Origin of the sequence: Halomonas dongshanensis, assembly GCF_024790395.1 — a bacterium.
In the GTDB taxonomy this organism is placed as follows: Bacteria; Pseudomonadota; Gammaproteobacteria; order Pseudomonadales; family Halomonadaceae; genus Vreelandella; species Vreelandella dongshanensis.
In genome coordinates, this window is the sequence record NZ_JAJISC010000002.1 from 1 (window position 1) to 57,671 (window position 57,671).

Annotated in this window: 45 protein-coding genes, 3 tRNA genes and 2 pseudogenes (1 of these 50 running past the window's edge); 40 read left to right on the top strand and 10 right to left on the bottom strand. The window is 60.2% G+C overall.

The window, feature by feature from the left end:
- The 7 genes and pseudogenes from LLY24_RS03540 to LLY24_RS03575 form a co-directional block, all read left to right on the top strand.
- Positions 1–404 (top strand): annotated as a pseudogene (locus tag LLY24_RS03540) (hypothetical protein); the annotation flags it as partial.
- Positions 401–3,784 (top strand): toxin VasX, encoded by a 3,384-nt coding sequence (locus tag LLY24_RS03545; RefSeq protein WP_259034907.1) that lies wholly within the window; start codon positions 401–403, stop codon positions 3,782–3,784. The pseudogene LLY24_RS03540 and the gene LLY24_RS03545, both read left to right, overlap by 4 nt.
- Positions 3,781–4,833: a Yip1 family protein gene (locus tag LLY24_RS03550; RefSeq protein WP_259034908.1), complete on the top strand. Its 1,053-nt coding sequence runs from the start codon at positions 3,781–3,783 to the stop codon at positions 4,831–4,833. The genes LLY24_RS03545 and LLY24_RS03550 overlap by 4 nt, the downstream gene beginning before the upstream one ends.
- A 180-nt stretch (positions 4,834–5,013) precedes the next feature.
- Positions 5,014–5,301 carry a hypothetical protein gene (locus LLY24_RS03555; RefSeq protein WP_259034909.1) on the top strand — a complete coding sequence of 96 codons (288 nt, stop codon included), beginning with the start codon at positions 5,014–5,016 and terminating at the stop codon, positions 5,299–5,301.
- A 4-nt stretch (positions 5,302–5,305) separates the two neighbouring features.
- On the top strand, positions 5,306–5,602 hold the full coding sequence (locus tag LLY24_RS03560; protein ID WP_259034910.1) for a hypothetical protein: 297 nt from the start codon (positions 5,306–5,308) through the stop codon (positions 5,600–5,602).
- Between the two features lie 80 nt (positions 5,603–5,682).
- Complete coding sequence (locus tag LLY24_RS03565; protein WP_259034911.1) at positions 5,683–6,807, top strand: WD40/YVTN/BNR-like repeat-containing protein; 1,125 nt, start codon at positions 5,683–5,685, stop codon at positions 6,805–6,807.
- Positions 6,808–7,044: 237 nt separating this feature from the next.
- Positions 7,045–8,301: an RHS repeat-associated core domain-containing protein gene (locus tag LLY24_RS03575; RefSeq protein WP_486606396.1), complete on the top strand. Its 1,257-nt coding sequence runs from the start codon at positions 7,045–7,047 to the stop codon at positions 8,299–8,301.
- A gap of 565 nt (positions 8,302–8,866) precedes the next feature.
- Here the strand turns inward: LLY24_RS03575 and LLY24_RS03580 are convergent.
- From LLY24_RS03580 to csiR, 4 genes are all read right to left on the bottom strand, one after another.
- Positions 8,867–9,643 carry an EAL domain-containing protein gene (locus LLY24_RS03580; RefSeq protein ID WP_259034914.1) on the bottom strand — a complete coding sequence of 259 codons (777 nt, stop codon included), beginning with the start codon at positions 9,641–9,643 and terminating at the stop codon, positions 8,867–8,869.
- Positions 9,644–9,743: 100 nt separating this feature from the next.
- Positions 9,744–10,970, bottom strand: coding sequence for a CaiB/BaiF CoA transferase family protein (locus tag LLY24_RS03585; RefSeq protein WP_259034915.1), 1,227 nt, complete (start codon positions 10,968–10,970; stop codon positions 9,744–9,746).
- Positions 10,971–10,992: 22 nt separating this feature from the next.
- Positions 10,993–12,171: an acyl-CoA dehydrogenase gene (locus tag LLY24_RS03590; RefSeq protein ID WP_259034916.1), complete on the bottom strand. Its 1,179-nt coding sequence runs from the start codon at positions 12,169–12,171 to the stop codon at positions 10,993–10,995.
- Positions 12,172–12,331: 160 nt separating this feature from the next.
- Positions 12,332–13,021, bottom strand: coding sequence for a DNA-binding transcriptional regulator CsiR (gene csiR, locus LLY24_RS03595; protein WP_259034917.1), 690 nt, complete (start codon positions 13,019–13,021; stop codon positions 12,332–12,334).
- 344 nt (positions 13,022–13,365) lie between these two features.
- Between csiR and LLY24_RS03600 the strand changes: the two genes are divergently transcribed.
- From LLY24_RS03600 to LLY24_RS03610, 3 genes are read left to right on the top strand one after another with little or no spacing between them, the layout of a single operon-like run.
- Entirely contained in the window at positions 13,366–14,325 is a 960-nt protein-coding gene (locus tag LLY24_RS03600) for a TAXI family TRAP transporter solute-binding subunit (protein ID WP_259034918.1), read from the top strand.
- Positions 14,326–14,380: 55 nt separating this feature from the next.
- A complete protein-coding gene (locus tag LLY24_RS03605) occupies positions 14,381–14,866 on the top strand; it encodes a DUF1850 domain-containing protein (RefSeq protein WP_427854544.1) in 486 nt (161 codons plus the stop codon).
- 51 nt (positions 14,867–14,917) lie between these two features.
- Entirely contained in the window at positions 14,918–16,939 is a 2,022-nt protein-coding gene (locus tag LLY24_RS03610; protein WP_259034920.1) for a TRAP transporter permease, read from the top strand.
- A gap of 71 nt (positions 16,940–17,010) precedes the next feature.
- On the opposite strand, the gene LLY24_RS03615 is transcribed toward LLY24_RS03610, so the two are convergent.
- Entirely contained in the window at positions 17,011–19,533 is a 2,523-nt protein-coding gene (locus LLY24_RS03615) for a penicillin-binding protein 1A (RefSeq protein ID WP_259034921.1), read from the bottom strand.
- Positions 19,534–19,724: 191 nt separating this feature from the next.
- Here LLY24_RS03615 and pilM point away from each other — a divergent pair, with 191 nt between their 5' ends.
- The 13 genes and pseudogenes from pilM to LLY24_RS03680 all read left to right on the top strand — a co-directional run bounded on the left by pilM (position 19,725) and on the right by LLY24_RS03680 (position 37,952).
- Positions 19,725–20,693: a type IV pilus biogenesis protein PilM gene (gene pilM, locus LLY24_RS03620; protein WP_259034922.1), complete on the top strand. Its 969-nt coding sequence runs from the start codon at positions 19,725–19,727 to the stop codon at positions 20,691–20,693.
- On the top strand, positions 20,693–21,274 hold the full coding sequence (locus LLY24_RS03625) for a PilN domain-containing protein (protein WP_345799641.1): 582 nt from the start codon (positions 20,693–20,695) through the stop codon (positions 21,272–21,274). Before pilM ends, LLY24_RS03625 begins: the two co-directional genes overlap by 1 nt.
- On the top strand, positions 21,271–21,834 hold the full coding sequence (locus LLY24_RS03630) for a type IV pilus inner membrane component PilO (protein ID WP_259034924.1): 564 nt from the start codon (positions 21,271–21,273) through the stop codon (positions 21,832–21,834). Before LLY24_RS03625 ends, LLY24_RS03630 begins: the two co-directional genes overlap by 4 nt.
- A complete protein-coding gene (locus tag LLY24_RS03635) occupies positions 21,831–22,361 on the top strand; it encodes a pilus assembly protein PilP (RefSeq protein ID WP_259034925.1) in 531 nt (176 codons plus the stop codon). Before LLY24_RS03630 ends, LLY24_RS03635 begins: the two co-directional genes overlap by 4 nt.
- A gap of 221 nt (positions 22,362–22,582) precedes the next feature.
- A pseudogene (locus LLY24_RS03640) lies at positions 22,583–23,815 on the top strand (type IV pilus secretin PilQ); the annotation flags it as partial.
- Positions 23,815–24,402 carry a shikimate kinase AroK gene (gene aroK, locus LLY24_RS03645; RefSeq protein ID WP_259034926.1) on the top strand — a complete coding sequence of 196 codons (588 nt, stop codon included), beginning with the start codon at positions 23,815–23,817 and terminating at the stop codon, positions 24,400–24,402. The pseudogene LLY24_RS03640 and the gene aroK, both read left to right, overlap by 1 nt.
- Complete coding sequence (aroB, locus tag LLY24_RS03650) at positions 24,399–25,517, top strand: 3-dehydroquinate synthase (RefSeq protein ID WP_259034927.1); 1,119 nt, start codon at positions 24,399–24,401, stop codon at positions 25,515–25,517. Before aroK ends, aroB begins: the two co-directional genes overlap by 4 nt.
- Before the next feature lie 464 nt (positions 25,518–25,981).
- A complete protein-coding gene (gltB, locus tag LLY24_RS03655; RefSeq protein WP_259034928.1) occupies positions 25,982–30,424 on the top strand; it encodes a glutamate synthase large subunit in 4,443 nt (1,480 codons plus the stop codon).
- A gap of 36 nt (positions 30,425–30,460) precedes the next feature.
- Positions 30,461–31,879 carry an FAD-dependent oxidoreductase gene (locus LLY24_RS03660; protein ID WP_259034929.1) on the top strand — a complete coding sequence of 473 codons (1,419 nt, stop codon included), beginning with the start codon at positions 30,461–30,463 and terminating at the stop codon, positions 31,877–31,879.
- Between the two features lie 187 nt (positions 31,880–32,066).
- A complete protein-coding gene (gene pyrG / locus LLY24_RS03665; RefSeq protein WP_259034930.1) occupies positions 32,067–33,719 on the top strand; it encodes a CTP synthase in 1,653 nt (550 codons plus the stop codon).
- A 15-nt stretch (positions 33,720–33,734) separates the two neighbouring features.
- The gene (gene kdsA / locus LLY24_RS03670; protein ID WP_259034931.1) at positions 33,735–34,598 is read left to right on the top strand and encodes a 3-deoxy-8-phosphooctulonate synthase; all 864 of its coding nucleotides are present in this window, start codon (positions 33,735–33,737) and stop codon (positions 34,596–34,598) included.
- A gap of 76 nt (positions 34,599–34,674) precedes the next feature.
- Positions 34,675–35,964, top strand: coding sequence for a phosphopyruvate hydratase (eno, locus tag LLY24_RS03675; RefSeq protein ID WP_259034932.1), 1,290 nt, complete (start codon positions 34,675–34,677; stop codon positions 35,962–35,964).
- 524 nt (positions 35,965–36,488) lie between these two features.
- Positions 36,489–37,952, top strand: a complete 1,464-nt coding sequence (locus tag LLY24_RS03680) for an L-cystine transporter (protein WP_345799636.1) — start codon at positions 36,489–36,491, stop codon at positions 37,950–37,952.
- A gap of 95 nt (positions 37,953–38,047) precedes the next feature.
- On the opposite strand, the gene fdxA is transcribed toward LLY24_RS03680, so the two are convergent.
- Both fdxA and mutS read right to left on the bottom strand, forming a co-directional pair.
- Positions 38,048–38,371: a ferredoxin FdxA gene (gene fdxA / locus LLY24_RS03685; protein WP_259034933.1), complete on the bottom strand. Its 324-nt coding sequence runs from the start codon at positions 38,369–38,371 to the stop codon at positions 38,048–38,050.
- A 148-nt stretch (positions 38,372–38,519) separates the two neighbouring features.
- Entirely contained in the window at positions 38,520–41,120 is a 2,601-nt protein-coding gene (gene mutS, locus LLY24_RS03690) for a DNA mismatch repair protein MutS (protein ID WP_259034934.1), read from the bottom strand.
- A 109-nt stretch (positions 41,121–41,229) separates the two neighbouring features.
- Between mutS and LLY24_RS03695 the strand changes: the two genes are divergently transcribed.
- The 9 genes from LLY24_RS03695 (at position 41,230) to LLY24_RS03735 (ending at position 48,589) form a co-directional block, all read left to right on the top strand.
- Positions 41,230–41,739, top strand: a complete 510-nt coding sequence (locus LLY24_RS03695) for a CinA family protein (RefSeq protein ID WP_259034935.1) — start codon at positions 41,230–41,232, stop codon at positions 41,737–41,739.
- A gap of 173 nt (positions 41,740–41,912) precedes the next feature.
- Positions 41,913–42,974, top strand: coding sequence for a recombinase RecA (gene recA, locus LLY24_RS03700; RefSeq protein ID WP_259034936.1), 1,062 nt, complete (start codon positions 41,913–41,915; stop codon positions 42,972–42,974).
- Between the two features lie 21 nt (positions 42,975–42,995).
- Positions 42,996–43,463, top strand: a complete 468-nt coding sequence (locus LLY24_RS03705) for a regulatory protein RecX (RefSeq protein ID WP_259034937.1) — start codon at positions 42,996–42,998, stop codon at positions 43,461–43,463.
- 157 nt (positions 43,464–43,620) lie between these two features.
- On the top strand, positions 43,621–46,230 hold the full coding sequence (alaS, locus tag LLY24_RS03710) for an alanine--tRNA ligase (protein WP_259034938.1): 2,610 nt from the start codon (positions 43,621–43,623) through the stop codon (positions 46,228–46,230).
- A gap of 122 nt (positions 46,231–46,352) precedes the next feature.
- On the top strand, positions 46,353–47,603 hold the full coding sequence (locus tag LLY24_RS03715; protein WP_259034939.1) for an aspartate kinase: 1,251 nt from the start codon (positions 46,353–46,355) through the stop codon (positions 47,601–47,603).
- A 195-nt stretch (positions 47,604–47,798) separates the two neighbouring features.
- Positions 47,799–47,987, top strand: coding sequence for a carbon storage regulator CsrA (csrA, locus tag LLY24_RS03720; protein WP_259034940.1), 189 nt, complete (start codon positions 47,799–47,801; stop codon positions 47,985–47,987).
- 238 nt (positions 47,988–48,225) lie between these two features.
- Positions 48,226–48,318 (top strand) — tRNA-Ser (locus tag LLY24_RS03725).
- A 21-nt stretch (positions 48,319–48,339) separates the two neighbouring features.
- Positions 48,340–48,416: transfer RNA gene (locus tag LLY24_RS03730), tRNA-Arg, on the top strand.
- A 96-nt stretch (positions 48,417–48,512) separates the two neighbouring features.
- A tRNA-Arg gene (locus tag LLY24_RS03735) sits at positions 48,513–48,589 on the top strand.
- A gap of 217 nt (positions 48,590–48,806) precedes the next feature.
- Here LLY24_RS03735 and LLY24_RS03740 read toward each other — a convergent pair.
- The gene (locus tag LLY24_RS03740) at positions 48,807–49,784 is read right to left on the bottom strand and encodes a tRNA dihydrouridine synthase (RefSeq protein WP_259034941.1); all 978 of its coding nucleotides are present in this window, start codon (positions 49,782–49,784) and stop codon (positions 48,807–48,809) included.
- 127 nt (positions 49,785–49,911) lie between these two features.
- Between LLY24_RS03740 and LLY24_RS03745 the strand changes: the two genes are divergently transcribed.
- From LLY24_RS03745 to LLY24_RS03755, 3 genes are all read left to right on the top strand, one after another.
- Positions 49,912–50,163, top strand: coding sequence for an OadG family protein (locus tag LLY24_RS03745; RefSeq protein WP_259034942.1), 252 nt, complete (start codon positions 49,912–49,914; stop codon positions 50,161–50,163).
- A 92-nt stretch (positions 50,164–50,255) separates the two neighbouring features.
- On the top strand, positions 50,256–52,133 hold the full coding sequence (gene oadA / locus LLY24_RS03750) for a sodium-extruding oxaloacetate decarboxylase subunit alpha (protein WP_259034943.1): 1,878 nt from the start codon (positions 50,256–50,258) through the stop codon (positions 52,131–52,133).
- Positions 52,134–52,145: 12 nt separating this feature from the next.
- Positions 52,146–53,468, top strand: coding sequence for a sodium ion-translocating decarboxylase subunit beta (locus tag LLY24_RS03755; protein ID WP_259034944.1), 1,323 nt, complete (start codon positions 52,146–52,148; stop codon positions 53,466–53,468).
- Positions 53,469–53,490: 22 nt separating this feature from the next.
- Here LLY24_RS03755 and LLY24_RS03760 read toward each other — a convergent pair whose 3' ends face one another.
- Both LLY24_RS03760 and LLY24_RS03765 read right to left on the bottom strand, forming a co-directional pair.
- On the bottom strand, positions 53,491–54,111 hold the full coding sequence (locus LLY24_RS03760) for an IMPACT family protein (protein ID WP_259034945.1): 621 nt from the start codon (positions 54,109–54,111) through the stop codon (positions 53,491–53,493).
- 93 nt (positions 54,112–54,204) lie between these two features.
- Positions 54,205–54,588, bottom strand: a complete 384-nt coding sequence (locus LLY24_RS03765) for a LexA family protein (protein ID WP_259034946.1) — start codon at positions 54,586–54,588, stop codon at positions 54,205–54,207.
- A 392-nt stretch (positions 54,589–54,980) separates the two neighbouring features.
- Between LLY24_RS03765 and ccmA the strand changes: the two genes are divergently transcribed.
- The 5 genes in view from ccmA to ccmE are tightly spaced (at most 43 nt apart) and all read left to right on the top strand, a layout consistent with a single transcriptional unit that may run on beyond the window.
- On the top strand, positions 54,981–55,610 hold the full coding sequence (ccmA, locus tag LLY24_RS03770) for a cytochrome c biogenesis heme-transporting ATPase CcmA (RefSeq protein ID WP_259034947.1): 630 nt from the start codon (positions 54,981–54,983) through the stop codon (positions 55,608–55,610).
- A 43-nt stretch (positions 55,611–55,653) separates the two neighbouring features.
- Positions 55,654–56,304, top strand: a complete 651-nt coding sequence (gene ccmB, locus LLY24_RS03775; RefSeq protein ID WP_259035520.1) for a heme exporter protein CcmB — start codon at positions 55,654–55,656, stop codon at positions 56,302–56,304.
- Positions 56,305–56,317: 13 nt separating this feature from the next.
- Entirely contained in the window at positions 56,318–57,067 is a 750-nt protein-coding gene (locus tag LLY24_RS03780) for a heme ABC transporter permease (protein WP_259034948.1), read from the top strand.
- Positions 57,057–57,365, top strand: a complete 309-nt coding sequence (gene ccmD, locus LLY24_RS03785; RefSeq protein ID WP_259034949.1) for a heme exporter protein CcmD — start codon at positions 57,057–57,059, stop codon at positions 57,363–57,365. Before LLY24_RS03780 ends, ccmD begins: the two co-directional genes overlap by 11 nt.
- Positions 57,362–57,671 carry the 5' portion of a cytochrome c maturation protein CcmE gene (gene ccmE, locus LLY24_RS03790; protein ID WP_259034950.1) on the top strand. It continues 170 nt past the right edge of the window, so only the first 310 of its 480 coding nucleotides appear in the window; it begins with the start codon at positions 57,362–57,364; its stop codon lies beyond the right edge, outside the window. Before ccmD ends, ccmE begins: the two co-directional genes overlap by 4 nt.

The following is a 57,671-nucleotide window of genomic DNA, read 5'->3' on the forward strand; positions in this document are numbered from 1 at the left end:
AGCTAACCGAAGCCGGGCAAGAGATCCACCACAAGGCAGGCAGCCAAGTCGTCCTGGACGCTGGCGCCGAGATCACCCTCAAGGCCGGCGGCAGCTTCGTCAAACTCGACCCCAGCGGCGTCACCATTGTGGGTGCGCAGGTGCGTATTAACTCGGGGGGGAGTCCGGGTAGGGGGACAGGGCAGGCGGCGCAGGAGCCTCTACTGCCGAAGCAGGCGATGGCAGAAGCGCATGAAAAGGTGCTAGCACCTAAGCACACCGCTTCAAAAAAAATGTCGCTTTCTAACGTCGAAGGTTCAGGCCAACGGGTGTTCCTCGTCGATGTTACGAGCGGTAGGCAGAATGGCCAGCAGGTTCGCCTGCGTAAGGGACGCGGTCAGAAGAATGGAGGGCAGCAAGGATGAGTCAAGATGACCTCAAGGCGCTACAGGACGAAGATATAGAGCTGGGTGTTCGCCGCCGTGTCGAGTACGAGGACGATGAAGACGGTACCTTGGCACTGGTCATCCCCAAGCGCGAAGGCGGCGGTGAAATCGAGATACCGTTAATAGAACATGCCAGAAGCGTTGTTGAACGTACCGATGGGCATATACAGGATAATACGCTGCTGGCCGTACGCCCCCTGGCAGAAATTGGCCGCAACCGTCCTGTGCAGCAGCATGGCGTCACTACCTATACCGGTATTGCCACCGCCATGCTGCGCCCTGGGTACTTATATGTATTCTTCGATAACCAGCTGTGGCGCGAGCTTGAGGTTGGCCCTGACGGTAAGCTCAGCGATGTTGATCTCGCACACTATCGTGAACAAGCCGAGCAGGGAGCGACACCTAACGAGCGTGATAGCGAGGGCGAGTGGCTCGACGATATCCTACTTCCGACCATGTTGCAGGGGCAGGCAACCCTCTATAGGGTGCGACTTGCTTATAGCGAAATTGCCTGGAGCTGGCCTTATATCACCTGGCTGGAAGCGAACCCCGGGCGAATGGAAGCACGTACTTACGCCGTAACCCATGCCCATGCTGTCATATTCAACATGGAAAGCTGGCTCTCCATGCAGACGGGCTTTCCCGCCGAGAGCATAGCGGATCAACCCGCATTGCGTGCGCGTGACCTCGGCATCGAGTTGATGCTGGCGTCTCCTGATGCCTTCACTACCGAATTTACGGCTCCCTCGGAAAACGAACTGTGCGCGAAGCTCAAAGCGCTGTGGGAACAGGCGGGTGAAACCGATCGCGCCGCTATGTTAGCGCTGGAATGCGACGCGGGCAGCGATTTACTAGACAACATCCGCGACAATGCGGGCATCGTTGCCGTGGCATTGCCTGATCCCCTGTTCACGCTGCGCCACGCCCTGGCTCAAATACATCTGTCCCAACACTATCTCGATGGTCTTGATAGCTTGCTGGCCGACAACCCCCTGGGGCATTCGGCCAAGTTGATTCGACAGGCACTTTACGTTGAGCCAAGCGGTGGAGAGGGAAACCCTCTTGCCGAGTTTCAGGAAGCTATCGACTCGGCCAAGCTTGATAGCACCTTGCAACAAGCCGAACGTGACGAAGCCGTTGCGGTGATTCGTGCTTCTCTTGATGCCCTCCAGCAGTTGGTCAGTCACAACCAACTGACGGCTGTGCTGCGCGATTTTACTAGTCATCATCAATTGGCTATTTGCGAAGGCTACGCACTTTGCGGTGACCTATTCGGGGTGTTACAGCAACTTCCCGGCGTGCTCAGCGATCAAGGAGAAGCTTCCCTTGAGGAGTACACCAAAGAATTGCTGAAGACGCTATTGTCTGACCAAGAATTGCAATCGCTATGGAGTGTCGATGAGGATGCGTCCTCGCATGAGGATATACCGGATGGCAGTGGCAATTTTCGTTCCGACTTCCTACATCAGCTTGCCGAGGACGATAGCGATATCGATGATGCCTTAGCCGAGAGTCTTGGGCTAGAAACACTAGGATTGATCGCACAAAACCTAGCCGAACAAGATCAGGAGCAACCGAATGCTGTACTCAACCTGCCTAATGCAGGCAAGGTAAGCGGTCTCGTCAGTACCGTACTGGGTCAATGGAGTCAAGCACTCCTTCGGGCAGCGGAGCGAGTCCATGATGATATCCAACTAATTCATCTCCGGCGTACATTTACGGCGGTAGGCGCCCATGCCAATCTGATTGATGGCAATCTGAGCGGTGAGTTGCAGGTTATGCAGCGGGGGGATGTCGACCTAACCCGCTACACCATTATCGGTGTGCACGGCGAAGGCATTGAATGGGGATTGACCGACCGCGACCGCCTCAGTGGTGCCTTCCAAACCCAACGGGACTATCTTTATGCCGACCAGATAGATCCACGAGGGAATGCCCAAACCTCGACCAGCCCCAGGCGTATGTCAGCGGAAGTCGATAGTGCCATCCATCAGGTAGCCAGACATACCTTTGTATTCGTCTTGCCTGTGGGCCATCCTGAGGCGGCTAAGGTAGCTGAGCTGCGTCTTGCCACGGTTGCCGGGCAAGTAAAGGTAGTGATTGATGGTCCGGCAGTGTCGAAATTATTGGTGGGGTTTGCGATATATAACCTTGGTCGAGAAATAATGAATGTTAACAAAGCGGAAAGTGAAGGGTATCTCGCTTTGCACAGCTTAAAGGTAGGCAGTGCGACTGCTGATCTAGGTGCTGCTACGATGAAGTTACATGCGGTGCTTCAGCCTCATTCTATTTCTATGACTGGACGATTCATTCAGCGGCCATGGTTCGATATGAAAAATTGGCCGCTTATTGGAGCTAGGTTAACAAAGTTCGGTGCTAGCACCATAGTTCGAACAATGAGTTTGGCTAATTTCTTAGCTGGTGCAGTAACCATTGGTGTTGGCAGCTGGGAGTTACGCAATAGTTTGCAGCAAGGAAATAGTGATGCAGCTATTGGGCACGGCATAGCGGTCGCCGGTGGGATCCTTTTTCTTGCAGCTCCTTTAATGGCAGGATTAGTAATGATACCCGGATGGGGCTGGGCTCTGCTGGGGTTAGGGCTGGCCATCGGTGGATCAAGCTATGCTGCTATGAATCAGGATACCCCCTTCGAGCAGTTACTAAAGCGAGGGCCTTTGGGCACGCACCCCGAGAGCTACACGGCATCCGCTGACGATACCATTTACTATCCCCAGCTTTTGACACAGCTCAGCCCCATTAATATCGATGTAGTCCTCTATGGCAGCCTAAATCGCTCAGAACAGCTATCCTTGCTTGACAGTGTATGGGAATCGACTACGAACAATCCCAGTAACCGTGATTATGTCGTGACCATTAGTACACCACTCATTAGCCGTTACAAAATCGGTGAGACATTGAACCTGGGGGTTCAGGAGCTAGAGCAGACGGATACTGGTACCATCACCCCGCTCGGCACCTACGAACAACTGTCGTATATCACGGGGGCGCCAGAGCCCTTTGAAATTGGAAAACGCCAGCTACTACCACAGCAAAGCGCCGTACGCTTTCTGGTTAAGCGCAAAGTCGCCGAAGAAAGCTTTGATATGGGAGCGACCTCTTTAACCTCTACGTCACGACTTCGCATCGCCCTACAAGCCCGAGTTGAGTGGGAATTGGGAGAGATGGTGCTGCCCACCCCAATGTTAAAAGAGTACGAGCCCTACGCAGAAGGTCAACATGATGCGCTACCAGCACGGTCATACCGTACGGTAAATAATCCGGTCGCTAATTTTATCAACTCCTTGACAGGGCGAATCCAAGATCCACGCTATTGGTACATCGAGGAGTTTCAGGTATGAGTGAGAATACCTCCAAATCTTACAGCTCTACGGTTTACCGTGCTGATAAAATTCCAAAAATACCTGCGCCCACTAAAAAACGCGAGCGGATTGGAGAAGAATTGCTGCCTTATGGCAACTATGCAGAAATAAATCCTTATAATAAAATATGCGAAGATGCAGAGTTTGTTCAGAAGTGGGGTGTAGAGGATAGTAGTTTATACGAAATAGATGATTCCTGGAATCATCAAAAAATTCAGTTTCTTAGTAATAGCTCGATAGCTTTAATGGGGTTTTCAGTAATTCCATATTTGGTGGTTTTGGTTTTAGGAGGGATTTGGCTCTTTTTTATCATAGAGATTTCCCGATTCGAGGGTGCGTTAAGTGTTTTTTATACTCTTTTTTTTTCTATTTTAGGTTATATTGGGATTTTTGTAATCGGCCCTTTTTTGACAAGAGCAATAATGAGTGGCGTAGTTGTTTTTTTAACTCCTTTTAATTCCTTTTTTAAAGGTAAAGAAGACGCTTACTTAAAAAGTCGACAAAGTGAGTTCAACCGCCAAACCGGCATGGCGAGCTTCTCCCAAGGTAAAAAAAAGCAGCCACTCGTTGCACCCTTCATCGAATTTGATGGTTACGTCGAGCGCGTGGTACAGCGGGGCGGTATCTTCTATCGGTTGATGTTCGTGCATCGCTATACCGGTAAGCAGTTCAGCCAGACTTCCCTTAGTACCATCGTCGATCATAAGCACGAAGTGCATGCCCTCTGGGATATGCTACAGCGCTATATGGATGTAAGTCAGCCATTGCCCGATGTGCCACGCCTGGAACCTTTCCGCCATCTTGACCCCACCACAGCCGAACACGACAGGCAAACTGGGCGCAACCCTCGATACTGGCGCGACCTCGATTTGGAAGCCTGGAAAGCAAACGAAGGGGCAAAACTGCGACAAGCGCAAATCGATTTTCCATGGGGCCGCCAGCGCTGTCAGCTCACCCCACAGCTCGGCAAAATCGATATGGAAGCTTATCAGGCTAAAAAAGCGGCTGCAGCGGCAGAAAGTATTTAACTCTCAACCTGACATAAGCCGGTGAAGCCCCGCACTGCGCTGCACACCCCACTGGTGGTAGCCCGGGTAGGGAGAAGGCGACGCAAGGTCCGCTGTTGCCAGGATGGGCGCTATGCGTTGATAGAGTTGGCGCCGCTAGCGGTTCAAACTCGAACGATCCTATTCAACGAGATAGTTGACGTGGGCCGCTACTGGTCGCTCATCAAAGACGAACGTCAACCCCACTTACAGCGCGAAGGCCCTTGGTTGTTAAGCATTCCGGACCGGCTGGATCAGTTACACCAGGTTGATGAAGCTCGTTGGCATGCCTTGCATGGTGAACCGGAAGTTATGCAACTAACGGCTGAGCTGGTTGATTTTGCACCGTCGTTATTTGAGGGAATATGCTCGTGTGAGCGTCCTCGTCATGTGGCAGGCGCGCTGATGCAAGCCACAAATTATGGTTTGACGGCTATTGTCGACAGGTGAGCCTTTGCTTCCAATACCCATGTCTTCCAATACCCATGTGCCCGCCTATCTAGATGCGGGGCTTGCGGAATTACCGATTATCGACTTGATGCGAATCGGCACCCAACCTAATGTCGAAGAGTGGCTGGATGGCGAAACATGGAAGCAAGCCACCGACAGCGCTGTCGAGGTAGGTAAGGATAAGCTCAAGGGGGCGGGAGCGGCCATTTCAAGCGGGGCACAGGCAGCGGCCGAGGCCGTGGGGGAGGGTATCAGTGCTGTAGAACAAGCCCTATCGCGGTTAACGCAGCACAGGCGTTAGGAGTCACTATGCGTCGAGTTCGATGGACAATCGCCATACTGGTCATTGCAATAGCCGGATATGTCATAGGGAGTGGAGGTATGTGGGAGCGCATCAGCAACGATTTTACGAAGGAAGATACTCCTTATGGGCCTGGGGATTTTCGAATTCGTGGCGAGCAAATTTTATCGATGAAGCTAACGAACCCAGAAGTTACTACTAAGCCTATTGAGGAGCGTAGTGACCCAAATCGGGCTGAGTTTACCGAGAGTTGGATGTATGGCCCAGGAGAATCAGCCAATCGTCGCACCGCACGCATTCTTGGTGGTTCGCTGGAGCAAGGCATAGAGAGGCGCTTCGAAGAGTACGCACAGCAGGCAGATTGGTGGCTTTCTCCTGACTGGAATACGCTTTATCTTGCGACAGGCTGGGCAGATCGTTCTATTAACAAGCCCCAAGGACAGCGCTATCACCCTCAGCTTACTCAGCTATTTAAATCCACTGACCAGGGCGAGTCCTGGGAAAAAATGCGCTGGCCCGAGCATCAGAACATCTCGGCGCTGCGCTTTCTGGATGCCCAGCGCGGCTATCTGATCGGCTGGGGCCCCCATATTTGGCGTACCGAAGATGGCGGTGAGTATTGGGAGGAAATTCCAGTGCCAACAGGGGCACGCAACCCTGAAGACGAACGCCAGCGTTTCGATCTGGTTGCACTGGACCAGGATGATGTCTTGCGCATGGCGTTCTTTGATGAGGCCCGTGGCGAAAGTGTCATCTACTCTCTCCCTTGGGGCGAAGACGAACCGGTCTTCGAAGTGGCCATAGGTGATTACGGGGTGAACGACATCGCCGCTAATGAGCAGGGCGAGGTCTATATTCTGGCCCGCAAGGGGCGCCCCATGTCCTTGATGCCCAGGGAACAATTGGTTCACCACCCCAGCTCTGTTTGGCATTGGGATGGCGATCAGCTAGCCGAGCTGCATGAATTCGATAGCGATATTGTGGGCTATGCCTTATATATCACGCCGGAAGAAGGGTTGTTGTTCGATGGAGTTAACGAAGGCAGCCTGTTGGGCCAAGATGTCACCGCCGTTAGCTACGACGGCGGCGGCGATTGGAAAATAGAAAACGAAGGTCGAAGCGCCGAGGGTGGCTATTACGATACCCGCACAGGCGAACGGTGGCGTGTCTCTGGTTATTCGCTTTATCGGCGGGAGATTCCCTGAATAATGCGACTACCCTTACGGCCTGAGCGCCCTGGCACTGAAATTGCAATGGGCCTGACGTCGAATGCCCTACACAAGGAAGCGCAGCGCCACTTGGACCTGAATAGCATCGGATAGAGACCATCGGATAGAAGCAGTCGCTGAACTTGGAACACGGCTATACCGAACGTGACTAGTTGGAATCGCCTCATCCTGTGCGTCGCGCAATCAGGGTACCAGCACGACGCCCTAGGCCGGATGAACTTCCGCGCCCTGCAGGGCGATCAAGCCAAAGTGATAGCGTATAGCTACGATGCCGCCGGCCGCCTCACCGGCAGCCAGCACGGCGACCAGGCCCACCGCTACGTGGTGGATGCCGCAGGCAACCCCCTCGACGGCCAGCAACCCGTCACCAATAACCGCGTGACTCAACATAAGTGCGCCCGCTACCGGTATGACGGTGCAGGCAACCTGATCGAAAAACACGCCGCCAACGGTGACCGCTTGACTATGGGGTACGACGGCGCCAACCGCCTGGTAAGCCTCACCCGCACCCGCGAACTTGGTCAGACGACCCAGGCCACCTACCGCTACGACGCCTTGGGCCGACGCATCAGCAAAACCGTGCATCACGACAACGGCACTACCGCTACCACCCACTACGGCTGGGACGGCGACCGCATCGTGCACGAAGAGACCGACAACCAACGCACGACCATCGTGTATGAACCGGGCAGCTTCGTGCCGATGCTACGCATCGATGAGACCCTGCACGGCCAGCGCCTCAGCGCCTTCGTCACCGATGCGATTGGAACACCGATGCAGCTCATCGCCGCCAACGGCGATACCCACTGGCAAGCTCTGCCCGACGACTGGGCAGCGGTGAGAAACGAACGCGGCAACACCACCCAGCCCATTCGGTTCCAAGGCCAGTGGCAGGATGAAGAGAGTGGACTCTACTACAACCGGCATCGGTATTATGATCCGCAGCAGGGGCGGTATATTAGTCAGGATCCGATTAGGTTGCGGGGTGGTGGGAATTTGTATGGGTATGTGGGCAATCCTACGGGGGTAGTAGATCCATTAGGGTTATTCGCAGCCATTGGCTGTCCTGACGATCAAGGTGCTTTTGATGGCGCGGTAGATGGTGTTTTGTCTTTAGGTAAAGGTCTGCAGAGATTTTTTAGATACGCAGCTAGAAGCGTTGGTTTTTACGGATTAGATGAAGCAAGAAATGCTAATAGAGAAGGGCATATTATAGATGCTGCTGTAAAGGAGTATTTCACTAATCCTGAGGCTAGGGAGTTGGCGAATTCAGCTATAGTCCATGAGGCACGACAAGCTGAAAATTATTGTGATTATAATCAAGGAAGGGTTATTTCCAGATTAGGCGTTGGATTAAGGCTAAGCCCTTTGGGAGCATTAGCAACAATGGGAGATATCTCATATGGCGTTGAACAAGGTAGTCGTACAGTAGATGAGATTTTAGGGGATGGTATATATGGACCTAAATAATACTTTAAGCAATAAAGGGTTTTTTTGTGTTTTTTTTATTGTATTTTGTTTAAGCGTTCCTTTAAATTTATATTTTGCATTTTTTTGGATTGTGGCTTTTATTTTTTTATTGTTCTTTATTCCAATGCTTGGGTTGAAGCCTAGGATTATAAAGAATGGCTGGTTAGCATTTTTTGGGGGATATTACACCTCTGCTATTTTAGCAATATTGTGTGCGATTTTTTACTATTAGATAGAGTTTGCTATAAAGTGATAAATAAAGAGTGGCTTGAAGATCTAGTATTGCTTCCTTCTTATGTTGACTTTTCAATGCTTATTAAAAAAATAAGTGTTATATTGGATTGTATTATTTTTATTTCTAAATATTTTTTGGTAAGATATATATGTTTACGGTAGTGCATAATACTTTTCTAAGTGGCCGATTGTGTCGAGAAAAAGTAGCAATAATCTTGTTTATGTTTCAGTGCTTTGTATTGGGGGTGATGTTTTATAGAGTCGCTATAAAATGTCACTGTTCAATCAGTAAGCACAGCGCCTCACATCCAAAACTACTAAATACGCCCACTCAAACCTCCCCCCGCAGCCCCAAAAGCCGCTCACTTAGATTAGGCCCGAGCGTGCCGATTTGGGGGCGGGCGAAGTAGAAGCCTTGCTGGCAGGTGATGCCTGCGCGGGCAAGCCATAGGGCTTCTTCATGGGTTTCCACGCCTTCGGCGATGAGTGTTGTGCTGAGCTCTTTGGCGAGTGGTACGAGGGCTTTAAGTAGCGCTTGTCGGCGGGGGTCGCTGTCGCAGTTCATGACCAATTGGCGGTCTACTTTGAGGCGGTCGGGGGCGAGGATGGTCAGCAGGTCGAAATTGGCGTAGCCGCTGCCGAAGTCGTCGAGCGCGGTTTGAAAGCCCATGGCGCGGTAGACCTCGATGATGCTTGCGAGATGTTCGCGGTCGCGTACCTTCTCGGTTTCGGTAATCTCGAAGATGAGCTGCTCGGGGGGCCAGCCGACCTGATGTGAGATGTCGAGGGTGGCTTGAATGCAGGCCTCGGGCTCGTACACCGCATTGGGGAGAAAGTTGATCGATAGCGGCGTGCGCATGTCGAGCTCGCTAGCCAGCGCGATGGCCTTTACGCGGCATGCTTGGTCGAAGCGGTAGAGTAGGTCATCGGTAACGCGAGAGATGACGCTCCAGGCCGATTCTCCCTGGGGGCCACGCACCAGCGCCTCGTAAGCCACGGTGCGTGCGCTGGCGATATCCACAATGGGCTGAAACGCCATGGTAAAGGCAAAAGGCAGCTCGCCTTCGCAGCGCTTGCACATGCCATTGACTCGCGCGCAGTGCCCCATGGGTGCTTCTCCTCTCTAATCGCCATTATCTCTAGGACCAAACGTTTACACCCAGCCCTTAAGGCCAAGCGACTGATCTAGCATCATGACCCTAGTGTAGTCAGATCACACCGGCGGCGCGTAGGGCTTGGCGCTGTTCTTGGCTGATCCCGATCTCATCGAGCACGCGTTCGGTGTGCTCGCCGAGCATCGGTGGGGCGCTAGTGGCTGAGAGCGTTTGGCCGTTGAAGCGAATGGGGTTGGCGACGAGATCGACGCTGCCTGCCTGAGGATGTGGCAGGGTCTGCTTGAGCCCCCGGGCCTTGACGTGAGCGTCGTCGAAGACGCGATCGAGCGTATTGATCGGGCCGCAGGGCACGCCTACCGCTTCGAAGGCGGCAAGCCAAGCGTCGAGCCCACGCAGGGCTAGGGCGGCGTCGAGCAGGGGGACGAGGTCGTCGCGATTCGCTACGCGGGCGCCGTTGGTGGCAAAGCGCGCATCCTCGCATAGAGTAGGTTGCTCGATCACTTGGCAAAAGCGCTTGAACTGCTCGTCGTTGCCTACGGCGACGATGATATGGCCATCTTGGGTGGCAAACGCCTGGTAAGGCACGATGTTGGGGTGGGCGTTACCCAGGCGCTGGGGGACTTGGTGCGAAGTGAGGTAATTCATCGCCTGATTGGCTAGCACGCCCACCTGCACGTCCATCAGCGCCAGATCGATATGGCCGCCCGTGCCGGTATCCCGACGCTGGTAGAGCGCGGCGAGCACGGCATTGGCGGCATACAGGCCGGTGAAGATATCGGTGATCGCTACACCCACCTTCACCGGGCCGCCGCCGGGCGCCTCGTCTGGCTGGCCGGTGAGGCTCATCAAGCCTCCCATGGCCTGAATCATGAAGTCGTAGCCTGCGCGATGCGCGTAGGGGCTCTCTTGGCCGAATCCTGTGATCGAGCAGTAAATCAGCCCCGGATTGAGCGCCTTCAGACTTGGGTAGTCGAGCCCGTACTTCTTGAGGCCGCCGACCTTGAAGTTCTCGAGCAGTACGTCGGCGTCTTTCACCAGCGCCTTGATCAGGTCCTGGCCCTCGGGGTGAGCCATGTCCACAGTGACCGAGCGCTTGCCGCGATTGGCGCATAGATAGTAGGCCGACTCGAAACTTTCACCCAGGCCTTCTCCAAGCCAAGGTGGGCCCCAGTGACGGGTGTCGTCGCCGCTGCCGGGGCGTTCGATCTTGATCACCTCGGCGCCCAGGTCGGCGAGCAGCTGCCCGCACCAGGGGCCGGCGAGCACGCGGGAAAGATCGAGCACCTTGACCCCCGCCAGGGGCGCTAGCGTATCGCTCATGCGGGCTCCTTGAGGTCGCGGTTTAGAAGAACGCCTGCAGGCCGGTCTGGGCGCGGCCCAGAATCAGCGCGTGCACGTCGTGGGTGCCTTCGTAGGTGTTGACCGACTCCAGGTTCACCATATGACGAATCACTCCGTATTCGTCGGACACGCCGTTGCCGCCGTGCATGTCTCGCGAAAGCCGGGCGATATCCAGCGCCTTGCCGCAGTTATTGCGCTTGATCAATGAGACCATTTCCGGCGTCCAGTTGCCCGCATCCATCAAACGGCCCACCTGTAGCGCGGCTTGAAGGCCTAAGGTGATTTCGGTCTGCATGTCGGCGAGTTTTTTCTGGATCAACTGGTTGGCGGCCAAGGGGCGGCCGAACTGCTTACGGTCCAGGGTGTACTGGCGCGCGGCATGCCAGCAGAACTCGGCAGTGCCCATCACGCCCCAGGCGATGCCGTAGCGGGCCTTGTTCAAGCAACCGAAGGGGCCTTTCAGACCACTGACATTGGGCAGAAGGTTCTCTTCGGGAACGAAGGCGTTATCTAGCACGATCTCCCCGGTAATCGAGGCGCGCAGCGACACCTTGCCCTCGATTTTCGGTGTGGAGAAGCCTTCCGTTCCACGCTCGACGATGAAGCCTTTGATCTGGTTGTCGTGGGCGGCGGATTTGGCCCAGACCACGGCGATATCGGCGATTGGGCTGTTGGTGATCCACATCTTGGCGCCGGTCAGGCGGTAGCCGCCATCGACCTTCTCGGCCCGAGTGATCATCGAACCGGGATCGGAGCCGTGGTCCGGCTCGGTGAGTCCGAAGCAGCCGACCAGCTCACCGGTGGCAAGCCGGGGCAGGTATTTCTGTTTTTGCTCTTCACTGCCGTAGGTTTCGATGGGGTACATCACCAAAGAGGACTGCACGCTCATCGCCGAACGATAACCGGAATCCACCCGCTCCACTTCACGTGCGATTAGCCCGTAAGCCACGTGGTTGACCCCGGCACCGCCATACGCCTCGGACACGGTAGCGCCCAGCAAGCCCAGCTCACCCATCTCGGTCATGATCTCGCGGTCGAAGCGCTCCTCGCGGAAGGCGCCAAGCACGCGGGGCTGAAGATTTTCCTGGCAGTAGTCGTGAGCGGCATCGCGGATCTGGCGCTCTTCGTCGCTGAGCTGCTGTTCGAGCAGCAGCGGATCGTCCCAGTTGAAGCGTGACATGCAAGACTCCTTCGGTAGCGGGGCAGGCCGTTGGCTGTTGTTATCGCCTTAGGCACCGATGCGGATGGATGATTTCCTGAGTGCTGGCAATGTATCGCCACTTGATAAAAATATCTACATTTTTATCAAGTGGCGTAATTTTTCGAGTTGATTGATAGCGCTAGCGAATGTGGCGGGCTTTTAGCACGCGGGTGATGATCGGTACGGGCGTCATCAGGTGATCGCGCATTAGCTGACCGGCACGCTCGACGTCGCGCTCGAAGATGACGTCAACCAGCGCGGCGTGCTCTTGGCGCTTGGTGTCAAGGGCAGCGGGCGACATCACCGTCTCTTGCAGCCAAAGGTGGCGGTAGCGCTCGACCTGGTGGAACAAACCATCGCGAACCTGCAGCAGATGGGGCGAGTTGCAGCCGCTGGCGATGGCGGTGTGAAACGCCTGATGACGCTGATCCCAACTGTCGAGCAGATCATCGGGGGTGTTCACTTCGGTGATCTTGGCCAAGCGGTGGGCGCTCGCCAACACGCTGGCCTCCCAGGCGTCGTCGCCGCGCTCGATCGCAAGGCGCAGGATCAACCCTTCGAGCTGGGCGCGGGCATCGTAGATGTCGTTCAACTCGGCCAGTGACATGGGCGCCACGCGATACCCGCGCTGGCTGATGGCGACCACCAAGCGGTCGGCGACGAGCTGCGAAAGCGCTTCGCGCAGGGGGCCGGTACTGGTGCCGTAGCGCTCCTTGAGTCGGCTCATGACGAGCTTTTCGTCGGCGCCGAAATGGCCGCGAATGATGTCGCGCTTGAGCGCTTGGTAAGCGCTGATGGCCAGGTTGGGGCGCGCGTGCGATGGCTCCATGCAAACTCCTTGTCGGCGCAGAAAGGCAATCGGGGGAAATCGAATGGCGGCATTATGAGCAAAACGTAAAAATTTTGCAGAGACGACGATATTTTTAGCTGGCCGCGCTTACGCTTTTTTAAGCCACGTCTTCGCTCGAAAAGCCCGCCGCGCCGGGCGCCGTGGCGATTGCACTCGATGCAATACCAAAACGCGCAGAAAAAGTATTAGCAATTCCTCCTATTAGCAACGCTGCCCTGGCGGTGCTAACGTCCTTTCATCGCTTTCGTATACGCGAAGGCGGTGGCTTCCAACCTCCTAGCGTCACCCATATCAACAAGTCCAAACAGGACGGAGGACATACCATGCGTACTCTGAAATATGCCGCCGCAGCGTCGATGCTCGCGGTTGCGCTACCGGCCAGCGCTCAGCAGCTCTCCATTGCCACTGGCGGTACCGGCGGCACCTACTATCCCATCGGCGGTGGCCTGGCCGAGATGATCAACCGCCACATCGAGGGTGCCCAGGCGACGGCGGAAGTGACGGGAGCTTCGGTCGAGAACATGGGGCTGATCATGCGCGGCGACGCCGATCTCGCGCTGGTACTGGCCGATACCGCTTACCAAGCCTACACCGGTACCGGCGACTTCGAAGGCCGCCAGATCGAAAACGCCCGCGCGCTGGCCTCGGTCTACCCCAACGCCGTGCAGCTGGTCACGTTGGCCGAGTCGGACATCCACACCATTGCCGATCTGGCGGGTAAGCGCGTTTCCGTCGGCGCGCCGGGCAGCGGCACCGAGCTCAACGCGCGTGCGCTGCTCGAAGCCAACGGCATCTCCTACGAAGACTTCACGCCTCAGCGGCTCAACTTCAACGAAACCGCCGATGCCATTCGCGATGGCGACATCGACGCCGGGTTCTGGAGCGTAGGACCGCCGACGAGCTCGATCTTGAACCTCGCCACGACGCGCGATGTGCGTCTGATCGGTCTCTCCGACGAGGAGATCAGCAACGCCCAGGAAGAGGAGCCGGTATTCGCCACCTACGAACTCGCCGCAGGCATGTACGACGGTATGGACGAGGCGGTACAGACCATCGGCATTCCCAACGTACTGGTCGTCAATGCCGATATGGACGAAGAGTTGGCTTACGAGCTGACGCAGCTGCTGTTCGAAAACATCGACGAACTGATCGCCGTACACCCGGCGGCCAATGACACCACCGTCGAGTTCACCCTCAACTCCACGCCGGTACCGCTGCATCCGGGCGCCATCCGCTACTTCGAAGAGACGGGTACCGAGATTCCCGATCGCCTGCGTCCGTAAGCTCGCCAGCATGCGACTCAAGGTAAGCTTGCGCGCTCTGCTAGCGCTTGGTGCGATGGCGATGAGTGGGGGACACGGCGCTCTGGCCCAGGTGGCCGGGGCGCCGTTCGATCGGCTTCTCGAAGCGCGTACCAGCGAAGGTGAACGGCTCGTCGCCATCCCCATCGCCGCTGGCGAGCGCTGGTGTGTGAAGTGGAACCACTCGGTCGAGCACTTCACCGTGCTCGATTGCTACCGCAACGTCGAGGGCGCCATGCAGTTGGAGCGTAGCCACCAGCCCGACTTTGCCGCCGGGCTTGGGCCTACGCTCGGGCGCGGCGTGCAGCGCTCAGACGGCGAAGGCGGTTATTGGATCGAAGAGATCGACGAGCCGGTACCGGGCAATCGCTACTTTCTACGCGTGGGCGCACCCGGCGTCGACCACCGCTTGGTGTGGCAGAAAGCGGGCGAGATATCCGAGTTCAACCTGAGCGCCTATGTTCCCGGGCAGCGCGTGACCCTTCAGCTCGTCGCCCCCACGACGGCATCCGAATCACCCTAAGTTCGACTGCGTATTCAACGCCGCTGACCTGACAACCATCCCGAGGATCTCATGAGCGAATCCAACCAGCCGCCGGTTTTGATGCCGGGCGGCAATGCGATCCAGCCCCGTGTGCTGCTTTGGGCGATCACCCTCGTGGCGGTGAGCCTGTCCCTATTTCAGCTCTATTCGGCGGGTATTCAGCCGTTGGGGCTCTTCTACCAGCGCAGTATCCACTTAGCGCTGATCATGATGTTGGCGTTTCTTATGTTCCCTGCCTTTGGCCCCGGGCGTAAACGCGGCCCGCTGGGCGGCATCATCGATCTGGTGTTCTTTGCCGGTGCCGTACTCACCGGCGGTTACTTGGTCATCTACCTCGACGATATTTTCGGCCGCGCCGGATTCTGGAGCCAGACCGACATCGTCGTGGCCTGTATCGCCACCGTGACCGTGCTCGAAGCCAGTCGGCGCGCTGTGGGCTTTGGCATGACATTGATCGGTATCATCGCCATCGTGTACGCCTTTGCCGGGCCGCGCGGCGAGCTGCCGTGGCTGGGAAATTTGATGCCCGGCATTCTCGAACACCGCGGCTATACGCTGGACCGTGTAGCCGGGCAACTCTACCTCGGCCAGGAGGGCATCTTTGGTCTACCGCTGGGCGTGGCGGCGACCTATATCTTCATCTTTGTGCTCTTCGGCGCCTTCCTCGAAAGCACCGGGGCGGGCAAGTTCTTCATCGACATGGCCTACGCCGCCACGGGACGCCAGCGCGGCGGCCCGGCCAAGGCGGCAGTGCTGGCCTCGGCGGGAATGGGCTCGATTTCGGGCAGCGCCATCGCCAACGTGGTGACCACCGGTGCCTTCACCATTCCGCTAATGAAAAAGCTCGGCTACAAGCCGCATCAGGCCGGCGGTATCGAAGCGGCGGCCTCCACCGGCGGGCAGATCATGCCGCCGCTCATGGGCGCCGGGGCCTTCTTGATCGCCGAATACACCAATACGCCTTATCTCGATATCGTCAAGGTGAGCATTCTTCCGGCGATCATGTACTTCTCCACCGTCTATCTGTTCGTTCACATCATCGCGCTCAAGCAGGGGATGCAGGGCATGCCCAAAAGCGAGCTGCCGCAGATGCGCCAAGTGATGCGCGATGGCTGGCACTTCCTACTGCCGCTCGCGGTGCTAGTGTGGCTTTTGGTGCTGAACATGTCGCCCATGCGGGTGGGCTACTACGCCGTCATCACCATGCTGGCGGTGGCCGCGCTGCGCTACGTGCTGTGGTACTTCTTCGTCGCGCCGCAGCAGGGCCAGCCGGTGACGCTTACGCGCACGCTGGACGTTCTCAAGGCTGGGTTCTTCAAGCTGGTGGAGGGCTTGGAGCTCGGCGCGCGTAACGCCGTGGCGGTCTCCATGGCCTGCGCCGTAGCGGGCATCATCGTCGGCGTGGTGGGGCTGACCGGGCTAGGGCTCAAGTTCTCCTCGATGATGCTGGCCTTCTCTGGCGGCAACCTGGTGCTGGCGCTAGTCATGGTGCTGCTGGCGAGTCTCGTGCTGGGGATGGGGCTGCCGGTGACGGCAAGTTATATCGTGCTGATCGTGTTGGTCGGCCCTGCGCTGACCGCCGAATTCGGCGTGCCGCTGCTGATCGCTCACCTGGTGGTGTTCTGGTACTCCCAGGACTCCAACGTAACGCCGCCAATTGCGCTTGCCGGCTTTGCCGGGGCCGCGATTGCGGGCAGTAAGCCCATGGCGACCGGCCTGCAAGCGTGGAAGTTCGCCAAGGGGCTCTATCTGATTCCGCTTTTCATGGTGTTCAATCCCGAGATCATCATCGGCGGGCCGGTTCCGGTGGTGATCTGGAACGGCGTGATTGCCCTGGTGGCTTTGGGCGCCTTTGCTGCAGCGTTGGAGGGCTATCTGTTCACCCGCATGTCGTGGCTGCCGCGTATCGTCATCACCGCAGCCATCGTCGGGGTGTTCTACCCAAGCCTTGTGACCGAAGTGGCGGGCGTGGTGGCGATGGTGGTACTGATGACCGCCAACTGGCTGGCGAGCCGCCGCGAAACGTCTCCCCCGCAGCCCGCTGGCACTTAAAGCGCTGCTTGTCCAAGAAAAAAGCCCGACGATAGTGTTATCGCCGGGCTTTGTTTTACCGCGTGTATGACTTAGAAGATCGACTCGGCTGCGCCCGATCCCTGCGAGCCGCCGGCCTCTTCCAGCTCGCGGCTGATGCGGCGAGGCTGGTAGTCGGGCAGATGGTCGCGGTGGAACAGCTCGGTCATGCCGCCTGATTGATCATCGTAGAGGCGACGGCCAGTGTCCGGATCGACGCGGGCGGTGACCACGGTATCGGGACGTTCGGGCAGCGCCGGGGGCGTGCCTTCCAGGGCTTCGCCCATGAACGCGGTCCAGATCGGCAGAGCGGCATTGGCGCCGTACTCGGCGATGGTCTCATTGCTGTCCTTGCCCACCCAGACGGTGGTGACCAGATCGCTATTGAAACCGGCGAACCACGCATCGCGCTGGTCGTTGGTGGTACCGGTCTTGCCCACGATGTCCTCACGGTTGAGGCTCAGAGCGCCACGGCCGGTGCCCGAGGTAATGACGTCACGCAGCATGTCACGCAGGATGTAGGTAGCGGCGGCATCGGCCACGCGTGGCGCCACCGGGTACTCGCGGCCGTCGATGACGACGCTCTCCTGACCCTCGGCACAGCTCGGACAGGCGACCGGTGGTGTGGCTTCGTCGATCACTTGGTTGTCTTCGGCGCGGGTGATGCGTTCGATGTACCAGGGCGATACCTGGAAACCGCCGTTGGCGATCACCGAGTAGGCGTTGGTCATCTCCAGCGGCGTCAGGCTGGCGCTGCCGAGTGCCAGCGACAAACCGCGCGGCAGACGCTCGGGCGAGAAGCCGAAGCCTTCCAGGAACTGGATGGTGTGATCGAGCCCCATGGCCTGTAGTACACGAATGGTAACCAAGTTGCGCGAGCGTGCCAGCGCCGGACGCAGACGCATCGGCCCCTGGAAGTCACGACTGGAGTTGACCGGACGCCACAGCGTGTTGCTGCCGTCGTCGAGCACGACCGGAGCGTCGTTGACCACGCTTGCCGCGTTCATCTCACCATCCTGCAGGGCGGCGAGATAGATGAACGGCTTGAAGATCGAGCCAGACTGGCGCAGCGCCTGAACGGCCCGGTTGAACTTGCTGGCATTAAAGTCAAAACCGCCCTGAAGCGCCAGAATGGCGCCGGTGCGTGGGTCCTGCGCCACCAGCGAGCCTTCGGCATCGGGGCGTTGAGATAGACGCAGCGCACCGTCATTTTCGGTAACGCGAACGAGATCACCCGCCACGGCGATTTGATCGGCAGAGCTTGGCTCGGCGCCGCGGCTGCGCGGGCTTTGGTAGGGGCGTGCCCAGCTCAGGCCATCCCAAGCGATGGTGCGCAGTTCGCCGCCGCGCAGCAGCACCTGCATCTCACGCCCGCTGCTTTCGACGACGATGGCCGGACGCAGCAGGCCGAAGTTGGGTGTGCGCTCGAGCACCTGCAGCCAGTTACTCACGTCGCCGTCGATACCCTCGACTTCGGTTTGGCTACGCTCGGCGGCCTGGCGCGCGGTCTGACGAATTTCGGGCGACTCGGAAAGCTCCTCTTCCAGGCCGCGGGTATTGGTCTGCTCCTGGGCTTCGACCAGGCTTGCCGCGATCTCACGCTGCTCCGGCCCGCGCCAGCCGTGACGGTGATCGTAGTCCATCAAACCCTGTGACAGCGCCCGGCGAGCAGCGGGCTGCAGCTCGCTGTCGATGGTGGTGTAGATGCGGTAGCCACCGGTGTAGGCGGTGTCGCCGAAACGCTCGACGGCATACTGACGCGCCATTTCGGCCATGTAGGCGGCTTCGACCTCGGCCTGGGCCACGTGACGGCGCGCAGTGACCGGCTCCTGCACGGCGCTTTGGTAGGCGCCGTCGTCGATGTAACCAAGCTCGCGCATGCGGAACAGAATCCAGTTGCGCCGAATCAGCGAGCGCTCTGAGTTGGCTAGCGGATTGAAGGCGGAAGGCGCCTTGGGTAGCCCCGCGATCATCGCCGTTTCGGCAAGCGTCAGCTCGGAGAGCGGCTTGTCGTAGTAGGTCTCGGCGGCAGCGGCGATGCCGTAGGCGCGGTTGCCCAGAAAGATCTTGTTGACGTAGAGCTCGAAGATCTCCTGCTTGCTCAAGACCTGCTCCATCTGCAGGGCGAGCAGGATTTCGCGAATCTTACGGGTGAAGGTCTGATCGAGCGTCAGCATGTAGTTACGCGCGACCTGCATGGTGATGGTCGAGCCGCCCGACTGAATCGAGCCGCTGGACGCAAGCTCAAGCGCTGCCCGCGCAAGCCCGCGCGGATCGACGCCTGCGTGATTGAAGAAGTTGGCGTCTTCGGCCGCGATCAGAGCATTGACCATGTCCTGAGGAATTTCGGCGTAGTCCACGGCCATGCGGCGCTCTTCGCCGAACTCGCCAATCAGCTTGCCGTCACGGGTGAAGATACGAAGCGGCGTATGTAGCTCGAAGTCCTGAAGCTGGCGGACATCCGAGAGGCCGGGCGAGAAATAGATGGCAGCGCCGATCACCGCAAGCGTTGCAGCGCCGATCAGCGAGACGATGATGCCGATCAACGACAGAAGGAGGGTTCGCAAAAACGTCATGAACTGAAAACACCCGTGGGAAGAGTCAAGGAAGAGGCGGTAGGCCAAAAGCCATGGGCTGTGTGGCAGCCATTATAGGAACACCCTCTGGGTTGATAAAGCGCAAGTTGATCGAGGTGTACGTCGAAGTAAAATCATGTAGCCTCGATCGAGCAACGAAAAAAAGAATACCAAGGGAGGCTGCCTGCCGTATGCGTCGCCTGTCGTTCTTCAATGCCTTGATCGGGATCGATATTACCTCGACCTCTATCCGGCTGTTGGAGCTCGGTCGACGCCATGGGCGCACGTGCGTGAAGCGCTATGCGCTGTGTCCATTACCGGCGGATGCGGTCGTCGACGAGCGTATTCACGACGCCGATGCGCTCGCCCGTGGCCTACGTGAGGCCGTGAAAATGAGTGGCACACGATGTCGCTACGCCGCTGTCGCCGTACCCGCGAGTGCTGCCTGGATCACCACGCTACGCTGCCCCGCCGGGCTCGACGATATCACCCTTGAAACCTATATCGCCGCCGAGTTCGACCACCACGCCCCCTTTGCGTTCACTGACGCCGCCTTCGATTTTCAGCGTCTTGCCTTCGATGAGCCGACAGACGAGCTGCCTGTGACGCTCGCGGCCTGCCATCAGCGCGAAATAGAGGCACTTGACGATGTGCTGCACGCCGCCGGTCTCATCCCGGCGGTTATCGATATTGCCCCACTGGCGCTAGCGCGCGGCGCCGCGCTTTCAAGCCACTTGGCACCCCAGGCGATACTGCTATTAGAGTCGAGCCATAGCCTCTTTTGCGTGCTCGATGGCGGGCAGGTGATCCATCAGCAGCAGGCAGCCCCCCTTGCCGATTACTCAAGCGATGACACCGCCTTGAATGCGTCGCTGGGGGCGCTGCTAACGCGCCTGCTTTCGCTCTACGCTGCGCACTCGCTGCGCCAAACGCCGGATATGCCTGCTCCCGGTATGCCCAATGAAGTGTTGTTGGCGGGCACGCTCGCCGCGCGTATCGACGTAGCGGATGCCTCACTCACGACACTTGGCGTGCCGCTCGCGCTGGCAGCACCCTTCGCCGCCATGGACGTTCACCCGCGCCTCGATGCCAAGGCGCTTGTTTTGCGCGCACCGCAGTGGGTGATGGCGGCGGGGCTGGCGGCAAGGAGGCCCACGTGATGATCCCTACGCTCAATCTATTGCCGTGGCGTGAGGCGCTGCGCGAACGCCAACGACGGCGTTTTCAGGCGCTACTGCTAGTAGCGCTTATCGTAGGTGGGCTTTGGGGCGCAGGTGTTGCCTATCTCTATCAGCTGCGTCTTGACGTTCAGCAGCAGCGCAATGCGCTGTTGACGACGCGGCTAGAGGAACTCGCGGCAGTGGCCGAGGAGGGCCAGCGCTATCGCCAACGCGCCGAGGCGGCCCTTTCGCGTCAGGCGCAATTTGCCTCCTGGGAGTACCAGCGCCGCCAGACGCTTGTGCTTTTCAATGCGTTAGTCGAGAGCCTCGAGGAGGGCGTGATCTATCAACGCCTGGAGCGCCGCGGAGAAAACGTCGACGCCGTAGCGCTCGCTGAGCATGAAGGGCGCATTTCGGCCCAGTTGGGGCGCCTGGGGCGACACTCCGCCTTCGAGGCACCGCGGTTTACTGGCGTCGAGCGCTCGAGCAATGCGCAGGAGCGCGCCTTTCATTTCGCCGTCACTCAGCGCACCCCAACGGTGTCGGTGCCAAGCGCCAACCTAGGCGGGGAGGGGCCATGATCGATACCGCCACTATCGCGACCTGGCCGCGTTGGCGCCAAGCGCTTTGCCTGATTGGCGTGGCCGCTGTGGCCGCGTTTGCCGTATATAGCTGGGTAGCGGAGGCGCGCCGCGACGCCTGGCACGCAGCCAAACAGGAAGAGGCACGGCTTTATAACGACTACCGTAGCCGCGTGCTGGATGCCGTTATGCTCCCCGAGTGGCGTACCCAACTCGCGGCCCTGGAGACCGAAGCGGCGCGCCTGGACACCTCGCTGCCGCGCGGCGACGAACTCCCGGCGCTGTTGGCGCGCATCGCCGAGGCGGCGGCCGAGCGGGGGCTTGCTATCGAAACGCTGCGTCTGCGCGCGGCGGTGGGGCAGGATCATCACCATGAACATCCCCTCGAGATCGCCGTCCAGGGCGGCTTTCATGCGCTGGGTCTATTCATCGCCGATATCGCGGCGCTGCCGCATATCGTCACCCTGCACGACTTCACGCTAGTACCCGCCACGCGCAACGAGACGTTGAGGCTCACCGCAACCGGTAAGCTTTACAGCGTGGACGAGGCGGGCCTATGAGCGCATCGAGCCGGTTGGCGATAAGCGCGACGATCACGCTGACGCTTAGTGGCTGTATGCAGGCCGACGAAGCAGGCATCGAGGCTGCGCTTGCCGAGATTCGCACCCATACCGTGACAAGGCCTCTGCCTACGCTTTCGGATCGTCCGCGGGTGGAGGTCGCTACCTACCGGGGGAGCGATCAGCGAAGCCCCTTTGCCCGCGATATCGCGCCCGTTGCAGCGAGTGAACCCGGTGCGAGCCTTGAGACAAGCCTGTGGCATGGCGATGTCGAGCTGGCCGCGCTGCGTCTGGTCGGCACCCTGCAGATGGGGGCGCGTCGGAAAGCGCTGGTGGCCTCACCCGTTGGCGAGGTAGCGGCGGTGAGCGAAGGCGACTACCTGGGCCGCGAGCAGGGCCACGTCGAGCGCGTCGAAGCAGCGGCGCTTACGCTCAGCGAACGCCATTTTGCCCCGGCCGAAGGGTGGCAGCAGCGGCGCACGACGATGGCGATGGCAACGCCCAGCGATGACAACGAGAGATGGTAAAGGCCTGAAACGTTAAAGATTGGGGGGAGCGAAGAAAAAGGGCGGTGAACATATAGGGATAAATATAAGGGAATAAGCATAGGGGAATGATAATGACGATGGGACAACGGCTGGGCTTGGTCGCCGCCTTACTGCCGAGCTTGGTGATGGGGGCCTCGCTCGACGATACGCGCCTGCAGGGGTTGAGCGAGCGGACAGGGACGAGCGTGAGCGCCAACGCAGGTGAGCGGCTAAACCTCAACGTACACGAGATGGAAGTGCGCGCCGTATTGGCCTCATTGGCCGAGTTCACCGGGCTCAACCTGGTCGTGGCCGATGGCGTGAGCGGCCTGGTGACGCTCAATCTCAACGACGTGCCCTGGGAGCAGGCGTTGGGGCTGATTCTGCAAAGCCAGGGGTTGGCTAGCCATCGCGACGGCAACGTGCTCTTCGTGGCCCCGGCCGAAACGTTCGAGACGCCGCTGACGCTCGAAGCCTCGTCGCCGCCAGTGCTCGAAAGCGAACACCTTGCCATTCGCTACGCTCGCGCGGCGGATCTGGCCGAGCTTTTACGCCGCGACGGCGGCTTTGGTTTATTGACCGACGATGGCAGAGTGGCCGTCGATGAGCGCACCAACGCACTATGGGTGCAGGATACACCCGAACAGCTCGCCGAGATTCGGCGCATGCTGGCACGCCTCGATGTGCCCGTGCGCCAGGTGCAGATCGAAGCGCGCATCGTGGTGGCCCGCGATAGCGCCAGCCGGGCGCTGGGTATCAACTGGGGCTTTTCCAGCACGCGTGGCTTCCAGGCACTCGATAACGGCACTTTCGGCCCGCGCGACATCAATCCCGGTGGACTCAATCGCGCTCGGGGCGGGCTCGCGATCGATTTGGGAGCTCCCGGCCAGCGCGGGGCAGGCACTGGGTTCACCTTTGGCTATCTCGCTGGTGACGTACTGCTCGACTTGGAGCTTAGGGCGCTGGAGACCGAAGGTATGAGTCAGACCATCTCTCAGCCGCGCATCATCACCGCCAACCAGCGCACCGCGCGAATTCTTCAGGGCCAAGAGCGCGCCTTCACCTCGGGGCAGAACCAGGAGAATCCGCAGATCGAGTTCAAGGAGGCGGTGCTCTCGCTCGAAGTGACACCGCAGATCACCCCGGATGATCGCATCGTGATGAACCTCTTGATCACCAACGACACCTTCGGTCAGCCCGAAGCGCCCAACTTCGAGCCACCGATCAACCGCAACGAAATCGAAACTCAGGTGCTGGTCGACGACGGCCAGACCGTGGTGCTGGGCGGTATTTTGACCAGCGAAGAGCTGCGCCAGCTCGCGCAAACACCGCTTCTAGGCGATCTCCCCGTCATTGGTCGACTGTTTCGCTATACCGAAGAGAGCAATGAAAAGGTAGAGTTGTTAGTCTTCATCACTCCACGACTACTTGACGATGGCCTGGCGGTTCGCTGATGCAGGAATTACCCAACGTTTTTTTGATAGGCCCCATGGGGGCAGGCAAGAGCACCATAGGGCGCTTGCTGGCAGCGGAGCTATCGCGCGAGTTCTTCGACAGCGACCACGTCATTCAGGATCGCTGCGGTGCCGACATTCCCTGGATTTTCGACGTGGAGGGCGAGCAGGGCTTTCGCCTGCGCGAAATGCAGATGATCGACGAACTGACCCAGTATGAGGGCATCGTCCTTGCCACCGGCGGTGGCGCGGTACTGCGCGAAGAGAACCGCCGCGCGCTGCGCGAACGCGGCACCGTGGTCTATTTGATGACCACGGTAGAACAGCAGCTCAAACGCACCGCGCGCGATCGTAATCGGCCGCTGTTGCAGTGCGCCGACCGCGAGCGCGTACTCAACGATATGTTCACCCAGCGCGATCCTCTATACCGCGCTACCGCAGATATCCCGGTACGCACCGACCGGCGCAGCCCGCGCGCGGTGGTCAACGAGATCCTGCGTCGCGTACGCCGCCTGGCGCATCCGCTGGAGGCGTCCGAGGCGCATCCGTCCTCTTCTTTGCCCAACGACCACAAGGTATCGCCATGACGCGCGCTGCTTCCCCCTCCCGGACCCTCAACGTCGAGCTCGGCGAGCGTAGCTACCCTATCCATATCGGCACCGGTCTGCTCGACGAGCCGACCTGCTTTGCGCCCTATATCGTGGGCACCCAGGTCATGGTGGTGACCAATGAGACCATCGCGCCGCACTACCTGAAACGTCTGCTCGCCACGCTCGAAAAGGGCGCCTCGCGACCGCTCGACGTGCGCAGCGTCATCCTACCCGATGGCGAACAGTACAAGAGCATTGCCCAGGTGGAGCATATCTGGGATGCGCTGCTCGAAGCGGGCTTCAACCGCCGCTGCACGCTGATCGCCCTTGGTGGCGGCGTCATCGGCGATATGGTCGGCTTTGCGGCGGCCGCGTACCAGCGCGGCGTGGCCTTCATCCAGGTGCCCACCACGCTGCTCTCCCAGGTGGACTCCTCTGTGGGCGGCAAGACTGGGGTCAATCATCCGCTGGGCAAGAATATGATCGGCGCCTTCTGGCAGCCCAAGGCGGTGGTCGTGGATATCGCCAGTCTTGCCTCGCTGCCTGCGCGCGAGCTCTCGGCAGGGCTCGCCGAGGTGGTCAAGTATGGCTTGATTCGGGATATCGCGTTTCTGGCCTGGCTTGAGGAGCACATGGCTGCGCTGCGCGCGCTCGATGAAGCCGCTCTGGCAGAGGCGATCGCGCGTAGCTGCGAGATCAAGGCCGAGATCGTCGCCGCCGATGAGACCGAACAGGGCGTGCGCGCGCTGCTGAATTTGGGCCATACCTTTGGTCACGCCATCGAAGCGCACCAAGGCTACGGTAACTGGCTACACGGTGAAGCCGTGGGGGCAGGCATGGCCATGGCGGCGTCGCTATCGCACCAGCGCGGCTGGCTGTCCGCGGCCGATCGCGATAGGGCTCACGCCGTGATCGAGCGCGCGGGGCTGCCGCTCGCCGCTCCCGCTAACATGGATAGCGCCGCCTTCCTGGCGCGTATGCGTTTGGATAAGAAAAACCTCGATACCCATATTCGCTTGATTCTGCTGACCGCGCTGGGAGAGGCCTGCATCAGCGATACCACCCCGCCCGATCAGCTCGACGCGTTCATCGAGGCGTATCCGCGCCGATAGCGCACGACTGACCCTATCATCGATCTCCTAACCCGCTTCGGCGGGTTTTTTTGCGCGCGAAGATAGCGGGCATCGTGTCAAAACTGCTTAATAAACGAACAATCCGCATGCCTTATGCGCTATCGGCATGGGTTTTTGTGCTTATTTAAGACTAAAGTCTAATGATTTTTTGTTACCGTTTAAAATCCGTTGTATCACTTTGCAAGTGGTTGAAGTGTATGCTTTTTTGCTTTTGAATGGGTTGCAAGTTCAAGATTTGGAAAGACTTTTTGGCGAGAATGCGGGGGCGGGTAATTGCGCAGAAGGGGGCTGTATCGCTATGCTGAGCGGCCGTTTGTTAGGCAGCGAGCGCAGCTGTCTCGTGGTTTCGAGGCAAGTTGTAAGGCGAGAAAGTAAAATAAAACCTGTCTTTATAGCATATAAATGCTGCCAGAAAAATACGTTGACTAGTTGAGGCACGCCCCATGAACAGAGGTCTTCACCAGCCTGGCGAGTTTCGCGATAACTGTGGCTTTGGCCTGATCGCCCATATGGAGGGGCAGGCGAGCCACGATTTGCTGAAAACCGCCATCGAATCTCTTACCTGCATGACGCACCGTGGCGGGATCGCTGCCGATGGCCGCACCGGCGACGGCTGTGGCCTGTTGCTGAAGATGCCTGTCCAGTTCATGCGCGAAGTCGCCAAAACGTCGCTGGGAGTTACCCTGGGCGAGCACTTTGCCGTGGGCGTGGTCTTTCTGCCCGATGACGACGCGCGTGAGCAGCACGCCCGCGAGGTCTTCGAAGGCGAGCTGAGCGCGCGCGGTCTCGACGTGCTGGGCTGGCGGGACGTGCCGACCGATCAGAGCGTGTGCGGGCCAATGGCCATCGACTGCCTGCCGCGTATTCGCCAGGTGTTCGTCGCTCCCAATGCGCCCGAGCGCTTCGATGTCGACCTGTTCATGGCGCGGCGCTATGCCGAGCAGAAGCTGCGCGACGAAGCCGACTTCTACGTCGCTTCGCTCTCGCCCAACGTGGTCTCCTATAAAGGCCTGGTGATGCCGGAAGATCTGCCGGCGTTCTACAAGGATTTGGGCGATGAGCGCCTGGAGACGGCAATCTGTGTCTTCCACCAGCGCTTCTCTACCAACACCGCGCCGCGCTGGCCGCTGGCGCAGCCTTTCCGCCTACTCGCCCATAACGGCGAAATCAATACCATCGAGGCCAACCGTAGCTGGGCCAACTCGCGCAAGGCCAACTTCATCAGCGAGCGCCTGCCAGACATCGCCGAGCTCGACGAGATCGTCAACACCGTCGGCTCCGACTCCTCGAGCATGGATAACATGCTCGAAGTGCTGCTGACCGGCGGCATGGAGCTGCATCGTGCCGTGCGCATGATGGTGCCGCCCGCCTGGCAGAACGTCGAAACGATGGATGCCGAGCTGCGTGCTTTCTACGAATACAACTCCATGCACATGGAGCCCTGGGACGGCCCGGCAGGCGTGGTCATGACCGATGGCCGCCAGGCAGTGTGCATGCTCGACCGTAACGGTCTGCGTCCGGCGCGTTGGGTCATTACCAAAAACGGTTACATCACTTTGGCCTCCGAAATCGGGACCTACGGCTACCGGCCCGAGGACGTGGTCGCCAAAGGCCGCGTTGGTCCGGGGCAGATGCTCGCCATCGATACCCAAACTGGCGAAGTGCTGCACACCCAGGACATCGACGACCGCTTGAAGTCGGCCTACCCTTACAAGCGCTGGCTGAAGCAGGAAGCCAACTACCTGGAGTCGGCACTAACCGAGCTTGCACGTTTCCAAACCATGGAAACCGATGCGCTCAACGTGCAGCAGAAGATGTTCCAGGTCAGTTTTGAGGAGCGCGACCAGGTGCTTCGCCCGCTGGCGGAAAGCGGTCAGGAAGCGGTGGGCTCGATGGGGGACGACACCCCCATGGCGGTGCTGTCGAGCCGTCCGCGCCTGTTGACCGATTTCTTCCGGCAGAAATTCGCCCAGGTCACCAACCCGCCGATCGATCCGCTGCGCGAAGCGATCGTAATGTCGTTGGAAACCTGCTGTGGCGCCGAGCTCAACGTCTTCAAGGCGACCCCCGAGCACGCCCACCGTTTGATCCTGACCACGCCCGTGCTCTCGCCGCGCAAGTTTACGGCACTCGTGTCCCAAGAGGATCCCGCCTTTGCCAGCGTTACGCTGTCGCTTGGCTACGACCCCGAGCAGCAGTCGCTCAAGCAGGCACTGGTCGCGCTGTGCCGTGAGGCCGAAGCCCAGGTGCGCAGCGGCAAGGTGATTTTGGCTCTTAGCGATGCCGAACTGCCCAAGGGGCAACTGCCGATTCAGGCGGTCCTGGCCGTGGGGGCGGTGCACACGCATCTTGGCCGCTTGGCGCTGCGTCCCAACGCCAACATCATCGTCGAGACCGGCTATGCCCGCGATGCCCACCAGATGGCGGTGCTTTTTGGCGTAGGCGCAACGGCCGTTTACCCATGGCTTGCCTACCAGGTGATGGCCGACATGCACCGCGTGGGCGAGCTTGGCGGTAACCCGGCGGACACCCGCGAGAACTACCGTAAGGGCCTGCAGAAGGGGCTGTTCAAGATTCTCTCCAAGATGGGGATCTCCACGCTTGCCTCCTACCGCGGTTCGATGCTGTTCGAAGCCGTGGGCCTTGGCGAAGAGGTGATGGATCTATGCTTCCCCGGAATGGCCTCTCGTATTCAAGGCACTGGCTTTGCCGAGCTGCAGCTGCAGCAGGAAGGGCTGGCCCGCGATGCCTGGATTGCGCGCAAGGGCATCTCACAGGGTGGCATGCTCAAGTACGTGCACGGCCACGAGTACCACGCCTACAACCCCGACGTGGTCAAGGCGCTGCAGGCAGCGGTACAAGAAGGCAGCTACGCCAACTGGAAAAAATTCGCTCAGTTGGTCAACGAGCGTCCGGTCGCGACCATTCGCGACCTGCTCACACTCAAGTTTGACGGCCCGTCGATCGCTCTCGACGAGGTCGAGCCGGTCGAGTCGTTGCTGCCGCGCTTCGATAGCGCTGGTATGTCCATTGGCGCGCTTTCACCCGAGGCCCACGAAGCGCTGGCCCAGGCGATGAACGAGTCGGGCGGGCGCTCCAACTCCGGTGAAGGCGGCGAAGATCCGGCGCGTTACGGCACCGTGCGCAGCTCCAAGATCAAGCAGATCGCCTCCGGCCGCTTTGGTGTGACGCCCGCCTATCTGGTCAACGCCGACGTGCTGCAGATCAAGGTCGCCCAGGGCGCCAAGCCCGGTGAGGGCGGTCAGCTGCCGGGTGGTAAGGTCAATCAGCTCATCGCTCGACTGCGCCACGCCGTGCCCGGCGTTACCCTGATCTCGCCGCCGCCGCACCACGACATCTACTCGATCGAGGACTTGGCCCAGCTGATCTTCGATTTGAAACAGGTCAACCCCAGGGCTCAGGTCTCGGTCAAGCTGGTCTCCGAGCCCGGCATCGGCACCATCGCCACGGGCGTGGCCAAGGCCTACGCCGATTTGATCACCGTTTCCGGCTACGATGGCGGTACGGCGGCAAGCCCGCTCACCTCAATCAAGCATGCCGGTTCCCCCTGGGAGTTGGGGCTGCCCGAGGTGCATCAGGCGCTGCGTATCAACGGCCTGCGCGACAAGATTCGTCTACAGACCGACGGCGGCCTGAAAACCGGGCTCGACGTCATCAAGGCCGCGATTCTCGGCGCCGAGAGCTTCGGCTTTGGCACTGCGCCGATGGTGGCGCTGGGTTGTAAATTCCTGCGTATTTGCCACCTCAACAACTGTGCCACGGGGGTCGCGACCCAGGACGACTTCCTGCGCGGTGAGCACTTCCGTGGCACCGTCGATATGGTCAAGAACTACTTCCGCTTCATCGCCGAAGAGGTGCGCGAGCTGATGGCGCTGCTGGGCGTCCGTCAGCTGACCGACCTGATCGGCCGTACCGACCTGCTCGAAGCGATCGAAGGCCACACGGCATCGCAGCGCAAGCTGGATCTGACGCCGCTACTGGCCAACGATTTCGTGCCCGCAGAGGCGCCGCAGTTCTGTACCGTGAGCCGTAACGTTCCCCACGATCCTGGCGCCAAGAACCAGGAAGTGCTGGAGGCGATCGTTGACGCCATCGAGGCCAAGAGCGGCGGCGAGTTCCACTTCACCATCACCAACTGCGACCGCAGCGTGGGCGCCTTGGCCTCCGGCGAGATCGCCAAGCGCTACGGTGAAGAGGGCTTAAGCGAGGCACCGCTAGACGTGCGTTTTACCGGCGTGGCGGGGCAGAGCTTCGGCGTGTGGAACGCCAAGGGCTTGAACCTCTACCTCGAAGGCGACGCTAACGACTACGTGGGTAAAGGCATGAACGGCGGAAGCGTGGTCATCGTGCCGCCGAAGGTCAGCGAGTTCGAGAGCCACAAGACGGCGATCATCGGCAACACCTGCCTTTACGGCGCCACGGGCGGCACGCTCTACGCCGCAGGGACGGCGGGCGAGCGTTTCGGGGTGCGTAACTCTGGCGCTACCGCCGTGATCGAAGGCGCTGGCGACCACTGCTGTGAGTACATGACCGGGGGGCTCGTCTGCGTACTGGGCGACACAGGGGTGAACTTCGGCGCGGGCATGACCGGTGGCTTTGCCTACGTGCTGGACGAAGATCGCACCTTCGTCGACAAATACAACCACGAACTCGTGGAGATTCATCGCGTCAACACCGAAGCCATGGAGGCCTACCGTCGGCACTTGCGCGAAATGATCGAGGCCTATGTAGCAGCGACCGGCTCGAAGCGCGGCGCGGCGATTCTCGAGGACTTCAGCGACTATGCCCGCCATTTCTGGCTGGTCAAGCCGAAGGCGGCAAGCCTTGGCAGTCTGCTGGATCAGTCTCGGCGTCAGCCGCAGTAATCCGTGCCCGCCCCTAACGCTGACAGGAGAGAGACCATGGCTAACCGTTTGAACAACGATTTCCAGTTCGTCGACGTGGGTCGTCTGGACCCGCAAAAGAAAGAGGCGCGCCTGCGCGCCAAAGAGTTCGCCGAGATCTACGAGCCGTTCAAGCCGTCCGAGGCGGCAAGCCAGGCGCACCGTTGCCTGCACTGCGGTAACCCTTACTGCGAGTGGAAGTGCCCGGTGCACAACTACATCCCCAACTGGCTCAAGCTGGTAGTGGAGGGCAACATCCTCGAGGCGGCCGAGCTTTCGCACAAGACCAACTCGCTGCCCGAGGTGTGCGGTCGCGTTTGCCCCCAGGATCGCCTCTGCGAAGGCGACTGCACCCTGAACGACGGCTTCGGTGCGGTCACTATCGGCTCGGTGGAGAAGTACATCACCGATACCGCTTTCGCCATGGGCTGGCGCCCGGACATGGCCCACGTGAGCTGGACCGACAAGAAGGTCGCCATCATCGGCGCCGGACCCGCGGGCCTTGGCTGTGCCGATGTGCTGGTGCGCAACGGCGTCAAGCCGGTGGTGTTCGACAAGTACCCCGAGATTGGCGGGCTTTTGACCTTCGGTATCCCCGAGTTCAAGCTCGAAAAGAGCGTCATGGAGCGCCGTCGGGCAGTGTTCGAGGAGATGGGCGTCGAGTTTCGCCTCAACACCGAAATCGGCACCGATATCGAGTTCGATACCCTGCTCCAGGAGTACGACGCGGTGTTTCTCGGTATGGGCACCTATCAGTACATGCAGGGCGGCTTCCCCGGTGAAGATCTGCCAGGCGTCTACAAGGCGTTGGACTTTTTGATTGCCAACGTCAACCGCCGCATGGGCTTCGAGAAAGACCCGAACGACTACATCTCGATGGAAGGCAAGCGCGTGGTGGTGCTCGGTGGGGGCGACACGGCGATGGACTGCAACCGCACCTCCATCCGCCAGGGGGCTTTAAGCGTGACCTGCGCCTACCGCCGCGACGAAGCCAACATGCCAGGCTCGCGCCGCGAAGTGGCCAACGCTCGCGAAGAGGGCGTCGAGTTTCTCTTCAACCGCCAGCCGGTCGCGGTAGTGGGCGAGGAGAAGGTCGAGGGTGTAAAGGTGGTACGTACGCGTCTGGGCGAGCCCGACGAAAACGGCCGCCGTCGCCCCGAGATCGTTCCTGGCTCCGAAGAGGTCATCGCCGCCGACGCCGTGGTCATCGCCTTCGGCTTCCAGGCAAGCCCTGCGCCCTGGTTCGATAGCGCCAATATCGAGGTCAACGACTGGAACCTGGTCAAAGCTCCCGAGCACGGCCAGTACGCCTTCCAGACCAGCAACGAGAAGATCTTTGCCGGTGGCGACATGGTGCGCGGCTCCGATCTCGTGGTCACCGCCATCTACGAAGGCCGCCAGGCCGCCAGCGGTATCATGGACTACCTGGGCGTTTAAGTAAGCCAGTTTCAGTGCAACGAAAACGAAAAGGGGCAGCGGGGGCAACACCGCTGCCCCTTTTTATCTTTGCGCCTGTACGTCTCGGGCGCGGAAATTGAGCCACCGTGCGTACTCTGCTATTCTGTCGTCCCATCCTGGCGTGGCTTTCTGCCGTGCCTTTTGACTATGATTCGACAGGTTTTCCATGACACGATATATCTTCGTGACCGGCGGCGTTGTGTCCTCTCTCGGCAAGGGCATTGCAGCAGCCTCGCTGGCGGCCATTCTCGAGGCCCGCGGTCTCAAGGTGACCATTCTCAAGCTGGATCCGTACATCAACGTCGATCCGGGCACCATGAGTCCGTTCCAGCACGGCGAAGTGTTCGTCACCGAGGATGGTGCGGAAACCGATCTCGACCTGGGCCACTATGAGCGCTTCATCCGCACCAAGATGACCCAGAGCAACAACTTCACCACCGGCCGGGTCTACGAGCACGTGCTGCGCAAGGAGCGCCGCGGTGACTATCTGGGCGGCACGGTGCAGGTCATTCCGCATATCACCGACGAGATCAAGCGTCGCGTCTACGCAGGGGGCGAAGGCTTTGACGTCGCTCTGGTCGAGATTGGCGGCACCGTCGGCGATATCGAATCGCTGCCGTTTCTGGAGTCGATTCGCCAGATCAGAAGCGAGCTGGGCGCAAGCCACGCGATCTACATGCACTTGACGCTCGTGCCCTACATCAAGACCGCCGGTGAGACCAAGACCAAACCGACCCAGCACAGCGTCAAGGAGCTGCGCTCGATCGGTATCCAGCCGGACATCCTGATTTGCCGTAGCGAAGTCGAGCTCGAAGAGAGCGAGCGGCGCAAGATTGCGCTGTTCACCAACGTGGAAGAGCGCGCTGTGGTTCCGCTTCAGGATGCCGACACCATCTACCGCATTCCGCTGATGCTCCACGAGCACGGCCTTGATGACATCGTTTGCGACAAGCTGCGCCTGGAAGCCGAGCCCGCCGATCTCTCCGAGTGGGTCAAGGTGCTGGATGCCAAGCTCAACCCCTTGAAGTCGATCAGCATCGCCATGGTAGGTAAGTACATGGAGCTGCTGGATGCTTACAAGTCGCTCAACGAAGCGCTGATTCACGCCGGTATCCAGGGCCGTATCAAGGTCAACGTCGACTACATCGACTCCGAGCTGATCGAGCGTCACGGCACCGAACGTCTGGCCGGAAAGGACGCCATCCTGGTGCCCGGCGGCTTTGGCGAGCGCGGCGTCGAAGGCAAGATCATGGCGGCCCAGTTCGCTCGCGAGAACAAGATTCCCTATCTGGGCATCTGCCTGGGTATGCAGGTTGCGGTCATCGAGTTCGCGCGTAACGTCGCTGGCTGGACGGACGCCAACTCCACCGAGTTCACCCACGATACTCAGCATCCGGTCGTCGGCCTGATCACCGAGTGGATCAGCCCCGAAGGCAAGATCGAGCTGCGCGACGCGGCCTCCGATCTTGGCGGCACCATGCGGCTGGGCGGTCAGGTGTGCCACTTGGCCGCCGACACCCGCGCCCGCGAGGCTTACGGCAGCGACGAGATCGTCGAGCGCCACCGTCACCGCTTCGAGGTCAACAACCAGTTCGTCGACGAGCTGGAGAAAGCAGGCTTGGTGATTTCGGGCAAGAGCGTCGATCAGTCGCTGGTCGAAGTGGTCGAGCTTCGCGATCATCCGTGGTACGTGGCTTGCCAGTTCCACCCCGAGTTCACCTCGACGCCGCGCGATGGGCACCCGCTGTTCAGCGGCTTCGTCAACGCTGCGCTCGAACACAAGGCGGCGCGCAGCCGCGCTCACGCTCAACCCGAATAAGGAAAAGGGGGACCGATGTCGTCTCAGCCTCACTCGTTCGAACGTCACATCCCCGTTGCCGGCTTAACCGCCGGCAATTCTTTGCCCCTCATGCTGCTTGGCGGCATGAACGTGCTGGAGTCGGCAGCGCTTGCCGACGAGGTGGCTAGCGCCTACGTCGAGGTCACCCAGAAACTGGGCATGCCCTACGTCTACAAGGCGAGCTTCGACAAGGCCAACCGCAGCTCGATCACCTCCTTTCGTGGCCCCGGGCTCGACAAAGGGCTGCAAATTCTCGCCGATATCAAGGCGCGCCATAAGGTACCGGTGATCACCGACGTTCACGAGCCGTGGCAGGCCGAGCGGGTCGCGGAGGTGGCCGACATTATCCAGTTGCCCGCTTTTTTGGCGCGCCAAACCGATCTGGTCGTTGCCATGGCCAAGACCGGGGCGGTGATCAACATCAAAAAGCCGCAGTTTTTGGCGCCCCATGAGATGCGCCACATCCTCAACAAGTGCCAGGAAGCAGGCAACGACAAGCTGCTTCTGTGCGAGCGCGGGTCGAGCTTTGGCTACAACAATCTGGTCGTCGACATGCTCGGCTTTGGCGACATGAAGCAGACCGGCTTTCCGGTGTTCTTCGACGTCACCCATTCGCTGCAGCGCCCCGGTGGGCGCGCCGACAGCGCCGACGGGCGCCGCGCGCAGGTGGCGGAGCTTGCCCGCGCGGGCGTGGCCGTGGGCCTGGCCGGGCTCTTTTTGGAGGCCCACCCAGACCCGGACAACGCCAAGTGCGACGGCCCCTGCGCGCTGCCGCTGGATCAGTTGGAGCCGTTTTTGACCCAGCTTGCGCAGCTCGATGCGTTGGTGAAGGGGTTTGATCCGCTCACCATCCGCTGATTACGACAAAAAACGTGATACCGTGAATCGCTAATAGACGTCACATCCAACCAAGGACCCTATCAAGGAAACTCTCATGACCAAGATCGTCGATATCAGTGCGCTGGAAGTGCTTGACTCACGCGGCAATCCCACCGTTTTCGCCAAGGTTCGCCTGGAGAGCGGCGCAGTGGGTGAGGCGTGCGCCCCCAGCGGCGCTTCCACCGGCTCGCGCGAAGCGCTGGAGCTTCGCGATGGCGACAAGGCGCGCTATCTTGGCAAGGGCGTACTGAAAGCGGTCGATGCGGTCAACGGCAAGATTCGCGATACCTTAGTGGGCATGGATGCACGTGATCAGCGCGGGCTTGATGACGCCATGCTGGCGCTCGACGGTACCGACAACAAAGCGACCTTAGGCGCCAACGCCATTCTCGCTGTGTCGCTGGCAGCGGCTAAGGCGGCCGCCAACGCCAAGGGTGTACCGCTTTACGCACATATCGCCGAGCTTTACGGCCAGCCGGGCAAGTACAGCATGCCGGTGCCGATGATGAATATCATCAACGGCGGCGAGCACGCGGACAATAACGTCGACATCCAGGAGTTCATGGTTCAGCCGGTGGGAGCTGCCAACTTCCGTGATGCACTGCGCATGGGCGCGGAGATCTTTCACGCGCTGAAGAAAGTGCTTTCGGCCAAAGGGCTCTCCACCTCGGTGGGCGATGAGGGCGGCTTTGCGCCTAACCTCGCTTCCAATGCCGACGCGCTGGCGGTGATCAAGCAGGCGGTGAGCGATGCCGGGTATCAGCTGGGTAAGGACGTGACGCTGGCGCTCGACTGTGCCTCCTCCGAGTTCTACAAAGACGGCCAGTACGACCTCGCCGGTGAAGGCAAGACCTACGATGCCGAAGGCTTCGCCAACTACCTGGCCGGGCTTTGCACCGAGTACCCCATCGTCTCGATCGAGGATGGTATGGACGAGTCCGACTGGGCAGGCTGGAAGGCGCTCACCGATAAGCTGGGCGACAAGGTGCAACTGGTGGGTGATGATCTGTTCGTCACCAATACCAAGATCCTCAAGCGCGGTATCGATGAAAAGATCGGCAACTCGATCCTGATCAAGTTCAACCAGATCGGCTCGCTCTCTGAAACCCTGGACGCGATCAAGATGGCGCAGGATGCGGGCTTCACTGCGGTCATCTCCCACCGCTCGGGGGAAACCGAAGATACCACCATTGCCGATCTCGCCGTGGGCACCAGCGCAGGCCAGATCAAGACCGGATCACTGTGCCGCTCCGACCGCGTGGCCAAGTACAACCGTCTGCTGGTCATCGAAGCCGAATTGGGTAACGTCGACTATCCAGGCCTAAAGGCGATCAAGGGGCAGTGATGTATTGCGCGGTCAACTGCGCTTTCAACAGCGTGTTTTGACGCTGACCGAGAGAGGGCGTGTAAGAGATCTCGCAAGATTTTGTAAGAGATCTCTTACAAATGCCAAGGATATTCGTTCGGATTAGCCTTGTTAGGTGAGAAATATCATCTTAATTTTTATTTAAGCTGCTGTTTCTCATTTGTTTTTTAAAAAGGGGTGGGCCTATACGGCTCATCCCTTTTGCGTAGGCGTCGACTTGTCGGTTTCGGCGTTTATGCCAGAATACCTACAGGACAAGGGGAGGCAAGGATGCTTCAGAGCAGGATGCAACGGGATGCAGGTGGGGTGCGCCGGATGACACAGTGATGTGAGCTCTGGCAGGGACAGCACTCTAGGAGGTTGACACAGGGAGTGGTCAGAGGAAGTGCTTGGAGCGGGCGACCTACGGGTCGCCTTTTTTTGCGCAAATAATTACAAGCTTATAAGTAAATTACATTTTTCTCACCGGGCATAATTCCTTACCATTGCACTCAGGAATAGGTGTGAAAGCGGCTTGGCCGTTTTTGCTTCGGCGGCGCATCCTCGATGCGCCGCTTTTGTCATTTTTGGGAGAGTCTCGAATGTCTGGGTTGATTGCGGTCAACATAGCGATTTTCATCGTCGCGCTCGTGCTGCTGGCGCGCTGGCAGCGCCGCGGTGCCAGTCTATCCAAGGTCGTATTGATGGGCTTGGTCATCGGCGTGGTGCTTGGGGCGCTGCTGCAGTGGCTTTTTGAGAGCGACGTCATTGCTGGCACCATTGCCTGGGTCGATATCGTCGGCGGTGGCTACGTACAGCTGCTTAAGATGATCATCATGCCGCTGGTGCTGGTGACGATCCTCTCTGCCGTTACCCGCCTACACGATGCCAGCTCGCTGGGTAAGATCAGCTTGGGCGTACTGGCGATGCTGATGATCACCACGGCCATCTCGGCGATGATCGGGATCGGCATGACCCAACTCTTTGGCCTATCGGCCGATGGTCTGGTCCAAGGTGCTCGTGAGCTGGAGCGGGGCCAGGCGATCATCGAGCGCAGCGCTCAGGTGGCCGATCTCAGCGTACCGCAGTTGCTGCTGTCGTTCATTCCCGCCAATCCCTTCCAAGACCTTGCCGGTGCGCGGGCGACATCGATCATCAGCGTGGTGATCTTTGCGACCTTCCTGGGCTTGGCGGCGCTGGGTATCAAGCGCGAAAACCCTGCCATCGGCGATAAGCTGCTCGACGGCATCGAGGTGGTACAGAAGTGGATCATGCGCTTGGTGCGCATGGTGATTCGCCTGACGCCCTACGGCGTGATGGCGCTGATGGCCAAGGTGGTTTCCACCTCCAACCTCGACGACATTCTTAACCTGATCGGCTTCGTCGCTGCTTCCTACGTGGGGCTGACGCTGATTCTCATCATGCACGCGCTCTTCTTGACCGGCGTGGGCATCCATCCGCTGCGCTACTTCAAGAAAGTCTGGCCGGTACTCACCTTTGCCTTTACCTCACGTTCGAGCGCGGCAACGATCCCGCTCAACATCGAAGCCCAGGTGAGCCGCATCGGCGTGCCGCCCGCGATTGCCAACTTCGCTGCCTCCTTTGGTGCGACCATTGGTCAGAACGGCTGCGCTGGGCTTTATCCGGCAATGCTAGCGATGATGATCGCGCCGACCGTGGGTATCGATCCGCTCTCCATCGAGTTCCTCGCCACCCTCGTGCTGGTGGTCACGATGGCGTCTTTCGGTATCGCCGGGGTTGGCGGTGGGGCGACCTTTGCTGCCATCATCGTGCTCTCGACGCTCGATCTGCCGATCGCGCTCGCCGGGCTTTTGATCTCCATCGAACCCCTGATCGACATGGGACGCACGGCGATCAACGTCAACGGCTCGATGACCGCCGGAACGGTGACCAGCCGCCTTCTCGGCCAGCACGATGGCGCGGTGTTCGCGGCCAACGGCGACGAACTCAGCGAAAAGGCTTCTTAGCCGGTAACGCACACACACGCTGCGAGACCGCTGAAACGCAAAACGCCACCTTCGAGGTGGCGTTTTGCATGGCGGGTAGTAAGGACGGCAGCAGCTCAGCGCTCGAGCTTGTCAATTTTGCCGGTCTTGCCATCCCACTCCTTGGCGTCGGGCATGGCGTCCTTCTTCTCGGTGATGTTGGGCCACACTTCCGAGAGCTCGGCGTTGATCTCGACGAAGGCTTCTTGGCCTTCGGGCAGCTCGTCTTCGGAGAAGATCGCCTCGGCCGGGCACTCGGGCTCGCACAGGGCGCAGTCGATGCACTCGTCGGGGTGAATGACGAGGAAGTTGGGGCCTTCGTAGAAGCAGTCGACCGGGCAGACTTCCACGCAGTCAGTGTATTTGCATTGGATGCAGTTTTCGGTAACGACAAACGCCATCTTGCTATCCCTCTTGCAGACCGGGTCGTGGCCCGATCATGGTCAATCGTGAATGGTTATAAATCAGCGATTTTTTATAAGATAAAGTGAGGCACATTCTAGTGATGCCCTTGGCATGCGGCAAGCGTCTATCACGTCTTTGCGCGTATTACAGCTGTTCGCGCCACTGATAGAGCAGCATGAGCGCCTCGCGTGGCGATAGCGCGTCGATATCGGTTTGGCTAAGCGCTTCCACCACCGGGTGCGGGGCGCTGGCGAAAAGATCCGCCTGCTGGAAGCCGCCGCTGCCGCCGAGGCTATCCTGTTCGCTGCGGTGTTGGCGGCCCAGCGGCGTTTGGGCGCCGTCGATGTCGCGTTGCTCCAGGGCCATCAAGGTTTCCCGCGCGCGGCGAATCACCGGCCCCGGCACCCCGGCGAGCTGGGCGACCTGAAGGCCGTAGCTCTGGCTTGCTGGGCCCTCTTCGATGCGGTGCATGAACACGATGCCGTCACCGTGCTCGGTAGCGGTGAGGTGAACGTTGACCACGCCGCTGGTTTGCTCGGGCAGCGCCGTCATTTCGAAGTAGTGGGTAGCGAAGAGCGTCAAAGCCTGAGTCTGAGCGAGGTGCTCGGCACTGGCCCAGGCAAGCGACAGACCATCGAAGGTGCTGGTGCCACGGCCGATCTCGTCCATCAGCACGAGGCTCTGGGCGGTGGCGTTATGCAGAATGTTGGCAGTTTCGGTCATCTCGACCATGAAGGTCGAACGCCCGCCGGCCAAATCGTCCGAGGAGCCGATGCGGGTGAAGATGCGATCCAGCGGGCCGATCTCGGCGGCATCGGCGGGAACGAAGCTGCCGCAGTGGGCAAGCAGAGCGATCAGCGCCGTCTGACGCATATAGGTCGACTTACCGCCCATGTTCGGGCCGGTGATGATCAGCATGTGGCGGTTGTGATCGAGGGCGACGTCGTTGGGGACGAAGGGTTTGTCGCTGACCTGCTCCACTACCGGGTGGCGCCCGCCGCTCACCTGAATGCCGGTTGCCTCGTTGAGGGTCGGGCGGACCCAGTCGAGCGCCTCGGCGCGCTCGGCGAAGGCGCTGAGCACGTCGAGTTCGGCCAGCGCCCGCGAGGTGGCTTGAAGTTCGTTGAGCACGCCATTGAGCTCGCCGAGCAGGCGCTCGTAGAGCCATTTTTCGCGGCTAAGCGCGCGCGATTTGGCCGAAAGCGCCTTGTCCTCGAACTCCTTGAGCTCGGGAATGATGAAGCGCTCGGCGTTTTTCAGCGTCTGACGACGGATATAGTCGGCAGGGGCTTGCTGGGCTTGAGCACGGGGCAGCTCGATAAAGTAGCCGTGCACGCGGTTGTAGCCGACCTTGAGGTTGGCAAGGCCTGTGCGTTCGCGCTCGCGAAGCTCGAGCTGTACTAGGTAGTCACCGGCGTTTTCGGCCATGCCGCGATGCTCGTCGAGCTCGCTATCGAAGCCTTCGGCGATGACGCCGCCGTCGCGAATCACCACCGGCGGGTTATCGACGATGGCGCGGCGCAGCGTATCGGCAAGCTCGGCGTAGGGGCGCACGTGCGGGCGTAGATGATCCAAGGCGCTGCCCGTTTCGATGGCGCTGAGCTGGGCTTCGAGATCGGGGAGGGCGGCCAAGGCGTCGCGTAGACGCGCCAAATCGCGCGGGCGAGCGCTATAGAGCGCCACGCGAGCAAGAATGCGCTCGACGTCGCCCACGGCGTTGAGCGTATCGCGAAGCCCAAGATAGGCCATCTCGACCAGCAGTAGGGCCACACCTGCCTGGCGCCCCTTGACGATCTCACGCTGGCGCAGCGGGCGGTTGAGCCAACGCTTGAGCAAACGCGAGCCCATGGCCGTGGTGCAGGTATCCAATACGCTGGCCAGGGTATTGTCGCCGCTGCCGCCAAGGTTGGTGTCGATCTCGAGATTACGTCGGCTGGCGGCATCGATGACCACGGCGTCATCGCGGTTCTCGACGCTCAAGGTGGTGACGTGGGGCAGGCGCGAGCGCTGAGTGTCGCGGGCATAATCGATCAGCACACCTGCGGCGATCAAGGCACTAGTCAAGTGGGCACAGCCAAAGCCGCGTAGATCCTGCACCTCGAACTGATCGCACAGGCTGCGCGTGGCGCTCTCCAAATCGAACAGCCACTCGCCCTGGCGGCGCACGCTTCGCTGATGCGCCCACGCATCCGGCAGGGCCATGCTTTCGGGCACCAGAAGCTCCGCAGGTGCCAGGCGCGTGAGCTCGGCGAGCATCTCCGCCTCGCCAGGAACTTCGAGCACGTTGAAGCGGCCGCTGGAGAGTTCGAGCCAGGCGATGCCCCACTGCTCCTTGCCCGGTGCCAGTGCCACCAGCACGTTGTCGCGCCGGGCGTCGAGCAAGGCCTCGTCGTGCAGCGTGCCGGGCGTGACGATACGTACCACCTGACGCTCTACCGGCCCCTTGCTCGTCGCCGGGTCGCCGATCTGCTCGCAGATCGCCACCGACTCGCCCGTGGCTACCAAGCGTGCCAGATACCCTTCGGCGCTGTGGTAGGGCACACCTGCCATGGGAATCGGTGCGCCACCGGACTGGCCGCGGCTGGTGAGGGTGATGTCGAGCAGCGCAGCAGCGCGCTTGGCATCGTCGAAGAATAGCTCGTAGAAGTCCCCCATGCGGTAGAACAGCAGTACCTCGGGGTGCTCGCGTTTGATTTTCAGGTACTGCGCCATCATGGGCGTATGAGCGGGGCTGGCCTGTGACATGAGGGTCCTGATTGAGCGTGGCGCCGCCCTCGCGGGCGGCGGCATGTTCTGTGGGCAAGTGAAACGCAGTATTCTACGCTGAACTGACGATCGACATGAAGGAGCGAACATGCCCGCCAGCGTTTCCAGTCTGAAGAATCTCGATCTCACGTTGTTGGCCCAGCGCCTTGGGCGCGCCTGCCAAACGCGTGGGATCGAAATCACTACCGCCGAATCCTGCACCGGCGGTGGCGTGGCAAGTGCGGTAACGGCGGTCGCCGGTAGTTCGGCCTACTTCGCCTCGGGCTACGTGACCTATTCCAATGCTGCCAAGACGCGGCTGCTGGGTGTGGCGACGCAAACCCTCGATGATCACGGCGCAGTTAGCGAAGCTGTGGTAAAGGCGATGGTTGCGGGCGCCTGTCGCGAAAGCGGCGCGGGGCTAGGCGTGGCGGTCAGCGGTGTGGCCGGGCCAGACGGTGGCAGCGAGGAAAAGCCGGTGGGCACGGTGTGGATTGGCTGGGGTGACGCCAACACTCAGCACGCCGAGCGCTTTCACTTTCCCGGCGAGCGCCACGCGGTGCGCGAGCAGGCGGTGCGCGAGGCCTTAGTAGGACTTTTGGTACGCTTGGAAGCCTAATGTTGGCGTGGCCAACCGAGCCTTGCGTGCATCCTAGCGGCGCTTGTTTTTAAAAACAGGCTTTAAAGACAGGCTTCAAAGAAAGCACGCCAAGGTGGAAAAGGTTTTATTTGCCAGTCGAACTTTGGCATACTACTGGCTAATTATACAGCTGATTGAGAAGGTGCTCTGTCATGGCTCAAGACGATAATCGTAACAAAGCGCTCAACGCGGCACTGGCGCAGATCGACCGTCAATTCGGTAAAGGCACCGTGATGCGCCTGGGCGACGCCCCGCGCGTGGTCATGCCGTCGGTGTCCACTGGCTCTTTGGGACTCGATATCGCGCTTGGCATTGGCGGACTGCCGTTTGGCCGCGTGGTCGAAATCTTCGGCCCGGAATCCTCGGGTAAGACCACGCTTACGCTGTCGGTCATTGCCCAGGCGCAGCGCCAAGGCAAGGTCTGTGCCTTCGTCGATGCCGAGCACGCGCTTGACCCGAGCTACGCCGAGAAGCTCGGCGTCAATCTCGATGACCTGCTGGTCTCTCAGCCGGATACCGGCGAGCAGGCGCTCGAAATCACCGACATGCTGGTGCGCTCCGGTGGTGTCGACGTCATCATCATCGACTCCGTGGCCGCACTCACGCCGCGCGCCGAGATCGAGGGCGAGATGGGCGACTCCCACGTGGGCCTGCAGGCGCGTTTGATGTCTCAGGCGCTGCGTAAGATCACTGGCAACATCAAAAACGCCAACTGTCTGGTGGTGTTCATCAACCAGATCCGCATGAAGATCGGCGTGATGTTTGGCAGCCCCGAAACCACTACCGGTGGTAACGCGCTCAAGTTCTACTCCAGCGTACGCCTAGATATTCGCCGTACAGGTTCGGTGAAAAGTGGCGACGAGGTCACCGGTAACGAGACCCGGGTGAAAGTGGTCAAGAACAAGGTGGCGCCGCCGTTCCGTCAGGCCGAATTCCAGATACTCTACGGCAAGGGCATCTATCACGCCGGTGAGGTCATCGATCTGGGCGTGCAGTGCAACTTGGTCGACAAGGCCGGTGCCTGGTACAGCTATAAAGGCACCAAGATCGGCCAAGGCAAGGCCAACGCTGCACAGCACTTGGAAGACAACCCGGCCACCATGGAAGAGATCGAGAGCCAGATTCGCGCTCAGCTGCTCTCCACGCCCGAGCCGAAGAAAGAAGAAGCCGCTCCCGCCGGTGGTATCGACGACGCCGACGACGATCTGCTTTAACGCTTGGCGCCGGAGCTTTCGATGACCACGCCCCAGAGCACGCCCCGCGAGATCGCCATTGGCCTGCTGGCTCGGCGCGAACACTCCCGCGCCGAGCTTGCCCAGCGTCTGGGGCGACACGGGTTCGAGGCGTCGGCCATCGATGCATGCCTGGATGCGCTGATCGAGCAGGGCTTACAGTCCGATCAGCGCTTTGCCGAGAGTTTCGTGCGCTCGCGCCTGCAGCGCGGCCAAGGCACCATTCGTATCACTGGAGAGCTGCGCCAGCGCGGCGTCGATAACGCTGTCATCAAGGCTGCGCTCAGTGATGTCGAAGCGGCCGAGCAGGTCGACTGGTTCGAACTTGCCCACCATACGCTTGCGCGGCGCTTCACCTCGCCCGGTGCGGATAGGAAAGAGCGCGCCCGGCGCGAGCGCTTTCTCGCCACCCGGGGCTTCGATTTCGATCAAATTCGCTACGCTCTAGAGTGTCTCAAAGCCGCCGAATAGGCGCGCTGACGCTCATCTACGCTCGGTTTTTCACTTCTCGCCCTTATTCCCCCACTTTAGTCGTTTGACAACTGCGCTATAATGGTCGCTTTGCGACCTCCTCGGGTAGCGGCAAATAGCGCCCAGGGGCATCACGCTTTCTCGTCACGGATACCCTATGAAAAGCGCAGAAATCAGAAACGCCTTTTTATCCTTCTTCGAAGAGCAAGGGCATACCATCGTGCCCACGAGCTCGCTAGTACCGGGTAACGACCCGACGCTGCTGTTCACCAATGCAGGTATGGTGCCGTTCAAAGACGTCTTCCTAGGTCGCGACCCGCGCCCCTACGTGCGCGCCACCTCTGCTCAGCGCTGCGTGCGCGCCGGGGGCAAGCACAACGACCTCGACAACGTCGGCTATACCGCGCGCCACCACACCTTCTTCGAAATGCTGGGTAACTTCAGCTTCGGTGACTATTTCAAGCGTGATGCCATTCGCTTTGCCTGGACATTCCTGACCGAAACGCTGGGCCTGCCCAAAGAGAAGCTCTGGGTCACCGTTCACATCAGCGATGACGAGGCCGAGCGTATCTGGAAAGACGAAGTGGGCATCGACCCCGAGCGTTTCTCCAAACTCGACGAGGACAACTTCTGGCAGATGGGCGACACTGGCCCCTGTGGCCCCAGCTCCGAGATCTTCTTCGATCACGGTGCCGATGTTTGGGGCGGCCCGCCTGGAAGCCCCGAAGAGGACGGTGACCGCTACATCGAGATCTGGAACCTGGTCTTCATGCAGTTCGATCGCGATGCAGAGGGCAACCTGAACCCGCTGCCCAAGCCCTCCATCGATACCGGGATGGGGCTCGAGCGCGTGGCAGCCGTGCTGCAGGGCGTGCACTCCAACTACGAAATCGATCTGTTCCAGAACCTGCTGGCAGCAGCGGCCAAGGCCACCGGCCATGCGGATACTGCGGCGCCTTCGCTACGCGTCATCGCCGACCATATCCGCTCCTGTGCTTTCTTGATCGCCGATGGCGTGATGCCCTCCAATGAAGGCCGTGGCTACGTGTTGCGTCGGATCATTCGTCGCGCCATTCGTCACGGGCATAAGCTCGGCGCTGCCGAGCCGTTCTTCCACTCTCTGGTGGATGCCCTGGATGCCGAGATGGGCGAGGCCTACCCCGAGCTTCGCGCAGCACGCGAGCAGATCGCCCGCGTGCTGCTCAAAGAGGAGGAGCAGTTCGCCCGCACGCTGGATCATGGTATGGGGCTACTCAACGCCGCCCTCGAAGCGCTCGACGGCGAGGTCCTGCCCGGTGAGACCGTGTTCAAGCTCTACGACACCTACGGTTTCCCCTTTGACCTCACCGCCGATGTTTGCCGCGAGCGCGGCGTGACGCTGGACGAAGCGGGCTTCAATCGCGAGCTCGATGCGCAGCGCGAGCGCGCCCGCGCCGCCAGCCAGTTCGGCGCCGACTATAGCGCCAGCATCGAGCTCGAAGGCAGTACGGCCTTCACGGGCTACGACCGCCTGGAAGATCGCGCCAAGGTAACCGCGCTGGTCGACGGTGAAGGCAACGCCTTGGCCGCGCTGGAGGCGGGGCAGAAGGGCACTGTCGTGCTCGAACGCACGCCTTTTTACGGCGAGTCCGGCGGGCAGGTGGGTGATACCGGCTACCTCTACGTCGAGGGCGGTCGCTTTCAGGTGACCGACACGCAAAAGCAGAGCGGTCATCACCTCCACCAGGGCATCATGGTCGAGGGCAGCCTCGCCGTGGGCGCCGAGGTGCGCGGCGAAGTCGACGCCTCACTGCGCCAAGCCACGGTGCGCAACCACTCGGCCACCCACCTGCTGCACAAGGCGCTGCGCCTGGTTCTGGGCGATCACGTCCAGCAGAAAGGCTCGCTGGTCACCGCCGAGCGCCTGCGCTTCGATTTCAGCCACTTCGAGCCGATGACGCCGGAGCAGTTGGTCGAGGTCGAACGCCTGGTCAACGAGCAGATATTGGCCAACGCCCCGACCCGCACCGAGCAGATGTCGCTCGACGACGCCAAGGCAAAAGGAGCGGCGGCCCTGTTCGAGGCCAAGTACGCCGATAGCGTGCGCGTGCTCACCATCGGCGCGGACGACTTCTCCATCGAGCTTTGCGGGGGCACCCACGTTGCCCGTAGCGGCGATATCGGCTGCTGCCATATCGTCAGCGAAGTGGGAATCGCGTCCGGCGTGCGGCGTATCGAGGCCATCACCGGCGAGAACGCGTTGGCCTACTTCGCCGAGCAGGAGCAGCGCCTTGCCCGCCTTGGCGAGCGCTTGAAGACCAAGCCCGAGCAGCTCGAAAACCGCGTCGATGCGCTCGTCGAGCGCAATCGCTCGCTGGAAAAAGAGCTCGAGCGGCTCAAAGCCAAGCTTGCCAGCGCTGCAGGCAGCGACCTGTTGAGCGCCGCGCGTGAGATCAACGGCGTCAAGCTGTTAGCGACCGAGCTCGAAGGCGTCTCGGGTAAGGATCTGCGTGGCATGCTCGATCAGCTCAAGAGCAAAATCGGCTCCGGCGTCATCATCCTCGGCGTGGCCGATACTGAGGCAGGCAAGGTCAGCCTCATCGCTGGTGTGACGCCGGATTTGACTGCTCGCGTCAAGGCCGGTGAGCTGGTCAATCACGTCGCCTCGCAGGTGGGCGGCAAAGGCGGCGGTCGCCCGGACATGGCCCAGGCCGGCGGCAGCCAGCCAGAGGCGCTAGGTAGCGCGCTCGATAGCGTCCCCGCATGGCTTGCCGACGTGCTTGGATAAGCGAAGGTAAAAGGGCCGGTATCGCCAAGGCGACCGGCCTTTTTACGTGAGCGCGGCAGCCAAACGAGTACCCTGCACAAAAAGACATCCACCCTTGCGAACAACAGAGGAAACGACGGTATATGGCATTATATGTACAGAAGTTCGGCGGTACCTCGGTGGGCTCGGTAGAGCGCATCAAGGCCGTGGCGGAAAAGGTCAAGGGCTTTCGCGACCAGGGCCATCAGGTCGTGGTCGTCGTCTCGGCAATGAGCGGTGAAACCAATCGCTTGACCGAGATGGCACACGCCATCAACGACGATCCCACCCCGCGTGAGATGGATATGCTGCTCTCCACCGGCGAGCAGGTGACCATCTCCTTGCTAGCCATGGCGCTTCAGCAGTTGGGTGTTCCCGCGACGTCCCACACCGGCGCACAGGTGGGTATCCATACCGACAGCGCCTACACCAAGGCGCGTATTCAGCGCATCGAAACCGAAGATCTACGCGCCGATCTCGACGCTGGTCAGGTCGTGGTCGTTGCCGGTTTCCAGGGGGTCGACGAAGACGGCAATATCACCACCTTGGGGCGTGGCGGCTCGGATACCACCGGGGTGGCTCTGGCCGCGGCGCTGAAGGCCGACGAGTGCCAGATCTACACCGACGTGGATGGCGTCTATACCACCGACCCGCGCGTCTGCTCCAAGGCTCAGCGCCTGGAGAGCATCACCGTCGAGGAGATGCTCGAGCTTGCAAGCCTTGGCTCGAAAGTACTGCAGATTCGCGCCGTCGAATTCGCCGGCAAGTACAACGTTCCGCTACGGGTGCTCTCTTCCTTCGAAGAAGGCCCCGGTACCCTGATTGTTGCTGATTCCGACCAAGACGAGGACTCCATGGAAGAACCGCTGATCTCTGGCATCGCCTTTACCAAGAACGAAGCAAAACTCACGCTGCTCCATACCCCAGACGTGCCGGGCGTTGCCTCGCGCATTTTAGGACCGATCGCCGACGCCAACATCGAAGTCGATATGATCGTGCAAAATGTAGCCCCAGCTGGTGACTACACCGATTTCACCTTCACCGTAGCCAAAGGCGACTACAAAGCGACCAAGCGCATTCTGGAAGAGAAGGTGATTCCGGATCTGGGCGGCGGCGAGCTGCGCGGCGACGACAACATCGCCAAGGTATCGCTCGTGGGTGTGGGCATGCGCTCGCACGCCGGTGTGGCCTCTAAAATGTTCCGTGTCCTGGCCGATGAGAACGTCAACATCCGTATGGTGTCGACCTCCGAAATCAAAATTTCGGTGGTGATCGACGAGAAGCATATGGAGCTTGCGGTCAACGCGCTGCATAAAGCGTTCGGTTTGGATAAATCGGATGTAGAATCCGAATAACAACTCGGCCTTAAATCTTCTACGCTGAAGAAGTACTCGCTGCCAAGAGTGGTGGGCTTTCTTTCAACGGGAGTTTAAGGTGTCATGGTGCCTGAGCCATTGGTGGCAGATGGCGCCATGCCTCATAATGGGCGTGGTGCCGTCACTGGCGGACACCTCCCGTTGTCACAAAAACGTCTGAGAAGGAGATCAGCCATGCTCATCCTGACTCGCCGCGTCGGCGAAACCCTCATGATCGGTGATGAGATCACCGTTACGGTTCTTGGTGTAAAAGGCAATCAAGTGCGTATCGGTGTCAACGCGCCCAAGGATGTCGCGGTGCATCGTGAAGAGATCTATCAGCGCATTCAGCGCGAACGCGATAGCGAAGTAGAAGCCAAGTAATCCCCGATAAGAGATAAGTGGTAGCCCCAAGCCCAGAAAGAGTTACAGCGAGCTTAGTGGGGTCGCAATGGCACTTGTAGAAGCACCGTAAAGAAGGTGCCGTACGCCGCGTAGTGCACCGCCTGCGTCGCGCCCACCGTAGGGCGCTTGAGCGGTAAGTCGAGGAAGGCGCGAAAAAAATCGGCACAAGACTGGACAGTGGTCAGCAGAATCGGTAATATTCGCGCCGTGCCGTTAAGGAGAGGTGGCCGAGTGGCTGAAGGCGCTCCCCTGCTAAGGGAGTATAGGGTTTATAGCCCTATCGAGGGTTCGAATCCCTCCCTCTCCGCCAAACGACACGGATTGAAGATAAGCGCCCGTAGCTCAGCTGGATAGAGTACCTGACTACGAATCAGGTGGTCGGAGGTTCGAATCCTCCCGGGCGCGCCATCTTCACCCAGCATTGAAAACGATTTTTTCGATGTCTGGACAGGTGCTAAGAGTTCGTGTAATATAAAGCTCTTGTAAATCAGTGCCTTAAGTTAAGCGCCCGTAGCTCAGCTGGATAGAGTACCTGACTACGAATCAGGTGGTCGGAGGTTCGAATCCTCCCGGGCGCGCCAGATTCAAAAGCCCGCTCTCATCGAGAGCGGGCTTTCTGTATCTTGGGCGATACGCCCAGGCATACCGTATTTTGTCCTACCGTTTTATATTTTCATATCGCTGTTTGTTGGCTTCGGCCGTACGCTTGTTTCTAGCCAGGTACCGATGGCTCGCGCCGGTGCCTTGCGATCGTGTAGAGCGCCCTCCGCTTAGGCGGTTGGGCGCTTTTTTTGCGCGTCACTCGTCGGGCGTTAGGTTCGTCAGCAGCGTGTCGAGCTCGGTGATGCGCTTGACGCGCTGAAAGTGGATATCGGCCTCGGCGTTGCCTTGGCGCATTTGGGCTAGCCACTGCTTCATCAGCGACGTCACGATGCGCTCGGGAAGCGTTTGGCGCTGGATGGCGGCGTAGGCCTTTAGCACGCTTGCGCGCATCGTCCAGGTGGTTTCGGGTAGGCATTCGCCAGTCGCTTGCCAGTGACGAATGCGCGGGGCGAGCCAGGGGTCGGCCAGGGCGCTGCGCCCCAGCATGACGTCGCTGCAGCCCGAGAGCGTGCGCGCCTTCCAGTAGTCGGCTAGCGTCCAGATATCGCCGTTGGCGACCACGGGGATGGCGACGCTCTGGCGTACCTTGTTGATCCACTCCCAGTGCGCCGGAGGGCGATAGCCCTCATCACGAGTACGCCCGTGCACTACCAGGCGCTTGGCGCCGCCTGCCTCGGTTGCCTGCGCGCAGGCCGTCGCCAAGCGGCGATTCGAGAAGCCTAGGCGAATCTTTGCCGTTACCGGAATGGCGCCGTCCACGGCCTGCGATACGGCGCGCACCACGCGATAGACGCGCTCGGGGTCGCGTAGGAGCGAGGCACCGCCATCGTGGCGGTTGACCAGCTTGGCCGGGCAGCCAAAGTTCAAGTCGAGGCTAACAGCGCCAAGCGCTACGGCCTGGCGCGCGTTATCGGCCAGCGCCTCGGGCACCGACCCCAGTAACTGCAAGTGCACCGGTATGCCGCTTGGTGTGGTGACGCTCTCTTGGGCAAGCTCGGGGCAATGCTTGTAGAACACCCGCGGCGGGAGTCGAGTGTCCACCACGCGGACGAATTCGGTTACCGTCCAATCAAAGCCTGGCTCGCGGGTCAAAAGATCGCGCGTTAGCGCATCGATGACCCCTTCCATTGGCGCAAGGCCAATTTCTCCAGTATGTAGTAAGTTAACAACCATGGTGTTTGCGTCAGGGCGATTGCTTAATGGCCAGGGGCTGGCAGAGTAGAGCATTCACCCGGTGGCGCCAAGCGCCCTACGAACGTCATGTTCAGCCGTTAGAAAAAAGATAACGCGAGGTTTTGTGATGCAGGATACCGATCTACTTCAGGATGGTTTGGCCCTTATGGGTCTGGGGATGGGGGTGGTGTTTGTTTTTCTTACCCTTTTGGTCGTTGCCGTGGTGCTGATGTCGCGCCTAGTGCAGCGTTTTGCACCAACGCCAGCGCCTGTGAACGCCAAGCGTGCCCGAGCGCTGAACACTGCAGAGGTCGACGAAGAAGTGCTGGCAGTCATTGGTGCTGCAGTGCATCATTATCGGGGTAAGCCACGTTGCTAAGTAACGCAGAGGACGCTTGCCTTAGGCGTCATTGCGAATTATTTTGTTAAAATTACTAAAAAATAAACAATTTGATACGAGAGCACCCGGTAATGCACACCCCTACGAATACGGATCAGACGAATCATTCCCTCGCTCGCCGCCCCTTGGGCATCACCGACGTGGTGCTCCGCGACGCGCACCAGTCGCTGTTCGCCACGCGACTGCGCCTCGATGACATGCTGCCGATGGCCGAAAAGCTCGATCAAGTGGGCTTCTGGTCAATCGAGTCTTGGGGTGGGGCGACCTTCGACGCCTGCATTCGCTATCTCGGCGAAGACCCCTGGGAGCGTATTCGCGCCCTCAAAGAGGCGATGCCCAACACACCCCAGCAGATGCTTCTGCGCGGCCAGAACCTGCTGGGCTATCGCCACTACGCCGACGACGTGGTCGATCGCTTCGTCGAGCGCGCCAAAGTCAATGGAGTCGATGTCTTTCGTATCTTCGACGCCATGAACGATCCGCGTAACCTTTCCCGTGCCATTGACGCCGTGCGACGGGTCGAAGGGCACGCTCAGGGCACCATCTCCTACACCGTCAGCCCCGTGCACACGCTTGAGAGCTGGGTGGCGCTGGCTAAGCGTATCGTTGCCATGGGCGCCGACTCGCTGGCGATCAAGGACATGGCGGGATTGCTCACTCCTTATGTCGCCTTCGAGCTGGTGTCGCGTTTGAAGCGTGAGCTTACGGTGCCCGTACACCTGCACTGTCACGCGACTACCGGCCTCTCCACCGCGACCATTCTCAAGGCCGTGGAAGCGGGCGTAGACAACGTCGATACCGCTATCTCCTCCATGGCGATGACCTATGGCCATAGCCCGACTGAGTCGGTCGTGGCGATGCTTCAAGAGAGCGAGCGCGATACCGGCCTCGATTTGAGCCTGCTTGAAGACATTGCCGGATACTTTCGCGAGGTGCGCAAGAAGTACGCCGCCTTCGAAGGGTCGCTGCGCGGTATCGATTCGCGCATTCTGGTGGCCCAGGTGCCTGGCGGTATGCTCACCAACATGGAGAGCCAACTCAAGGAGCAGGGCGCGGGCGACAAGCTCGACGAGGTGCTAAGTGAAATTCCGCGTGTGCGCGAGGATCTTGGCTTCATTCCCCTCGTCACGCCAACGTCGCAAATGGTGGGCACCCAGGCGGTGATGAACGTGATGATGGGAGAGCGCTACAAGTCCATCTCCAAAGAGGTGCAGTCGCTACTCAAGGGCGAGTATGGCGCGGCCCCCGCACCGTTCAACGCCGAGCTGCAAAAGCGCGTACTGGGCGATGCCGAACCCATCACCGAGCGCCCGGCCGATGCGCTTGCCCCCGAGATGCAGCGCCTCACCGCCGAGCTCGACGAAAAATCCCGCGCCGACGGTTTCGCTCTTGCTAAGGGGGAGCGAAAAAGCGATGACGTGCTCACGTACGCATTGTTCCCGCAAATCGGCCTGAAGTTTCTGAAAAACCGTGGTGATGCCAGCGCCTTCGAGCCTGCACCGAGCGCTGCGAGCGCGGTTAAGTCCAATGAGCCAAGCGCTGACAAACCTGCCGCAAAGAGGGCGGCAACGATGGGCCCCGAGACCTATACGGTCAGCCTCAACGGCAAGCGCTTCGTGGTCGAAGTGGCCGAAGGCGGCGATATCGAGCGGGTGCAAGAGCAAACGACTGACGCGTCTGCATCAGTTGAGTCCAGGTCAAAGACATCTACGTCAGGGGCATCCAAGCCAGTAGCAAGCGGCGAGACGGTCACCGCGCCGCTTGCCGGTAACATCTTCAAGGTCAACGTACGCGAGGGCGACCAGGTAGCCGAGGGCGACGTGGTGGTGATCCTCGAGGCGATGAAGATGGAGACCGAAATACGTGCCCAGAGCGCGGGTACCGTCTCCGCCGTCAGGGTAGGCGAGGGCGATAGCGTGGCCGTCGGCGATACGCTGATCGAACTATAAGGGCGCGGCGACATGGAAAAACTGATGACCCTATGGGAGGGCTCGGGGCTCTACAACCTCGAGCTTGATCAGGCGGTGATGATCGCGGTGGCGCTGCTGCTGCTCTATCTTGCCATCTACAAGAAGTTCGAGCCGCTGCTGCTGGTACCCATCGGCTTTGGCGGCATTCTTGCCAACATTCCCGAGGCCGGGCTTGCGCTCTCGGCGTTGGATCAGGCCATCGAAGTTGGGCGACCGGCGCTGCTTTCGCAGATCGCCACGGCGCTCGGCGCAAGCCTCGATCCGCTCGAGGGAAGTGAGGCCTGGCGCGAGGCGCTAAAAGCGCTGGCCCATGGCGGCGTAGCGCCTGAGCAGCTACGCGCCGCGCGCGACATTGCCGTTGGCGCAGGTTATGGCGATGGCATGCTCTATAGCTTCTACAGCGTTGCCATTGGCAGCAGCATCGCGCCGCTGCTGATCTTCATGGGCGTGGGCGCGATGACCGACTTCGGCCCGCTGCTGGCCAATCCGCGCACGCTGTTTCTCGGTGCGGCGGCGCAGTTCGGTATCTTCGCAACGCTGTTCGGCGCGGTGGCGCTGAGCTCGCTTGGGGTAATGGATTTCTCCCTCAATCAGGCCGCCGCGATCGGTATCATCGGCGGGGCCGATGGCCCGACCTCGATCTACGTATCCAGCGTGCTGGCGCCTGAGCTTCTTGGCGCCATCGCCGTGGCGGCCTATGCCTACATGGCGCTGGTGCCCTTGATCCAGCCGCCAATCATGCGCCTGCTCACCACGCGTAAAGAGCGCGAGATCACCATGACCCAGCTGCGCCCGGTCTCCAAACTCGAAAAGACGCTCTTTCCGCTCTTGCTGTTACTGCTGGTCGCGCTCTTTCTACCCGACGCCGCGCCGCTTTTGGGGATGTTCTGCTTTGGCAACCTGATGCGCGAGTGTGGCGTGGTCGAGCGCTTGAGCGATACGGCGCAAAACGCGCTGATCAACATCGTCACCATCGTCCTTGGGCTTTCGGTGGGCTCGAAGCTGATGGCCGAGAGCTTTCTCACCTACCAAACCCTGGGTATTTTGGGGCTGGGCGTGGTCGCCTTTGGTATTGGTACCGCCGCTGGCGTGCTGATGGCCAAACTGCTCAATCTGGTCAGCAAGATGCCGATCAACCCGCTGATTGGAGCCGCAGGCGTGTCGGCGGTGCCTATGGCGGCGCGCGTGGCTAACAAGGTAGGGCTCGAGGCCAACCCGCACAATTTCCTGCTGATGCACGCCATGGGCCCCAACTTTGCCGGCGTCATTGGCTCGGCGGTGGCGGCGGGGGTAATGATCAAGTATCTGGGGTAAGAACTAATGGTCTGGGGCAGAATCAAGTATCCGGAGTAACGTCGAAGCGGGTGCGAAGACGGTTTTCCAGCGGTGTTATATCGAGTGCCTCATCGCGGGGCCAGCCCAGCGTCAAGCGTACGCCATCGCCTGCGTACTGGGCATCGAGCACGGGCAGGCCGCGCTCAAAGCACCAGGCGCGGGCCTGGGCCTCGTGGGCGAAATCGAGACTCAACGTATAAGCGTCGCGCTCGACCACTTCGCGCGTAGCAAGGTCTTCAAGGGCTACGCTCACCGCCTGGGCGTAGGCGCGGGCCAGGCCCCCCGTGCCGAGCTTGGTACCGCCAAAGTAGCGAATCACCACGCAGCCGATCTCGCCCAGGCCGCTACCCTGTAATACCTGAAACATAGGGCGCCCAGCGGTACTGCCGGGTTCGCCGTCATCCGAAAAGCCAATGTGCTGTTGCTCCCCTGGCGGGCCGGCGATAAAGGCGGTGCAGTGGTGGCTGGCGCTAGGATGGGCGGCTTTGGCGCGTTCGAGTAGCGTGGCCATTTCGGCCGCGCTTGGTGCGTGGCATAGCCAGGCAAGAAACTGGCTCTTCTCCACCTCGATCTGGGCGCGGTGATCGTCGAGTGGGGCTAGGTCGGGAACGCGATAACGCATCGAAGCCTCGTAACTATATTTATAACGACATTCGTAACGACAGGCCCGATGGTATCGCGTTATTTGCCATGAGTAGAAATGCGCGGGTGTGAATTATTGTCCGTGGGCGATGCCCATGACCATGCCAAGCACTTCGATATCGCGGTTGTGCAAAAAGACTGCAGGGTGCAGGGCGTCTTCAGGCCATAGTTCGACCCCTTGGCGGCTGATCGAGAGCTTACGCAGGGCGATTTCGCGCTGGTTGATTTGGGCGCTGGAGGTTTCGCTGTGAGCATCGTGCTGGCAGCGGCGAATGATGATGACGTCGCCGTCGAAGAGGTTGCAGCCAGAAAGGCGGTTGCCGCGTACTTTCAGCGCATAGGTATTGCGCCGGGTCGTCGTGGCTTGGCGCGGCGTTACCGATTGGCTACGCGGGCGAACGGGATGAGCGGCCAGCGGGGCGAAACCAGATCGTACGGTGCGTAGTGGGGCATTCATCTCTCTTCTCTCCAGGCTAGCCGTCTTGCGCCGCCCGACATAAGCGTCGAACGTACTCTCTAGCGCACACGGCGGTAAGGGGACCCAGTGCCTTGCTTGCCAATTCGCTCCCTGCGACGCTGCTCCTCGGGCTGGATCGGTTCGAGCTCGACCAAGTGCGGCTCAATTGTGTAAGTGTAAAACGCTGTGCTATCCGAAATGGTGATTTTAAGTACAGTGTTTTTTCATACAGTGGTTGGAGTATAGTGCTGTTTGGGCATACAGTGCTAGGAGAAATTTCTCCGAATTAAATGTGACGCTGTCACAGCCTTGTACGTCAGGGCGGCGCGACTGGCGGCAGCGTTGCTTTTTGTGTAGAGTGCCAGCCGTCATGAACATGCCTGGAGAGATCATTGCGCCTGTGTCTTGAAGCGCGCCAACTCGCCTGTGAGCGCGACGATCGACCGCTGTTCGGTCAGCTCGACTTTGCCCTCGGTAGTGGCGATATCGTCCAGGTGGAAGGGCCCAACGGCAGCGGCAAGACCACGCTTTTGAAAATTCTCTCGGGCCAGCTTGGCGACTATCAGGGCGAGTTGTTCTGGAACGGCGTTTCTCTGCGCCAAAACCGTGATCACTTTTTGGCTAACCTGCTCTATCTAGGTCACGCGCCTGGCGTCAAGGCTGGCCTCACTGCGCTCGAGACTCTGGCCTGGTACCAGGCGCTCGCGGGCGATATCCCAAGCGAAGACACCTCTCTTGAGGCACTTGCGCAGTGGGGGCTCGCCGGGTTCGAAGACGTTCCTGCGCATCAGCTCTCGGCGGGCCAGCAGCGCCGTATTGCCCTGGCGCGTCTACTCCTTCAACCCCGTCCACTGTGGATTCTCGACGAGCCCTTCACCGCTATCGATCGAAACGGCGTGGCGCTTCTGGAGTCGCTGATCCAGGCGCATGCCAATGCCGGGGGATGCGTCGTGGTGACGACCCATCACCGGCTCGATATCGCACGGTTGGGGCGCATTCGCTTAGGAGTCACGGGTGAATAGGCCAAACGAGCCGCAACGCGGGGCCGATGCGGCGGTAGTCGCCATGCTCAAGCGCGATTTGATGTTGCTGCTGCGCCAGCGCGGCGATGTGATCAACCCGCTGGTGTTCTTCGCCCTGGTCATCACGCTCTTTCCCATCGGTATCTCACCCGAGCCTGCGTTATTGGCCGTGGTGGCGCCGGGGCTTTTGTGGGTCGCTGCGCTTCTGGCGGCGCTGCTCTCGCTCGATGGCTTGTTTCGTAGCGACTTTGACGATGGCAGCCTCGAGCAGTGGCTGCTCGCCCCCCAGCCCACGGCCTTGTTGTGTATGGCCAAAGTGCTGGCGCATTGGCTCTTGACCGGGCTTCCGCTGGCGCTTATCGCCCCGCTTTTAGGTGTGATGCTGGCGCTGCCCGCAGGGAGCTACTGGGCGCTATGTGTATCGCTGGCCCTGGGAACGGCGAGCCTGAGTCTGATCGGTGCGATTGGCGCGGCGCTAACGGTGGGGCTTGCTCGCGGCGGCGTGCTGCTGTCGCTGCTGGTGCTGCCGCTCTATATTCCGGTGCTGATCTTCGGTAGCGGCGCGGTGAGCGCGGCGGTCGTTGGGAGTGGGCTTGCCGCCCATCTGGCGATTCTTGGTGCGCTGCTGGCGGTGGCGTTGATGCTCGCGCCCTGGGCCATCGCCGCCGCCCTACGTATCAGCATCAACGGTTGAGGATGGTTACCCTATGTGGGCCTTTATTCAAAAGCTGAGATCGCCCAAGTGGTTCTACGCCATCGGCGGCAAGTGCCAGCCCTGGTTCTGGGCGGCCGCGCTTGGGCTGATAGCGCTTGGCAGCGTCTGGGGACTTGCGTTCGCGCCTGCCGACTACCAGCAGGGCAACAGCTTTCGCATCATCTACGTGCACGTGCCTACGGCCTTTTTGGCCCAGTCGATCTTCGTCTCGATGGCCGCCTGTGGGCTTGCGTTCATGGTTTGGAAGATCAAACTGGCCGATATGGCCGCCAGCGTCATGGCGCCCATCGGGGCGCTAATGACCTTCGTTGCACTCTACTCCGGTGCCGTTTGGGGCGTGCCTACCTGGGGCACCTGGTGGATTTGGGATGCTCGCCTGACCTCGATGCTGATTTTGCTGTTTCTTTATATCGGCGTGATCGCCCTGCGCCGCGCCTTCGCTAGCCTGGAGGGCGGCGCGCGCGCGGCCTCGGTGCTGGCCATGGTCGGGGTGATCAACATTCCCATCATCAAGTACTCGGTGGATTGGTGGTATACCCTGCATCAGCCCGCGAGCTTCACCATTACTGGGCGCGCCGCCATGCCCATGGCGATGTGGGCGCCGCTGCTGGTCATGGTGGTGGGGTTTTACTGCTTTTTCATCGCCTTGACGCTGACTCGCACGCGCAGCGAAATCCTGCGCCGCGAGGGCGGAAAGCGTTGGGTACGCGAACTCGTCGAGGAGGGCGCCGATGGCCTTTGATTCGCTGGCTGATTTCATTGCCATGGGCGGTCACGCGCGCTACGTGTGGGCCGCTTGGGGCGTGACGTTACTGATGTTGTTGGCCTTGACGCTCTTCGCTTGGTTCGAACAGCGCTTAGCGCTGCGTGTGCTTCGACGCCACCTGCGCCGCACGCCGACACTCGCCGAGCGCCAAGTGCCCAAGGCCTCGGTCACCTTGGCGCAGGCGCCGACTACCCAAGCAACGCTTCAAACCAGCGCTCAAGCCAGTATTCAGGACGGTAGCCAAGACAGTACTCACAACAGGAGCGCGCCATGAGAGCCAAGCGCAAGCAGCGCCTGTTGATCGTGCTGGGGCTCGTCGGGCTCGCGGCAATCGCCGTGGGGCTGACGCTCTACGCCCTGCGCGCCAACATCAATTTGTTTTTTAGCCCGGTGCAGATCGCCCAGGGCGAGGCGCCGATCGAGCGTCAGATTCGTGCCGGTGGCATGGTCAAAGTGGGTACGGTCGAACGTGACCCGACGAGCCTCGACATCGCCTTTACCGTGACCGATTACGTGGGCGATCTCGAGGTCTACTACAGCGGTATCCTGCCCGACCTTTTTCGCGAAGGCCAAGGTGTCG

What these genes read in the sequence shown, in the direction of transcription:
- LLY24_RS03575 (WP_486606396.1), top strand. Translation starts at nt 7,045, where the DNA reads ATGAACTTCCGCGCCCTGCAGGGCGATCAAGCCAAAGTGATAGCGTAT.
- LLY24_RS03765 (WP_259034946.1), bottom strand. Translation starts at nt 54,588, where the DNA reads ATGAATGCCCCACTACGCACCGTACGATCTGGTTTCGCCCCGCTGGCC.
- LLY24_RS03695 (WP_259034935.1), top strand. Translation starts at nt 41,230, where the DNA reads ATGCCCGCCAGCGTTTCCAGTCTGAAGAATCTCGATCTCACGTTGTTG.
- LLY24_RS03585 (WP_259034915.1), bottom strand. Translation starts at nt 10,970, where the DNA reads ATGAGCGATACGCTAGCGCCCCTGGCGGGGGTCAAGGTGCTCGATCTT.
- ccmB (WP_259035520.1), top strand. Translation starts at nt 55,654, where the DNA reads ATGCTCAAGCGCGATTTGATGTTGCTGCTGCGCCAGCGCGGCGATGTG.
- LLY24_RS03780 (WP_259034948.1), top strand. Translation starts at nt 56,318, where the DNA reads ATGTGGGCCTTTATTCAAAAGCTGAGATCGCCCAAGTGGTTCTACGCC.
- LLY24_RS03580 (WP_259034914.1), bottom strand. Translation starts at nt 9,643, where the DNA reads ATGGGGCACTGCGCGCGAGTCAATGGCATGTGCAAGCGCTGCGAAGGC.
- LLY24_RS03660 (WP_259034929.1), top strand. Translation starts at nt 30,461, where the DNA reads ATGGCTAACCGTTTGAACAACGATTTCCAGTTCGTCGACGTGGGTCGT.
- LLY24_RS03615 (WP_259034921.1), bottom strand. Translation starts at nt 19,533, where the DNA reads ATGACGTTTTTGCGAACCCTCCTTCTGTCGTTGATCGGCATCATCGTC.
- oadA (WP_259034943.1), top strand. Translation starts at nt 50,256, where the DNA reads ATGCACACCCCTACGAATACGGATCAGACGAATCATTCCCTCGCTCGC.
- mutS (WP_259034934.1), bottom strand. Translation starts at nt 41,120, where the DNA reads ATGTCACAGGCCAGCCCCGCTCATACGCCCATGATGGCGCAGTACCTG.
- recA (WP_259034936.1), top strand. Translation starts at nt 41,913, where the DNA reads ATGGCTCAAGACGATAATCGTAACAAAGCGCTCAACGCGGCACTGGCG.
- gltB (WP_259034928.1), top strand. Translation starts at nt 25,982, where the DNA reads ATGAACAGAGGTCTTCACCAGCCTGGCGAGTTTCGCGATAACTGTGGC.
- LLY24_RS03565 (WP_259034911.1), top strand. Translation starts at nt 5,683, where the DNA reads ATGTGGGAGCGCATCAGCAACGATTTTACGAAGGAAGATACTCCTTAT.
- LLY24_RS03705 (WP_259034937.1), top strand. Translation starts at nt 42,996, where the DNA reads ATGACCACGCCCCAGAGCACGCCCCGCGAGATCGCCATTGGCCTGCTG.
- LLY24_RS03590 (WP_259034916.1), bottom strand. Translation starts at nt 12,171, where the DNA reads ATGTCACGCTTCAACTGGGACGATCCGCTGCTGCTCGAACAGCAGCTC.
- aroK (WP_259034926.1), top strand. Translation starts at nt 23,815, where the DNA reads ATGCAGGAATTACCCAACGTTTTTTTGATAGGCCCCATGGGGGCAGGC.
- LLY24_RS03760 (WP_259034945.1), bottom strand. Translation starts at nt 54,111, where the DNA reads ATGCGTTATCGCGTTCCCGACCTAGCCCCACTCGACGATCACCGCGCC.
- alaS (WP_259034938.1), top strand. Translation starts at nt 43,621, where the DNA reads ATGAAAAGCGCAGAAATCAGAAACGCCTTTTTATCCTTCTTCGAAGAG.
- eno (WP_259034932.1), top strand. Translation starts at nt 34,675, where the DNA reads ATGACCAAGATCGTCGATATCAGTGCGCTGGAAGTGCTTGACTCACGC.
- csiR (WP_259034917.1), bottom strand. Translation starts at nt 13,021, where the DNA reads ATGGAGCCATCGCACGCGCGCCCCAACCTGGCCATCAGCGCTTACCAA.
- aroB (WP_259034927.1), top strand. Translation starts at nt 24,399, where the DNA reads ATGACGCGCGCTGCTTCCCCCTCCCGGACCCTCAACGTCGAGCTCGGC.
- LLY24_RS03635 (WP_259034925.1), top strand. Translation starts at nt 21,831, where the DNA reads ATGAGCGCATCGAGCCGGTTGGCGATAAGCGCGACGATCACGCTGACG.
- fdxA (WP_259034933.1), bottom strand. Translation starts at nt 38,371, where the DNA reads ATGGCGTTTGTCGTTACCGAAAACTGCATCCAATGCAAATACACTGAC.
- ccmD (WP_259034949.1), top strand. Translation starts at nt 57,057, where the DNA reads ATGGCCTTTGATTCGCTGGCTGATTTCATTGCCATGGGCGGTCACGCG.
- LLY24_RS03715 (WP_259034939.1), top strand. Translation starts at nt 46,353, where the DNA reads ATGGCATTATATGTACAGAAGTTCGGCGGTACCTCGGTGGGCTCGGTA.
- LLY24_RS03745 (WP_259034942.1), top strand. Translation starts at nt 49,912, where the DNA reads ATGCAGGATACCGATCTACTTCAGGATGGTTTGGCCCTTATGGGTCTG.
- pyrG (WP_259034930.1), top strand. Translation starts at nt 32,067, where the DNA reads ATGACACGATATATCTTCGTGACCGGCGGCGTTGTGTCCTCTCTCGGC.
- kdsA (WP_259034931.1), top strand. Translation starts at nt 33,735, where the DNA reads ATGTCGTCTCAGCCTCACTCGTTCGAACGTCACATCCCCGTTGCCGGC.
- LLY24_RS03545 (WP_259034907.1), top strand. Translation starts at nt 401, where the DNA reads ATGAGTCAAGATGACCTCAAGGCGCTACAGGACGAAGATATAGAGCTG.
- LLY24_RS03610 (WP_259034920.1), top strand. Translation starts at nt 14,918, where the DNA reads ATGAGCGAATCCAACCAGCCGCCGGTTTTGATGCCGGGCGGCAATGCG.
- LLY24_RS03625 (WP_345799641.1), top strand. Translation starts at nt 20,693, where the DNA reads ATGATCCCTACGCTCAATCTATTGCCGTGGCGTGAGGCGCTGCGCGAA.
- LLY24_RS03755 (WP_259034944.1), top strand. Translation starts at nt 52,146, where the DNA reads ATGGAAAAACTGATGACCCTATGGGAGGGCTCGGGGCTCTACAACCTC.
- LLY24_RS03605 (WP_427854544.1), top strand. Translation starts at nt 14,381, where the DNA reads ATGGCGATGAGTGGGGGACACGGCGCTCTGGCCCAGGTGGCCGGGGCG.
- LLY24_RS03740 (WP_259034941.1), bottom strand. Translation starts at nt 49,784, where the DNA reads ATGGTTGTTAACTTACTACATACTGGAGAAATTGGCCTTGCGCCAATG.
- csrA (WP_259034940.1), top strand. Translation starts at nt 47,799, where the DNA reads ATGCTCATCCTGACTCGCCGCGTCGGCGAAACCCTCATGATCGGTGAT.
- LLY24_RS03600 (WP_259034918.1), top strand. Translation starts at nt 13,366, where the DNA reads ATGCGTACTCTGAAATATGCCGCCGCAGCGTCGATGCTCGCGGTTGCG.
- LLY24_RS03550 (WP_259034908.1), top strand. Translation starts at nt 3,781, where the DNA reads ATGAGTGAGAATACCTCCAAATCTTACAGCTCTACGGTTTACCGTGCT.
- LLY24_RS03630 (WP_259034924.1), top strand. Translation starts at nt 21,271, where the DNA reads ATGATCGATACCGCCACTATCGCGACCTGGCCGCGTTGGCGCCAAGCG.
- pilM (WP_259034922.1), top strand. Translation starts at nt 19,725, where the DNA reads ATGCGTCGCCTGTCGTTCTTCAATGCCTTGATCGGGATCGATATTACC.